Source organism: Terrimicrobium sacchariphilum (assembly GCF_001613545.1).
Lineage (GTDB): Bacteria > Verrucomicrobiota > Verrucomicrobiia > Chthoniobacterales > Terrimicrobiaceae > Terrimicrobium > Terrimicrobium sacchariphilum.
Map to the genome: position 1 here is coordinate 169,962 of NZ_BDCO01000002.1, position 56,362 is coordinate 226,323.

The window sequence follows — 56,362 nt, forward strand, 5'->3', positions numbered from 1 at the left end:
AAGCGTGGACACGATGGTGGCGACGACGAAGCCGTCAGTCTTATGCGCATGCATGAAATGCGCCATCATCAGCAACGCGGTTTGTACGAGTGTCGTTGCCGCGAGAGTCACCTGGAGCGTCATGCTGCCAAAGCGATTGCCGAAATACGGAAAGAAAATCTGTAAGGTCCCGATGAGCAGGAGGTAGGCGGTCAGGCCCGCGCATGCGATCGCCGTCCCCCGGATGAATGATGATCGCCAAAGATGAAACGCGCCGTCGCGATCCCCTTGGGCGACGAGCTGCCCCAGTTTTCCCAGTCGCGTGTAGGTCCAGGAGGTGGAGATGGACGAGGCCGAGCGCACGATATTCCAGCTGATCGCAAACTGGCCCGCAGCGGCGGGGCCGCAGATTTTGAAGACGACCGGGATCGCGTAGCTCCAGTAGAAGAACGCGCAAAACGCGTTGAGCAGCATTTTGGCTTGAAAGGGCCATACCTCTGTACGCCACTTCAATCCTCCGGCAGGTTCCGCCCGGAGAGTGGAGAGGAACACCTTGCGCCACGATCTCCACAGGACAATGGTCGTGACGACAGGCCCGGCTAATGCGCCAAACCCACCTGCAGTCACTCCCGCGCCGGCGATGAGCCCGCCGGAGGTCACGGCAAACATGGTGAGCGAGCCAACCCAGCGGGCACGCATCAGCTCCTTCACGCTTTGCATCCCCTCGATGAGCGACCCAAAGGGCACCAGGAAAAGCGACAACGCCGTGCCGATGATCAGCATGATCCACGCGGGCTGCCAGGTGACGGTCGAGGTCGCGCTGAAAAACCAAAACCCGCCGCCTCCCACCAGGAGGACGAAGAGAAGAGTAACGACCGAATAAAACTTTGCCCCAAATTGCATGACCGCCGACAGCCGTCCCGCCTCCTCGGGAGCGATGACAAAAAGCCCGTTCTCCACCGCCAGCGATCCCCGGTACCGATGGGCCACGAGTTGAAGGATGTTTTGCCCCATCCCGGATTCAAAGATGACCTGAAGAGCCGCCAGCGACCCGATCGTGTAGTAGTAACCCTGCTCCTTGGGCCCAAGGTAAAGGAGTACCAGGTACGCGGAAACGGGGCCGGTAAGGGTGCGAAATGCCACGCCGAATGCCGCCCAAGAGATTGCGGCATCCAACTGGAGCCAGTGGAACAGCCGTTTCAACGTCGGAAAATGCGTTTAATGTAAGCCTTGGCCGTTCGCAACCAGAGCCGGGGGTCTTCTGCGATCTGGTGTTCTCGTTGCAATATCCCTAGTGTTGCGATTGCTTCGCGCATCGATGGAGCGAAAGTCAGCATGTCGATGACTTTGCCGCAGTAGGAATTCCGCATGCGATGTCGCCACTCTTTCAATTCGGCCTCGGAGAAGATTTGCGACGATAATGCTCGGGCATAAGCAATTTCAAAAAAGCGTATGTCCTTAACCCATGCATTAATCTTTGGATTAAAGATCGCATTTGCATCGTGAAGAACGTAGCTGGCAACATTACGTGACAGAAAGCCGACATTTGAAGTCAGGGACATCGTCAACCAAGCGAGCGAGTCTCCATGTGGAATCTCGGACTCGGAGAAAAAACCTGCAGTCTTGGCCTTCTCCGTTCTGGCGACAACAGTCATAAGATAGGCAAAATCAAAGGAACTTTTTCCCAGAGAGAGGAAAAAGTCTTTTCCTTGCATGCGTTCGGGGATATTGCGATCAAGCTCATGGATCGTTCCGGAACGGACATCCTCCATCACGATGTTTGCATGGACGAATCCTATATCCGGGTTTGTTTCTAGAAATGTGCAGGCATCTTCTAGATATGCCGTGTCGGTCAGGTAATCATCATCACTAAGAACGACGAAGTATTTGCCCTTGCAGTGGTTGAATACCGCTGTGTGGAGGTTTCCACATAAGCCAAGGTTTTCCCCATTTCTTACCCAGCGAACTCCACGGGTCTCGTAGGACTCTCGGAGATCATCTGTGTGATCCGTAGATGCGTTGTCGCAGACCAGAACCTCCCGATCTTCAATGCTCTGGGCGAGGGCCGATTCGATGGCCCTGGGAAGCAGATCACACCTGTTATAGGTGGGAATGATGATGGACAATAGAGGAGAACTACGCATTGCAATCCTCGGAGGGCAGGACTCCAGTATCTTGAAGAACGTAACGCATAACTTCATTCTTACGGTACGGTACGGCTCCCACTAAGAGCTTGCCTGAAGCATTCCAGACTTTCCACCAGTGCTCCGCGAACTCCCTCAATGTTTGAGGATTTCCCGAGCCGATATTCAGTAGGCTAGGGGGCATATAACGGATGGGATTATTGGCAATTTGTAGGAAACGTTCAGCAGCAGCTTCAACTGGCACAAAGTCGCGGACTTGTTCTCCTTTAGTCATCGGGAAATCCCTTCCGGACAAAGCGGCTTCTCGCAAAGTGGGCCAAAACTTCCCGGGGCCTTCCCCGAGTCCAAAGACATGTGCTGGTCGCAGAATTGCGACTTCAACCTTGTAATCGTGTCCAAAAGCAATTGCCGCCATGGTCGCGGCTGCTTTTGATGCCGCATACGGGCCAGTCGGTTCCAACGGGGCATCGATGGGTATATATTCGTAACGTTCCCCGCTCTTTCCATACTCGAAACATGATCCACAAATGATAAAGCGAGAGACACCCGCTGCAGCGGCGGATGCCCAGCAAAGCAGGGATTCAGTTACATTAACTCGGAAGCAGTCAACCCAGTTTGCTTGGGCTGCATCGACCCCGTGAGCGGCGAAGTGTACAAGAGTACGGGCCTCCCAGTTGGGTTGAATTTGGGGTTCTTTAAGAGAGGCTTCAAACCACGAAGCCCTTTCGGTGCCTTCTGGAATTTTTGAACAGCTAGAGCGTTTCAGCGCATGGATGACATGCCCTTTCTTAAGGGCATGTCTAATGAAACAAGACCCCAGAAATCCAGTGCCCCCCGTGACGATCAATCGCTGTTGGAAATACTGCATCGGGTTGGCAGCTAAACTCGACTTTTGACGAAATCAGAGATCACCTTGATTTCATAATCGAGTTGAGCGGAGGAAAGGCCGGGGTAGGTGCCGATAAACAGCGTTCGATTCATGATACGGTCTGAGCCAGCGAGGTCGCCGATTACCCGGAATGCCTGGGGGTTTTGCTCGCGGAGACGAACGAAGGCGGGTTGACGAACGAGGTTGCCGCCGAAGAGCATGCGGTTGCCGATTTTTTTCTCGTCGAGATGACGGGCGAGATCGGTACGGGAAAACGGAGCATTCTCACGGACGGTCATCTTGAAGCCGAACCAGGAGCAATCGGTGCGGCTGCCGGATTTGTCCCAGGAGAAATGCGTCGGGGAGCTTCCTGCTGCGTTCCAGGCGGTCGCGTGGGTGGGCAATGCAAACTGGATGTGCTCCTCAAGGTCGGCCAGGCCGGCGCGAAGGTATTGCCAGTTGTTTTTGCGAGCTTCGACAAAGGCCGGGAGCCGCTTGAGCTGCACGCGGCCGATGGCGGCCTGGGGATCGAGCGGTTTGAGATTATAACCGAGATGGGAATAGATGTACTTGTGATCGTAGCCCTCGGGGAGTTCCCCCAATTGCCATGAGAAGCGCTTATTGCAGGTATTGTCCTTCCCGGAGGGACACCAGCAGTCGCGGCCCCAGTCGCGGAAGCTCTCCGCGTAGGTCTTGAGCGCCGGGCGCCGGATGATATTGACCGCTCCGCCCTCGCCCATCGTGAGATGATGGGGCGGATAAAAGGACTGCGTGCTGATATCGCCCCATACGCCGGTAGGTGCGGTCAATACCAGCTCCTCGCTGCCGGGATATTGTTCATAACGGATGAGGGAATGGCTGCCCTCCTCGGCGATCTTGAGGAGATGGTCGAGGCCGAGGCTGCGCGCGCGGGCCACCGGCATGGAGTACAGGCAGCCGAGGGCGTCGCAGTTGTCCTCAACGAGCCAGAGGTCGTGACGGTGGCAAAACTCGAGTACGACGCCGAGATCGAACGGGTTGCCGAGAGCGTGGGCCATCATGACGGCCTTGGTCTTCCCCGGTACAAAGGCTGCCTCGAGCTGGCTGCAGTCGGCATTGCCGGTGACTGGATTGGTGTCGATAAAGACGGGTATCGCGCCATTTTGCACGATGGGTGCGACTGTCGTCGGGAATCCGGCGGCGACGGTGATGACTTCGTCGCCGGGGAGGATGCGCTTGTGGGGAGGGAGTTTGTGCGTGGTCAGCGCCGAGAAGGCGACGAGGTTTGCGGAGGAACCCGAGTTGACCAGGAGAGAGTACTTTGCTCCCAGCGTGCGCGCGAGTTCCTCCTCGAAAGCCGCGCCCTCGGAACCCAGCGTCAACCAGAAGTCGAGGGTGGAACTGACGGCGGCCTCGACTTCATCCTCGGTAAAGACGCGAGCAGCGTACGGGATGCCGCTTTGGCCAGGTACGAACTCCGGGCGCAGAGTGTCCTCCCCGGGGCGGTTGGCTTTGTGAGCGAGGAGGGAATACTCCCGGGTGAGGCGCAATATCGTGGCTTTGAGCTCTTCGGCAGAGGTGGGCATGGCGGGGCTTTAGAAGGAGGCCGTGGCTGTCTCGGCGTAATCCTGGATTTGAGAGATGGTCAGGCGCTGATAGTCCCCGGGTTCGCTTAGCGAGGAGGCATCGCGGTACCATTCAATGGTTTTGCGGACGGTGGTGGGAAAGTCCCACCGGGATTGCCAGTGCAGGATGTGGTGGGCCTTGTCGGTGGCGAGATTCAGGAGAGTGGCTTCGTGAACGGCATGTTGGTCGGATCGGTCCGACCACTCACCGGGCCAATGCCGCAGGATCTCCTGCACGAGGTCTGCCACGGTCTTGTTGGAGCTCAGCGGCGGTCCAAAGTTAAAGGCCGAGGCATATCGGGAAAAGGAGGCGTCATTTTTCGGCGTCTGGTACAGCCGGGCTCCGAGGGTGAGATAGCCGGAGAGAGGCTCCAGCACGTGTTGCCAGGGGCGGGTGGAGATTTTGTTCCGGACGGGAATGATCTCTCCGCGGGCCAGGGCGCGAATGGAATCGGGAACGATGCGGTCATCGGCCCAGTCGCCTCCGCCGATGACATTGCCAGCTCTCGCCGAGGCAAGTTTCACGGGATTCTCCACATGGGAGAAAAAGGAGCGCCGATAGGCGGCTATGACGATCTCGGCGGCTCCTTTGGACGCGCTATAGGGATCGTGGCCGCCGACAGGGTCTTCCTCGCGGTAGCTATGGACCCATTCCTTGTTTTCATAGCACTTGTCTGTGGTGATGGAGACGACTGCGCAGTTCTTTTCCATCTGGCGGGCAGCGTCGAGTACGTGAGCGGTCCCCATGATGTTGGTGCTCAATGTCTCGACCGGCTCGCGATAGGAGAGGCGTACCAGGGGCTGGGCGGCGAGGTGAAAGATAAAATCGGGCTGGGAGGTCGCGACGACCTGCGAGACGAAGTCGCGATCACGGATATCTCCCAGGCGATGCTCGATATCGGCATCGAGACGGAGCTGGTTGAAGAGAGAGGGTGATGTCGGAGGAGGCAGGGCTGCGCCGGTCACCTTCGCGCCGAGAGTCAGCAGCCATTGAGTGAGCCATGCGCCCTTGAACCCCGTATGACCAGTGACGAGGACTCGCTTCCCCTTGTAGATATCGAATGCGGTGTTCACAAAGCGTGACGAGTCACCAGACTTTCCAGGGGGCTTTGGCGGTTTCCCAAAGGTTGTTTAGTAGCGTGAACTCCATAAAGGTGTCCATTGGCTGCCAGAATCCTTCGTGCCGATATGCATGAAGCTGCCCGTCGGTGGTCAATTTTTTCATCGGGGCCTGCTCCAGCATCACGCTGGGGTCGTCGGGCAGGTAATCGAAGAGGCGGCGGCTGCACGCCATGTATCCGCCATTGATATAGCCACCTTCCGCCTGGGGTTTTTCGTTGAAACCGGAGACGGTGGAGTCGCTGGTAATGCCGAGCTCTCCGAATCGTCCCGGCGGATGGACGGCCGTAAGAGTGCAGACCTTCCCGGCCCGGTGATGTGTTTCGATCAATCGCGGGATGTCGACGTTGCCGACGCCATCGCCATACGTCAGAAGGAATGTTTCGTCATTACCCAGATACCTTTCAATGAGACGGATGCGATATGCCGTCATGGAATTTTCGCCCGTGTCGCAGAGGGTGACCTTCCAGTCCTCCTCCTCGTGACGATTGTGGAACTGTATCGAGGACTCTCTGCCCAGGCAGAGCGTGGTATCGCATGTGTGCCAGAGATAGTTGCGGAAGTAGTCCTTGATCATTTCGCCCTTATATCCCAGACAAAGGATGAACTCTTTATACCCGTAATGGGCATAGGTCTTCATGATGTGCCACAGGATCGGGCGATTACCGATGGGAACCATCGGCTTGGGACGGTATTCCGTTTCTTCCCGCAAGCGCGTGCCTTTTCCTCCGCAGAGAATCACTACTTTCATATCGAGTCAGGGGTGCCAGGGTTTATGGGCATCGGCGGAGTAGCTGCCTGATGGCATGCTGCCGCCCTTGGTCGTTTCTCGAGGAAAAAACCAAATGGAAATGCCGAAGATGGGGTGTTTCTCCGCATGGGCGGAGGGGATGCTCTAGGTGCCTTGGAGCAGCCGTTGAACAAAGGGGAGGACGGAAGCGCCGCGTTTGTGCCACTGGGTGATCCTTTGCAGCCGGACCTGGGCCTCGGATTTTCGAGGTTCGGGCAATTGAGCAACCATATCTTCCATCTGAGCAAGGCGTTCATTGCCCGCAGTCAGTCGTGGGATCACCCGGCTTTGGAGGAAGCCCGCTATCAGGGGCTTGAGTTCCATGCGGGCTTGGTAGGTGTGAGTGCGGCTACGCTCCTCTTTGGTGCGCCGAATGGCTCCCAGATGCTCGAGTTGGCGCAAACCCTGGCTGGCTGTTCCTTTACTAACTCCGAGGCGTGCAACGATTTCCTCCATGGAAAGGGGGATCGGCGACCAGAAGAGCAGCCCATAGATGGTTCCCAGGGAGCGAGGATTTCCGAATAGGTCGGCCAGTTCCTCGAACAAAAAGATGAACTCGCGTTCAAGCGCGGCTTCGGACTGAGCTGGGGGAGTCGCAGGCGTGCTCACCAGAGGAAACTTACTCAGGCCCTTTGAAAATTCAATTCAAAATGAACTGTTTTTCTGAATCGGGTCGGAGAGCCAAAATGCGTTGCTCTTGGCTAGGAGATTTCGTCGTTGGGAAAGACTGGTGGTGTCGTGCCCGATCTGGCGGCGAGAAGGAAACGCTCGCTGAAATCCAAGGCTTCACCGATTACGGTCTCCATGTCCATATACCGGTAGGTTGCGAGACGGCCAAGGAAAGAGACATTGGTCAGGGCCTCCGCGAGCGAGCGGTATTTTGCGAGGAGGCGTTTATCGGCCGCCAGCCGTTTAGGATAGTACGGTGTGTCGAGAGGACCGGTTTCCTTGCTGAACTCGCGGAAAACAACAGTTCTCTCGTGACTTTCCCAAGGGGTGAAGTGTTTGTGCTCATGCATCCGGGTCCATGGGATGGCAGGGTCGGGGTAGTTGAGTACAGCTGCGCCCTGGTAGTCGCCCTCGGCATCGATTTTCTCAAACTCGATCGTCCGGTAGCCGAGCCGTCCCTCGCTGTATTGGAAGAATGCATCGATGGGACCCGTGTAGAAATAATGGTCGTACTTTGGCGAGGCCAGTTCGGAGGGATCAAACCTCGTCTGGAGATGCACTTTAATGGCGGGGTGATCGAGGATCCCCTGGACGATGTCGGAGTAGCCATTCTCGGGGATGCCCTGGTACTCTTTATCGTAGTAATTGTCGTCGTAATTGAACCGCACCGGGAGACGTTTGAGGACGGCGGCGGGAAGCTCTCGGGGCTCGCAGCCCCATTGCTTTTTGGTATATCCGTAGAAGAAAGCCTCATACAGCTCCCGCCCAAGCATCTTGAGGGCCTGCTCCTCAAAGTTTGCCGGTTCCGAGATGGATGGATCTCCCAGTTTAGCGACAAACTCCCGAGCCTCGGTCGGGCTGAAGGTTTTCTGGAAGAACAGATTGATGGTAAGGAGGTTAATAGGGAGAGGGAAGACCCCATCCGAGGTAACCGCTTTTACACGGTTGATGAAAGGTCGCATCACGCCGAAGCGGTTGACATAATCCCATACCCGGCGGCTGTTGGTGTTGAAAATATGCGGGCCGTAGTGATGGACCATCACGCCAGAGGTCTCATCGCGCGATGTATGGCAGTTGCCAGCGATGTGATCGCGCGTGTCGATGACGTCGATAGTGCAAGGAAGCTCCTCGGCAAGTTGGCGGGCAGTGACTGCCCCGGAGAAGCCTGCGCCAATCACCAGGAATCTATGTGACCGAGGGGAGTTGTTCGAAAGCTCTTCGATGCGAGGCTGGTTCATAGATGAGAGATGTCCGAAAAGAGGAGCAGCATCCGTCATTGGCGGCTAGGTAAAAATGGGCATGGTCAAAAAGCTGCCATATGCATGCGGCGCCGGTCGGGAGGATCTGGCGACTTGAGAGGCGCAAACGACTTGGGGATTCCAACTGGAGCGATTTCTGCCTAACCGTGATGTTTCCATGCGGGTGTTTGTTGCCATTTTGTGTGCGCTGGCCATTTGTGTCGGTCAGTATTTTACGGGGAGTGGCATGCGTCCCGTGCTGGCATTTCCAAGTTATGCGATCCTCGCGATTGCCGGCTTGCTGAGCCTGCCAAAGATTTGGAATCGATCTTTTGTCCTGCCTCGGTGGGAGTGTTCTCTTTTCGCAGGGGGATTCATTCTTTGGCTGCTTTTGCGTCAGAGCGCTCCGGATGGGACGTGGATGGCTGGGGGATTTTTCCGACTCACATTGGCCTGCGCGGTGATGTATTTGATCGTTGGGGGATCGATGAATACTCCTGGAAGCCGAGTGATCTTCCTTTCGATCCTGATGGTGGATGGCGTCATCCAGGCCGCCATCGGATTTGCCCAGTTCGGAGGGCTGCTGGGAAGATGCCCTCAAGGATGGGTCTCCGAGTTTCATCGGATGTATCTGGATAGTCCTCTCGCTTTGCCCGGACAGATCATGCGGCGGGCGCACGGGCTATATCAGAACCCCAATCATCTCGCATGGTTTCTGAATGCAATCGGCCTGTTTGCGATTTCCCTTGCTTGCCTGGGGCGAGGCAGGGCGTGGCAAAAGGTGATCTTTGCATACGCTGGCATTGTTTGTCTGGTAGGCGGATTGCTTTGCCTAAGCCGCGGCGGGGTTATCGCCTTGATTGCGGGCTCGATATGTTTAGTCGGACTCGCCATCACGGCGCTGGTTGCCAGTGGAAGCGGGCGTCGGTGGGCTGTTTCTTCCCTACTGATAGCTGCCATCGTCATCCCGGCCACAATTGTGATCGTCTTTGCCAGTCAATCCGTAACCTTCCAGGCGAGGGCGACCCAACTGCTGTCCGATGACTACCGGTCGAGACTTTCGCTGACCTCGTTACGCCATTTGCAGGTATCTCCATTGTTCGGGACAGGAGCCGGGACTTACATCGACTACAGTCGGTTATATCGCGATGGCTCCACCGAGCGGGATGATTACCAGGCTCATAACGATTGGTTGCAGATTTCCGGAGAGTACGGGTTTGTGGCGCTGTTTTTATTCCTGTTCGCTGTGGCGCTGCACATGCGCTCCGGTTGGATCGGATATCTCTCCGCTCTCCGGACACGTCTGGCGTTGGGGAGTTTACCACAGAGTAATTCATCTGCGGTTTTGATGGGGGCGCTATCTGGGGCCACGATGTTTGGAGTACACTCCCTGTTTGATTTCAACCTGCAGGTCGCTTCGAATGCACTATTGGCGGCCGCAGTGGCTGGAATGTTGGCTGGGCAGCCTCAGTCTGGCGGGGAGGGGCGGCAGCCCACCTCTTCACGGATTGGCCGGTACCTCTACGGAGGCGCCCTTGGGGCTGTCTCACTCGGGTTGATTTTGTCTCTTTGGAGCTCGCGTAGTGAGGTGTGGACCTTGATCGCGGAAAATGGCGTGATCGATGGCAATTTGGGCAGCGCAAGCTTGAGTGCGGAAAAAGCACTCTCCATCGGACCCAAAAACGCATGGACCCAGTTTGTTGCCGGAGGTGTGGCTTCCGCCAATGCCGAGAGTCTCAAAGGGGCGGGTCGACAAGAGGAGGTGGCGCTGTCTCGGGAGCGGTTTCTCGAGGCTGCACGGCTGGCTGAGACAGAGCGAGTGTTTCATACCTCGCTTGTGTACGTGGCTTTGGGCAGTGGAGATCTGGACTTGGCCGAAAAGGAGGCTGTCGATGTCATTCGCAGAGATCCCTTGCGGCCCGTCGGGTGGGAGCAGTTGGGCGTGATAGCCCAACAAAAAGGCGATATGCCTTCCGCCCTGCGTTATTACGGGATAGCATCGAGCTTGACCGGGACATCCCTCGACAGGGAAAAATTGAAGGAGCTTCAGGACCGGGTGCGGGCTCGGGCGCTGGAGGCGAGGTAAGAAATGTTTGCGTAACTGGAAAGTTGCGCTACAACGCCCGCATGGTTTCAAAAAATGCTGCTCCCCGACTCGCAGCGCTGGCCGTGCTTGGGTATGCGCTCGGCTTTGTTGCGTCTCCTGCGCGTGCTCAGGTGAGTTTTTACAGTGCTCCGCCACCGGCTGATTTTGGCGGTGGGCTGGGCAATCCTACGACTATCCCGACTTCCTTGAGCGAGGCGGAGGCTCCTGCGCCGGATGAGAATGCGACTGGCTCCGCTGCTCCTTCCGGAGGTTCATCGGATGGGAAATCCTCTCTTGGGACCGGGCTTTTCTCCAAACTGCCGATTGATTTCACCTTTGCGGTCCGTGAAGGCTTCGATGACAACTTGTTCACTACGAAGAACAATACGGATAGCAGTTTCTACACAAACTGGGCTGCTGGAGCATATTACACATTTGGTACGCCTCGCTTGCAGCTGCAGACGAGCCTGGGTGGCGGCATCACGTACTACTACACCCGCCCGGGTGACAAGGTCGACTTTAACGGGAACTACAGCCTGAGCGCGGTGTATCTTGCGACTCCTCGCCTCACGCTGTCGATCAACTCGACGACAGCTTATCTCTCCCAGCCCGACACCAATATCGTCGGTGGTACGAACCGTCAGGATGGCGACTACATGTATTCCAATACGGTGCTCACGGGCTCGTATCAGTGGAGCCAGAAATTCTCAACGGTCACCAGCTACAATTTCAATGTTATCTACTACATGGATAGCAACTTGAACCAGAATCAGGGCCGCATTGAGCAGACAATCGGGCAATCGGCTCGCTGGTTGCTCCTGCCCAAGACCACGGTGGTGGCGGAGTATCGAGCCAATCCGGTGACCTACTTTGACGCGGATCTCAATGTTTTTAACAATTTCTTCCTCGTTGGTTTTGATCAGGTCTTCAACCCGCGTTTCACGTGGTCTGCCCGTGGCGGTATGCAGGTTGGCTTTGACCAGAATCCTGATGATGGCGACTCGGTTTACGTTGGGCCTTACGGAGAGAGCACGCTGACTTATCAGTTTGGTCGCTCTTCGTCGATTTCCTGGATGATGCGCTATGGCACGGAGGCCTCGGGCTTGAATAACGTGACTCAGCGCCAGACGTTCCGCACAGGTTTGAGTCTTGCCCATGCTTTCACTCGTCGCATCTCGATGACGTTGGGGGTCAATTATCAGGCGAACTACTACGACCAAAACAACGTGATCTCTTCCTACTACGAAAATGTTTTCGACGTCGCGGTGGGGGCATCCTATCAGATCAATCGGCACTGGTCGCTCTCGACTGGATATCAGTTCACCGCTGACGTCGCGCCGCAGGCCGAGTACCGGGAATATACGCGCAATGTCGTATACATCGGGGCGAATCTGGCATTTTAGTTGCCTCGCCAATTGATTTTCCCCTGTCAGGCTGTAGCATAGCCTTCACCCCTTTCTGCCCAAATGAGTTTAGAGTCACCGGACAGCGGCGAAATCAAGCTGCATTTCCTTGATTATTGGAGAGTTATCCGTGTCCGGTTGCCTCTGATTATCCTCGTGTTGCTGCTGGTGGTTATCACCGCAGGCGTGGTCACCTATTTCATGCCGAAGCAGTATGCTTCGACTGTCACCATGCAGATCCGGCAGAATGACAAGGTTCTGCAGGTGTTTGGCCAGGGCGGGGTGCAAGGGCTTGATCCTCGCTTTTTGGCGACGCAGTTCGAAATCATCCAGCGGAAAGAGATTCTGTATCCTGTGATCGACGCCTTGGGGCTTGATCGGAAGTGGGGCATGCCCAGTCGCGAGCAGGCTTATTTTCGGCTGGTTCGGATGATCAACATCCAGGAAATCCGCAACACCGAGCTGATCCATATCACGGTGTTCAGCACGGATAACAAGGAGGCGATGGAGATCGCCAACCGCATTGCCGAGGAGTACCAGAAGCGGCGTCTTTCCGAGGAGAACGAGTTCCTTGGCAAGTCTCTCGCCCAGTTGCAGCAGGAGGTGGAGAAGCAGCAGGCCATCGTAACAAAGCTTCAGGAAACGATGACCAGGATTCGTCAGGAGACTGGCATTCAGGATTTGAATCCCGACACGGCAGATGGCGGTACCCAGGCGGAAAATTCCATCCTCTTGCAGGTGGAGCAGCAGGTCAGCCAAGAAAGTCTGCGCGTCGCTGCCCTCCGTGCAAAATACGATCAGGTTTCCAAGATGACGGATGAGCAGATCATGCGGTCTCTCACCACCTTGGAGATCGAGGATCCAACGATTACGCAATTGTATCCCCAGTTTCAGGAGGCGGCTTCGGAAGAAGCGCGCATGCTGAATGCGGGGTTGGGGGCTAATCACCCCAACGTGAAGGCGCTTCGAGCGAAGAAGGAGGTCATGCAGCGGCAACTTGCCGAGCAGACCGCTATTTTGCGCAAGACTCTCGAAACAAATCTGGCGATTGCCGAGCAGGGCCTCAAGAGTCTTCAGGACAAGCTCGATAAAGTGCGTTCCGACTGGCAGACCTCCAAAACCAGTTCGATCGGGTACTACGAGGCAAAAAACAACTGGCTCCAAGCCAGAAAGGTGCTCGAGGCAGCCCAGACTCGTCTGGCGACGGAAAAGATGGAGCAAACCATCCCTCAAAGCCCGACAACGATCTGGGAATCTGCGGAGATCTCCCTCGTGCCAGCCAAGCCCAATGTCGTCCTGAACATGGTTCTGGGTGTCATCGTGGGCTTGGTGTTCGGCGTCGGTCTGGCCTTCTTCATCGAGTATCTCGACACCAGCGTGAAGACGATGGAGGACGTGGAGTCCTTCCTGAAGGTACCTGTGCTCGCGGTTATTCCCAAGGGGATCTCCCTGCTGGTCAATGAGGCCAAGGATAACGCAGATGCCGAGGCGTACCGAATCCTGCGCACGAATATCGAGTTTAACCGAAAGAATCCCGACGCAAATACCATCACGATGATCAGCGGTGGGGCGGGAGAGGGCAAGAGCACGACCATGTCGAACCTCGCCAGCATTTTTGCCTCGGGTGGCTACAGTACGCTGATTGTCGACGCGGACTTGCGGCGCCCGTCGCAGCATCGCATTTTTGGCGTCGAGAACGAGGTCGGCCTGACCGACTTTCTCACCACGGATGTGCATCTCGAGGAGGTGGTCAACCAGACCAAGATCGACAATCTCTTCCTCATGACGAGTGGCCGCCTGCCCGCAGACGCGGTAGGTATCTTGAACTCGCAGCGTATGGTGGACCTCATCGAAGAGGTGAAGCATCGCTTTGATATCGTGTTTTTCGATTCGCCGCCCATCCTCGGTGTGAGTGATGCCTCGGTGCTTTCCAGCGCGGTGGATCTCACAATCATCGTCGTGCAGCACCGTCGCTTCCCGCGAGCGATGCTTCAACGTGTCAAACAGGCGGTTCTCAACGTCGGAGGAAATATCCTCGGAGTGGTGCTCAACAACGTCGATGTGCGGCACGACCAGCACTACCAGTACTACACGAGCTACTATAACTACTACTACCAGAAGCCCCAGCAGCAGAAGGCCGACAAGAAACCGGCCAAGAAGGCTCCGGTTTCTGCCGTGCAGCAACTCAATGGAGAGAAGGACCAGGAGGATACGTACTGATGAAGGCTTGGATTCTTTTGGCGATCGCCTTCGTGGCGGTCCAGGTCGGCTTCGCTCAGGATGTGGCTCTCCGCGAAGGTGATCAGGTCGAAATTCGTCTCGGCGGGGTGCCAGCGGATGAGATATCCCAAGTCTCCGGGAGCTATCAGGTCGATGGAAAGGGTTACGTCAACATGCCCCATATCGGCTTGGTAAAGGCGGCAGGGTTGACGCAGAGCCAGTTGCAGGAATCCATCGAGGCGACGTACAAGAGCCAGCAGATTTACACGAATCCGACGATCACGGTGAATGTTCCGACGACGGCGCGCTTCGTGAATGTCGGCGGTGATGTGAAGGCTCCTCGCCGTGTGGAGTATACGCCGGATCTCACCGTGCTCGGTGCGATCAATGCCGCTGGTGGATTCACGGAGTACGCGGACCAGACCAAGGTGCGGCTTCTACGAGGCGGCCAGGTCACAATCATTAACGTGAAGGAAGTGCGGCGCGATCCGACGAAGGATCTGAAGCTCCGCCCGGGCGACACGATCGAGGTTCCTCAGAGCTTCTGGTGATAAAGTATCGGGGGCTGTCCTGATGAGGACTCCTTCCGGGCGAGAATAGCCTGTTTCTTGCTCCTGGAGCGCTATCGGGACAGTGGGAGTCCGTTCATTTCTGGCAGTCCTCGGGGTAAGCGGTGACTTTGCTCGTCATGTGCCAACGCAACCTCCTTGGCTTGTGGGTCCAGGTCGGCTTCTTGAAACCCATGACCTGCTCTGGTCTGATTGGGGCACCATAGAGGTGGCGCTTACATTGGCGGCATGAGTGGCCGAGAGGTGGGCTGGAGCGAGCATTGGCTATTGCCGCTTACTTGTTCCTCTCGGGCTCCATATGGAGCACCTCAAGCCCCACCTGGCCAAGAACGCTCGCAGAGACGTGCGGATGCTGCTCGGTTTGCGATTTTGCACCGTGCATTTTCGCGACCGCGTACTTTTGCAGGTCAGCTTCCCTTTTCCAGGCATGGCTTGTGCCATGACCGGGGAACTTTGGGAGGAAGCGTGACGAGTTTTACTTCAGAGCCTCAAGGATGGCCGGAATCTCGGAGAGAGATTCGATCGTGTAGTCGGGAATGGCGCTATCGGGTTCCTCGCTGCCTTTGACTTTGATCCAGATCGATTTCACGCCGGCGTTGTTTGCTCCGGCGATGTCGCGTTCGAGCGAATTGCCGACCATCACAGCTTCCGAGGCCTGGACGCCAAGCTCCGAGAGCAGGCGGTGGAAGATTTCCGGCTTGGGTTTGCCGATTCCGTGCTCGCCGCTTACGGCGATGGCTTGGAAATGGTTGCCGAGTCCGCTGGCGGCGATTTTTTCGCGCTGCAGATCGGGAGCGCCATTGGTGAGCATGGCGAGTTTGTAGTTTGGAGTCAGGCGGGCGAGTGTTTCCCGGGCCTCCGGCATGAGGCGCTGGAGGAGGCGGCGTTCCTTTGCGAAGGTCTTCGCGAGATCGGCCGCGCCTTCCGGGTCTTCGATCAACTGCTCGCGCAAGGCGGCGTCAAATACCTGCTCCCGGTAGGTGTGTGCCCAATTGCGGAGGGCAGTGAGTTCCTCGCTGTCGCCCTCAAATTTTCCCCAGAGACACTCAAAGGCGCTGATGCCGATCGCCTTGCAATATGACTGGCAAGGGCCGGCAGCCCAGAGAGAACGCGCATGGCGCATGGCATCCCGTTGGAAGCTGGCAGCATCGGCTCCATGCCCGGTGGAGGCGGCGCGAGCAGTGGCGGCGAAGGCTTCAGAGGAGACGGCTTCATCCACTACGAGTGTGTCGTCGAGGTCGAAGAGAAGGGCTTTCATGAGGTGCAGAGAAACGAGTTGAGATGGACGCTGAGGCCATGCATGGCGCTTGGCCGTGCCTTTCGTGGCCGAGAGTGACAAAAAGTGCAAGCCCGACAAGCGGCATTCCGCGCCGGGCTTTTATTGAAGCCGGAAGCGCCGGGCTATTTTTTGTCGAAGCGGAAAAGGAAGATCGCGATTTTGTGTGCCTTGGAAATGAGGGCGGAGGCCAGGATGAGGATGATCGCCGAGGCGAAGGCGCCTTGCACCAGAGTGAGGTTCAGCGGCTGTTTGGGGCTGGAGTAGATCGCAATACCCAGTGTGGCCGTGGAGGTAATGAACGTCGCCAGATAGGTGGCAAGGAAGTAAAGGCCGAGGATGCGGATCAGGAGGACGGTCCAGTCGTGCTTGGTCATGTATATAAACGCAGGGGTGCTAGATGCCTTGATCGTGGACACGGCCGATCCACGACCATGGGATAGCGCCGTGGCTGAGAATCCAGTCGTTGAATTGCTTGAGTGTCCAGCCCTCGCCGCCAACGAAGCGGCGATAGAGTTTCTCAACCTCGATGCGGCCGAGGAGATAGCTCATGGGCACGGTGGGAGAGCTGGTGTACCAGTTCACGTCGCCAGCAGCGCGGGCACGGGTAAAGTGGACGCCGTCCATGAGCATCTTGCAGGCTGCGTCGTAGCTCAGGGAGCCATCGTGGAGGCCACAGTCGATCACGATACGGTGGGCGCGCCAGAGGGCGTCGTGGATCTGGAGTAGTCGCGCGACCGGAGTTTTCACCAGCTTGCGCTCGACGGCCATACTTTCGCACCACATCGTCCATCCTTCATAAAAGATGGAATGCGCCGACTGGCGGCGGATCTTGCTGGCGAGGCGGTTTTGGACGGCGAACTGAAGGTGATGGCCGGGATAGCCTTCATGGACGCTGGTAAGCTCCAGGCCGAAGTGTTGCTTGATCTCCGCTTGTTTGCGGGCGGGACTCTTCTCCAGCAGGCTCAGGTCGTTGACCCAGAAAATGCCCTGCTGCTTTTTGGAAAACGGCGGCGGCGCATTGTAGGCGGCGGTTGGGAAATGGTGACGCAGGAAGGCTGGCGTGGGGAGAACTTTGAGTGTCTCGCCATGTGGGAGGCTGACAATGTCGAGCGAGCGGAGCTGGTCCTTCAGCGAACTGGTGACCTCCTTGTATTCCTCAAGAAGGGGGCGCTCCGGGAGCCAGCCGCGGGCTGCGGCCTCGATGGCTTCCTGGGCGCTGCGGCGTCCGTATTTGGCGGCCTCCTGCTCAAGAAGAAGCTCCATATGAGCGACGAGCCGCTCGCCATTGGCGCGGGCCTCGGGCAGGGACAAATCCATGCCGAGGCGCTCGCGAATAAGGTACTCGAAATTTGCCCGCCCGATGGCGTAGCCCCGGGACTCGCCTTGTTTGCGACGACCGATGGTCGAGGCGTAATCGCCGAAGGCCTTGCATGCCGAAGAGATCAGGCGGCGGGTTCTGGCAGGGTTCTGGGACTGGAGGGCGAGCGTTTCCTCGATCTCGCCGAGGAAGCTCACAGCACCCTCGCAGGCCTTTTGGGCGAGCTGCGTCCAGAGCGGGACTGGTTTGTTGAGGCACCGGGCGCCAGCGTCGAGAAAATCGGGGATGGCGGCGAGGCGGGACTCGATGGCGGGAAGGATCGCGGCCACCTTGTCCGCGTAGCGAACCAGCAGGTCGAAAATGGCGTCCACGGCCGTGTCGCAATGCACCTGTGGGTTATTGCGCCAGCGCTCGAGGTCGCGGGACTCGAGGAGTTCCGTGCGCAGCATGGATACAAACGCCCGTCGATCGAGCCAGTCATCACCATGGAATGCGGCCTCGGGGAGAGCCTCGACAGCGTTGAGAGTTTTCTCCGCCAGCTTGATCTGGGCCTTGTGGGTCGCGACGTCGTTGGCTCCCAGTTGATCATTGAACTTTTCCAGCCCAAGGCGGCTGGCCGCGTGCGGAAACCGCTGATAGGTCTCGGCGAAGTAGGCTTCCGAGATGGCCCGGAAGTTTCGGACGTGCGCGATGTCGACGGCGTGAAGGAACTTCATAGAAAGGATCAGGGCGCGGCTTTTTTCACGATGCGACCTTCGTCATCCACGGGGCCGAGGGCGATGGCTTCCATCTGATCGGCGAGTGTGCGCATCTGTTTGACCTCTGCTTCGGTCGGCGGCTGACCGCCCTTGCTGGCGGCGAGGTCGCGCAGTTCGGTAAGCTTCGCGATGAGGGTGGAGACAAATTCAGTCTTTTTCAGGCGGGGATGGAGCGTATTGAGGCGGTCCAGATAGTAATCCATGACCTCCGAGCGGCCGAGGATACGGGCGCGGTCGGGATTGTAATTTCTGGCGCAGCTGTTCGCGGCGAGTTGGAAGCCCCGGAGCCAGCCGCCGAGACTGATCATGTGGGCCATCTGCTCGTCCCGCAGATCGAGCATCGACTGCTCCACATCGCTCTGGGTGCGGACAAGTTCCTCGCGCATGCCCTGCCAGTCGCCTTTTCTGCTGTACTCGAGGAGGCTCTTGCTGCGCTTGGTCATGCCCTCGCCGATGCCGAGAGCTCGGGCCTGGCGGATGAGGGCGCGACCGATGTCCTGCACATCGTCGGAACGCTCTGCGATGGTGAGCATGAAACCATCGGCCACGAGCGCGCCAAAGTGCAGCGAAGTCTGGAGCCGATTGTCGAAGAGGGCATCGCGGTTGTTTTGAGCGATGATGTCCAGGGGAGGCTGGAAGCTGCCGAGATCCTTGAGGATGCCAGCGATCGACGGCGTGGTGATATCGTTTACGCCGAGTTCATCGCGCATGTACTCGTCGGAGGCAGCCTGCAATTCCTTGTCCGTCGGTTCCTGGGCAAAGAGAAGACCGACGCTGCAGGCAAGGCTAAGAGCGAGAGCGCATTGGCGCGAAACCATACGGTTACCGGGTAATATCTGATTTTGGACCCAAGGCAAAGAACTTGTCGCTTTAGGTTTTCAGGGAGATAATCACTACGTGATTATCGGGGTTCCCAAAGAGATCAAGGAACAGGAATTCCGCGTCGCGCTGGTGCCTTCCGGCGCGTACCAACTGGTGAAACGCGGACATAGGGTCGTGGTGGAAACCAACGCGGGAGCTGGCATCGGCTACCAGGATGCCGATTACCGACAGGCAGGCGCCGAGATCGTGGCGACGCACGAGGAGGTCTTTGCCCGAGCCGACCTGATCGTAAAGGTCAAGGAACCCTTGCCGTCTGAGTACGGACTGTTGCGCAAGGGGCAGACCCTTTTTACCTATCTGCATCTCGCTGCGAGCAAGCCGCTTACGGAAGCGCTTCTGGCCACCGAAGCGACCTGTATCGCCTACGAGACGGTCGAGGTAAACCGTCGCCTGCCGCTGCTCGAACCCATGAGCGAAATCGCCGGGCGCATGTCTGTGCTGGTTGGCGGATATTTTCTCGCCAAGCACAATGACGGCAAGGGAGTGCTTCTCGGCGGTGTCCCCGGTGTACTGCCGGGCAAGGTGGTCGTGATCGGCGGCGGGACGAGTGGCGTAAATGCTGCCCGCATGGCGACCGGCCTCGGCGCCGATGTGACGATCCTCGAGGTCGATCTCGAGCGCATGCGGTTCCTCGACATCACGATGGGGCCGGCGCACACCCTGTTTTCCAGTGAGGCGAGCCTGATCGAGTTGCTGCCTACGGTGGATCTCCTCATTGGCGCGGTCCTCGTGCCGGGGGCGCGGGCTCCCAAGCTGATTACTCGCGAAATGCTCCGCATGATGAAACCCGGCAGCGTGCTCGTGGACATCGCCATAGACCAGGGCGGTTGTGTGGAGACGTCACGCCCGACGACGCACCATGACCCGACCTTCATTGAGGAGGGGGTGGTGCATTATTGCGTGGCCAACATGCCCGGAGCCTATGCCCGCACGGCCACCCAGGCCCTGACGAATGCAACGTACCGGTATATCGAGACACTGGCGGAATTTAGCCTCGCTGAAGCGGTGAACCGCCAGCCGGGCCTGCTGCATGGCATCGAGATCCAGGATGGAAAGCTCACGTGCAAAGCGGTGGCGGAGGCGCACGGGATCGCGTATGATCCCGTCTCTCTTACCCAATGACATTGCAGGATCAGATAACGGAAATCGGGCGCAAGGCTCGCGCAGCCTCCCGTGAACTCGCCAAGCTCTCCGCCGACGCCAAGAACGCCGCGCTGAGAGGAATCGCCGATGCCTTGGTCGAGCGCGCCCCAGCCATTATCGAGGCCAACGCGAGCGATCTGGAGCGAGCCGAGAAGAACGGCCTGAGCAAGGCCATGCTCGACCGCCTGCGCCTCAGCAAGGAACGCATCACCGCGATGGCGGAGGGCATCCGCAGCGTGGCGGAACTGGATGATCCTGTCGGAAAGACGATTGACCGATGGACCCGGCCCAACGGGCTGCAAATCAATAAAGTGCGTACTCCCATCGGAGTGATCGGGATCATTTACGAATCCCGTCCCAACGTGACGAGCGACGCCGCGGTGCTCTGCCTGAAGACGGGCAATGCCGTGATCCTGCGCGGAGGCTCCGAGGCGATCAACTCCAACCTCGCCATTGCCGAGGCCATGCAGGCGGGCGGCAGCGCCCATGGTCTGCCCGCGGATGCCGTGCAACTCATTCCCACCACGGACCGAGATGCGGTGCGCCTCATGGCGGAGATGGATCGCTACATCGATCTCATCGTGCCCCGGGGAGGTCATCAGCTCATTGAGACGGTCGTGAGCCATGCCCGTATGCCGGTGATCAAGCACTACCATGGCGTCTGCCATGTGTATGTCGACCAGGATGCCGACCTCGACATGGCGACCGAGATCACGATCAACGGCAAGGTTCAGCGCCCCGGTGTGTGCAATGCCGTCGAGACGCTGCTGGTTCACCGCGCGGTGGCTCAACTGTTTCTCGAAAAAGCCGGCGCGGAACTCATCGCCAAAGGCGTGGAGATTCGCGGCGACGAGGCGACTCGAGCCATCCTGAACGGCAAATCCCAGCCTGCGACCGAGGAGGACTGGACGGCGGAGTACCTCGATCTGATTATTTCCGTGAAGGTTGTCGACGATCTCGCCGAGGCCATCGAACACATCGAAAAATACGGCTCGCACCACAGCGACGCCATCGTGACGGCTGATACGGCTGCCGCTGAGCAGTTCCTCAACGAGGTGGATTCGGCCACGGTATATTGGAATGCCTCGACGCGATTCACCGATGGCGGGGAGTTCGGTTTTGGAGCCGAGATCGGCATCAGTACCGACAAACTCCATGCTCGCGGTCCGATGGGTCTCGACGAACTGACCACCTACAAATACGTGATCCGCGGCGACGGGCAGATTCGCAAATGAACGCGACGCGAGTTTTTTACGAGGGCCGCGTGCAAGGCGTCGGGTTCCGTTGGACCGCGCGGAAAATCGCGCAAGGCTACGACGTCACCGGCCTCGTGCGGAACCTTCCAGACGGTCGGGTCGAATTGCAGGTGAGCGGAGACGATGAGGAAGTGAATGCCTTTTTGACCGACATCCGCGATAGTGTCCTGTCGGGGCACATCACGACGGAACAACGCGAAAAAATCGCCCTGCCCAACGCATTTAAAGGATTCCAGATCATCTCATGAGCACCCCCGCCGTACGAATCACCGGCCTCACCAAGTTGTATCCCGTCCATCTTCGCCGACAGAAGGTCGTCGCGGTGAAGGACTTGAATCTCGATGTGCCTGAGGGACAGGTATACGGGCTGCTGGGTCCCAATGGTTCCGGCAAAAGTACGACGCTGAAGATCCTGCTCGGCCTCGTCACGGCGACTCACGGCAAGACGGAGATTTTCGGCGAGGATAGCCGCGATTATCACAGCCACCGGGATGTCGGCTTCCTGCCGGAGAACCCATATTTTTACAAATTCCTGACTGCCGAGGAGACGATTCGCTTTTACGGCAAGATCTGCGGGTTGGGAGGCAAGGCGTTGACCAGCAAGATCGGCGAGTTGTTGGAACTCGTCGGTCTCGAGGATGCGCGCCATCGCCGGGTCGGAGGATTTTCGAAGGGCATGCTTCAGCGCATCGGCCTCGCCCAGGCGCTCGTGCAGGACCCGCGGCTCCTCGTCCTCGACGAACCCACCGCGGGTGTCGATCCTCTGGGTTCCCGGCAGATCCGGGACCTCATCCTGGAAATGAAACGGCGAGGCAAGACGGTCCTCCTCACCTCCCATCTCCTGGAGCAGGTGCAGGAAGTTTGCGACCGGGTCGGAATCATGTCGAGAGGAGTGATGCTGCGCGAGGGAAGCCTCACGGACCTCATCACGGTGGGCGGTCAGACCGAGTACCTGGTCGAGAACGCGCCCGATGGTTTGCAGGACAAAATCGCCCGCCTCGTCGCGGAATCCGGTGCAAAGCTGGTGGAAACCCGCAAACCGCAGCGCACTTTGGAAAAAGTTTTCCTCGAGGCCATCGAGAACGCTCAGAAGTGAACTACTTCATCACCGGCACGGATACCGGCGTCGGCAAAACTTATGTTACGGCCCTGCTCACTCGAGCGTTGCGTTCGGCGGGGTTGGATACCGTGGCGCTGAAACCGATCAGCTGCGGTGATCGTGAGGATGCAGAGTCTCTGCGCAATGCGATCGGAGGGGAGTTGCCCCTCGATGCCATCAACCCACTCTGGTTCGATGCTCCCGCTGCGCCCCTGGTGGCGGCTCGCGAGGAAGGGCGAACCATTGAGAGGGCGAATCTCCGAGATTGGTACACCGCTCTCCGACAGAGCCGGAAATCGTTGCTGGTCGAGGGGGTCGGCGGTTGGCTGGTCCCCGTGGCGGAGGGACTCGGAGGTGCGGAGTTTGCGGCGATCTTTGATTTGCCGGTGGTGATTGTGGTGGCCAACCGGTTGGGATGCATCAATCACACGCTTCTCACCATCGAGAGCGTCCGAACCCGTGGGTTCACGTGTGCGGGACTGATCATCAACCACCTGCATCCCCCAGAGACGATTTCCGAACGCACGAACGCCGCTCTCCTGCGGGAACTGACCGATGTGCCGGTGCTTTTCGAGATTCAGCCCGGTCAGCGGACACTGAATCTCGCGGTGGCTTGAGAGGTCAGGGGACCTAATTGTTCTGGCTGTTGATCCACTCGCCGATCTGGCGATCGGTATTCACAGCACCCTGCCAGGGATCGAATTTTCTCCCTTGGGGAGTGGCCACACATCCCGCCAGTACAAAGACAACCATCACAAGCAGGGCAAATCGGAGGAGCATAGACCTCATAGACGATATCCAACCACGGAACCTTGGGCAAGTTTCCGCCAAAGATTGCGCTGTTTCCCGCGAGATACGGGATGGTAAACAGCGAGCGTTCGTCGATGCAGGTCCCATTCGGACGGGGTCATCATTGGATTCACCGATGGCTGTGGTGGGGATTTGGCGGGATCGGGACACCTTCTTCCTTGACGGAGTGGCCCCATTCCGCAAGTGCTAACGGACTTGCCCAAAGTCGATGAGGCCTTGGGCAGGTTGCCTTTGCCCATGAGATTTTTCCGACATATTCACTGTCTGGTGGCGGTTGCCATCCTGTTCGCGCTTGCCCCTGTCTTGAAGGCGCAGGAACAGACCGGTCCCATCATTCGCGAAATCGCCGTTGAATATGTCGGTCCGCCGGCCATCAGCGAACAGCGAGTGCGTGATAACCTGGCGACCAAGGTCGGAGAGCCGTACAGCGAGCGTGCCGTGGAGTCCGACATCCGCGCCCTGTATGCGACGGGCGGCGTGGCCAACGTGCGTATGTTTGCCGAGCCGGCTGCGGACGGCGTGAAGGTGACGGTGCTCCTGCAGGGTCGCCCCGTCATTGAGGAGGTTGTGATCGAGGGTGCCGAGCAGCTTTCCATGAATCGCGTGCGCCGGGAAGTTTCCACCAAGGTGGGCGACGTGCTGAGCGAGGAAAAGCTGGAGTCGGACCGCCAGAAAATCCTCAAGATCTACGAGGACCGTTTTTACTCCGACGTGCAGGTGCAGTTTCGGGTGCAGGAGATCGCGAATTCCAATCGCGTGCGCGTCATTTTCCAGATCACCGAAGGCCCTCGCCTCGTGGTACGCCGCATCAACTTCATCGGCAACGACAGCGTGCTGCCGCGCGACCTGCTCAAGGTGATGAAGACCAAGACCTGGAACATCCTTTCGTTCTTCAACAAGAGCGGTCGCCTCCTTCCGGCGCAGATGGAAGAGGACAAGGTCGCAATCCGCACTCTTTATCAGAACCGCGGTTTTGCGGATGTGCAGGTGCAGGATTTCCAAACGGTTCCGCTGGAAAGCGATGGCGTGGAGCTGAATATCACGATCGTCGAAGGTATCCAGTATCGCGTGAACAACCTCAAGCTCGAGGGCGTAAATATCGTCCCGACGGAGGATCTGAAGGCCCGCCTCTCGATGCAGAATGGCTCGCTCTTCACCCCCAAGGGAATGGGCGATGATCTCAAACTCCTGCGTGATTTCTACGGCGCTCGCGGCTACGTCGACATGGTCGCGATGCCCGAGGTGCTCCCGGCTGGCCCGGGTGCGGTGGACGTGACCTATCGCATCGACGAGCAGTTCCAGAGCTATGTGAACCTCGTCAACATCCAGGGCAACACCCGCACGAAGGATCGTGTGATCCGTCGTGAGATGGCCGTGAAGCCGGGCGATGTCTTTGACACCACGCTGGTGGACGTGAGCCGCAAGCGGTTGGAGAACCTGAACTACTTTGACAAGGTGGAAACGGTGCCCACTGAGACGATCGTTCCGGGACGCAAAGACCTGAATGTGATCGTCAATGAGAAGCGCACGGGTTCGTTCAACTTCGGCGTGGGCTTCAGCACGACGGATAGTCTGGTCGGTTTCGCCGAATTGCAGCAGAGCAACTTCGATCTCTTCAACTGGCCGACCTTCGTGGGCGGAGGTCAGCGATTCCGCATTCGCGCCCAGTACGGTTTGCAGCGTAAAGACTTCGTCGTTTCGCTCACCGAGCCATGGTTCATGGGTTACAAGCTCTCGGTTGGCGGCGAGGCGTACTACCGCGAGGCGAACTTCCTCTCCTCGGTGTACAACCAGTCCAACTACGGCTTCGCCATTCAGGCTCGCAAGCAGCTGTGGCGCGCCCTGGCGGGACGCCTCGAGTACCGTCTCGAAGGCATCGATATCTTCGACGTCGATACGGACAATGTCGGCCAGTTCATTCAGGACTCTGCCGGGCTTTACACCCGCAGCGCCTTCACAGGCGGCCTGACGTGGGACACCCGCGACAGCCTGTTCCTCACCCGACGCGGCGAGTTGGTTGAGTTTACGACCTTCATTGCGGGCGGCGGCCTTGGTGGAGACGTGCAGGACTACGGGGTGTCGATCGAGGCTTCCAAGTACTTCCTGCTGCCGTGGGACATGATCTTCACGGTAAAGGGCGAACTCGCCGTGGTGGATTCCTGGGGCGGGTCCAACGAAGTGCCGATCTTTGACCGACTTTATCTCGGCGGCGCGAACAATCTGCGTGGTTTCAACTACCGCGAGGTGGGTCCGGTCGACCAGTACGACAACCCGATCGGTGGTCAGTCGCTCGGGTACATGACGCTCGAGTTGACATTCCCGATCATGTCGCGAGTGCGCGGTGCGGTCTTTACGGACGCCGGTTTCGTGAATGCTGATGCGTATGATTTCAGCACATCGGACGTGAATGCAGACATCGGTATCGGCCTGCGACTCGACCTGCCGATCGGACCGATCCGCGTCGATTACGGTTATCCGGTCATCCACGACACGTGGAATGGCCCTCCGGGCAAGTTCAACTTCAATATCGGCTACCAGTTTTAATTTTGAACGTAGCCGCGCCCTCGGCGGTCGAATTTAAACTCCAATCAGTTAAAAACACCCTATGCGCAAACTCATCCTCTCCACCGTCCTGGCAACCGCTGCGATGTGCGTGGCCGCAAACTCCGCCAATGCCCAGATCAAGGTCGGCATCGTGGACATGAACACTGTCTTCACGTCCTACTACAAGACGAAGGACGCCGAGACGAAGATCAACAGCCAGCGGGCTGATGCCAAGAAGGAGCTCGATCAGCGCCTCGAGGGCCTGAAGAAGCTCATGGAGGATATCAACAAGCTCAACAAGGACATCGAAAAGCCCGAACTGAGCAAGGATGGCAAGGACAAGGCCACCAAGGATCGTGACGAAAAGATCACCGAGGCTCGTGACCTCGACCGCCAGATCGGTGAGTTCCGCCAGGGCAAGGAGAAGCAGCTGCAGGACCAGTTCCTCCGCATGCGCAAGGACATCATCGACGACATCATGGCTGTGGTGAACGACAAGGTGAAAGCCGGTGGTTATGACATCGTCTTTGACAAGAGCGGTGCCAGCATGGGCCAGATCCCGATCGTGCTCTACTCGCGCGCCGACCTCGACTTCAGCAACGACATCATCACGACGCTGAACAAGAACGCACCGAAACCCGGCTCGGCTGCCAACTAAGGCATGCCCTCGCTCTCGCTCCGCGAAATCGCCGAGCGCCTGGGAGGCTGGGTCGCACCCGAAAATCAGGAGACGCTGATCACAAGCGCAGCGTCCCTGACGGATGCTGATGAGGGGGATCTTTCCTTCTACGCTAATCCCAAGTATCTCAAGGCATTGCGCAAATCCCGCGCCACAGCCGTGCTCGTTCCGCACGGCTTTGGTGAGGAAATTCCTGCCATCCGTATCTGGGTGGACAGCCCGATGGAGGCGTTTACCCGCCTCCTGATGGAGTTTGCCCCGAAGCCGATCACCTTTCCTCCGGGAGTAGATCCCGGGGCTCATGTCGCATCCGATGCGCAGCTGGGTGAAGGAGTCCGGATCGAATCCGGTGTCGTGATCGAACCCGGCGTCCGCATCGGCGCTGGCACGATCATCCAGGCTAATGCCTACATCGGGCATGAGACGACGATCGGCGAGCAGTGCTTCATCCAGGCGAATGTCACGATCCGTGATCGCTGTCAGATCGGCGACCGGGTGATACTCCAGCCCGGAGTCGTGATCGGGTCAGATGGCTTTGGTTATGAATTCCGTGATGGTCGGCAGGTCAAAATCCCGCAGACCGGTATCGTCCAAATCGATAGCGATGTCGAAATCGGTGCCAACAGCACGGTTGACCGGGCGCGGTTTGGGCGTACCTGGATTCAGGAGGGGGTCAAAATCGACAACCTCGTCCAGATCGCGCACAACGTCATCATTGGCAAACACAGCATCATCTGCGCCCATGTCGGCATATCTGGCAGCGTGCGGGTGGGGAGTCACGTCACGCTCGCTGGCAAGGTGGGTGTGAATGGTCATATCGAGATCGGTGACGGAGCGATCGTCACCGCCATGGCCGGCATCACGAAGAGCGTGCCGCCCAAGGAGATTCTCGTCGGCCTGCCTGCCAAGCCCATGCGTGAGTACAAGGAGAACTATGTCCTCCTGCACAACATCCGGAAGCTTTACGACCGGGTGAAGGCTCTCGAGGCCAAGCAGGAATAGACTTTTATCAGGCGGCTCGGAAATCCCGCAGCCGCCTGATGTCTCGTCCTCCCCTCAACGGGAGAAGTGCAAGGCCAGCCAGACCGCGTCGACCGAGACGCTTTCGACTCGATGGCGGCGATGGGCTGGAATCAACACGGCGTCGCCGGGCGACATGGTTTGCCGGGCGCCATCATCAAAGGCGAGAGTTGCCTCGCCCCGTAAAAGGGTCACCCATTCCTCCTGCTCCTGGTCGTACCAGAAACCGGGAGGACTGCATTCGCCATGGGAGATGATATGCTCGAGGCGGAACGAATTGCCGTCCAGAAGCTGGCGAAACTCCTCCGTGGCACCTGGGTGAAGAGGCAGAAGGTTTTCCTTCATGGTACAGGGTGATTCCTGGAAAACCATTCGCCGAGCAGGGAGTGGAGTTCCTCTCCCTCGGTGATCTCATAACGGCAGGCAAAATGCGCGGCCGAGCGGACGTAGAGCTCCTTCGGCCCTGGGATGGCATTGTAGATAGAAAACTGGCCCTGCGGAGGGACAGCGGGATCGAACAGCGCCGGGCTGACAAAAGTGGGGATGCGAATATGGCGCGCGGCAGTGGCCCCGTCGAAATACGAGAGCACTTTCATCACCTCCGGGCGGGCAAGCCAATACTCCCGGACGGCGGCTCCGCTGCCTGCACATGGGACGGCTACGCGGAGGGGGTGATTTCCGAAGCTCGGGATATCAAGGTATGCTTTGTGAAAACGGGAGTCCCACGGGATCGTGAGCGCTCCCATGCCGCCACCGAAGCTGCCGCCCATGTACCGGAGGTCTTCTGCCGTGCCCGGAAACATCTCGATGAGGACTGAGGCCGCCTGCCAGGCGTCGGCAACGCAACCGCGATGGATATAGGTTTCGCGGGATGTGATGCCATGGACGACATGGTTGCCAGCCTCGCCAGGAATGTCGGGATGGGAGGAGCGGTTGAAGCCGCGCGCGCAGGGGAAAATGGCGGGACCGAGCGGTGCGGGCAAATCAAAGTCTGGTTCGCCACGCCCGCCATAGCCGTGATAGATGACCCAGCCGCCGCGGTGGTGATCGGACTTTGGTACAGTGATCCAGGCGCCAATGCGGACTCCGCCGAGAGAGTCGTACTCCACCTCGTAGAGCTCGAACTCCGCGCGGGGGCTGGGTATTTCCCGTGACGTCAACCTCAGCGGGATGGCCCGGGTTTCCGCGTAGGTGGCCTCCCAGAAATGGCGAAAATCGGCAGGTTCCTCAGGGAGGGGAATACGCAGCAGGGAGTCGAGATCGTAACCGTAGGTCGGGTCGAACGGGAACGGATGTTCCAACTTCGGGGCGACTTTTTTCATGGAACCCTCAGTAAACGACCGATGGCAGGCCGGAGGCAATGCCAGGGCACAAAAAAGCGCCGCGGGAGATAAACTCCACGCGACGCTTCTGCATGAGGCTTGAGATATTAAGCGTCGAGCAGGGAGTTTGTCATGCCCAATGGGAACGGGGCTGGCTGAGCGCACTGATTCACAAGATCGACGAAACGTCGTTCCGTGAAGGATGTCTCAAAGGCGCTGATGACCTCGAGCGAGTGTAGGGCGAGGCGCGCGTCGCAGCGATGCGGACGACCGGACTGGATGGCATGAGCCATGTCGGCAACGCCGATGCTGCGCGAGTTTTCCTGATAATCGAAGGTGAGCGGCATCTTTGCCCAGCCGGGGAAGTTCTTACGCAGTAGCTCGACCTCACCGCCGAAGGTATTCGGGTCGGGAGCGATCACGCTGCCTTCCGTGCCGTAAATCTCGATCGGGTTATGCTTGCCGCCTACGACATCGAAGCTCACGACGAGCGAGACGACTGCGCCGCTTTCAAAGAGCAGCGTGCCGGCGTAGTGCGTCGGAACCTCCGCGGGGAGGAACTTGCCGAACTGCTCCTTGCAGGTGGCGAGGCGTTGCTCGCGAGCCTTGCCATTGATGGCGCAGACGGATTTCACCGGGCCGAGCAGGTGGATGAGCGCCGTGACGTAGTACGGACCCATATCCATGAGCGGGCCGGCTCCACGCTGGTAGAGGAAGCCGGGATTGGGATGCCAGCTCTCTGGACCGGACGAGAGCATGAATGCCGTGCCGGCGAGCGGACGGCCGACGAAGCCATCGTCGATGATCTTGCGGACGGTTTGGTAGCCGGCGCCGAGGAAGGTGTCGGGAGCACAACCGACGCGGAGACCGCGCTGGTCGGCCTCCGCAATGATGGAGCGAGCCTCCTCGAGGGTGACGCCGAGCGGTTTCTCGCTGTAGGCGTGTTTTCCAGCGCGCAGGATGTCCAGGGTGACCTGGGCATGGGCCTGAGGAATGGTGAGATTGATCACGATGTCGATCTCAGGATCAGCGAGCAGTTCGGGAATCGTCAGGGCCTTGATTCCGAATTCGTCGGCGCGTGCCTGCGCGGTATCCGGGTTGAGGTCGGCGCAGGCTTTGAGCTCGAGGATACGGAAAAGCTGACATCCCTTGGCGTAGGCGCCAAAGATGTTGCCGCAGCCGATAATGCCGACGCGGACGGGCCGTACGTTGTCGAGAAGAGATTTCATGGGTGAACAAAGGGCTAGCGGTTGCCGGCGGCAAGGCCGTTGCTGATGAGATAACGATAGCTCGACTCGACGCACTCAAACATGTCGGTCTTGCTGTTGTCCTGCTCGACCACGAGCCATTGGGTGACGGCGGGATTCATCGCGGCGATGATACCCTTAATGTCGTTCTTGCCAGATCCTACCGGCAGGAGGGCGGCGTCGTCGGCATTGAGGACTTCCAGTTGGGAAGTCTCCTCGTTGTAGCGGGACTCGGGACGAACGAATGGGCCGTCTTTGATGTGGAGCAGTGGCGAGCGATCACCGAAGCGGCGCACCATCTCGGCGGCGTCGTTTTCTCCGAAATTGGCGGCCCAGTAGGTATCGAGTTCGAAATGAACGTCGGGGCAAAGCTCGGCGAAGATGTCGTACTTGATGCGACCGTCGATTTTTTCAAACTCCCAGGCGTGATTGTGCAGGGTGAGGGTGAGGCCGCCAGCCTTGAGCTTGGCATTGATCTCGGCGACCTCGTCGGCGGTGCGGCGGATATCCTCGAGTGTGGCAAATTCCTTTGTGCCATAGCCGCCCGCGACCATGTCAACGCCGAGGATGCCGCAGATATCGATCACCTCCTGGGTATTGTCAATACGTGCCCACGGGCTGTGCGTGGAGGAGACCACCATGCCGAGATCCTCGACATAGGCGCGGAAATCCTTCGGGGTGAAGTTGAAGAAACCGGCGGGCTCCACGCCCTTGTAGCCGATCTCGGCGAGGCGGCGCAGGACGGCCGGGAAGTCTTTCGCAGCTTCGTCCCGGAGAGTGTAGAGCTGAACGGAAATGGGTTTGAGGGTGTTCGACATAAGGAGGAGGAATTAACGATTTCTATGGAATGGAGTTTGTCCTGATAAGGATTGAAGGAGTATGTCACAGGGATCAGGAGAGTGAAATTGACGATTTCTCTGATTCTTTTACAAAATCCCCATTGATATGAAGATCCCCTCCCAACGGCCGACCGGAATCGAGATGGGGTATTATGAGGCTCCCGCTGTAGACGAAGTGCGTCCTTACCGGATAGAAGCGGGCTTTCATCTTGTGGAATTGGTTGTGGGCGGGGTTGTGCGGTTTGACGTTGGCACCCGGGAGCTGCGGCTTGGAGCCGGTGCGATGTTCTGGCACATTGAGGGAGAGGATACGATTTACCGGACGTCTCCCGAGGCGCCTTACAAGTGCTATGTCTTTGACCTTGCCATTCCCACAGGTACTCCGCGTCCCGTGCCCCGCCTTTCCGTATTGCCTGATATTCAGAAGGCGACGGAAATCGGGAGGGAGTTCCTGGTAGCGTACCACAGTGAGTCTGTCGACCGGAGTATCCTGTGTGAAAGCGCGTGGTCGCGGCTGATCTGGGAGGCGCATCTTGCGGAGGTAGGCAATACCGGTCCGGAAATCCCGCCAAGCATGCGTGCGGCGCTGGCTTTCATCGAGGCGGGATACATGAGGGCCGACCTCTCGGTGCGGACGATCGCGAGGGCGGCGGGATTGAGCGAGGCACATCTGCATGCTCTCTTCCGGGAACATTTCGGACAGACGCCGCATCAATTTGTCCTGGCCCGGCGTATTCAGGAGGCAAGGTATCGGCTGACGGGCACGCGGCAAACGATCAAGGCTATTGCTGCCGAGTGCGGCTTTGCCAATATCGAGACATTCTACCGGGTTTTCCAGCGGCAGCTCGGAACGACGCCGCAGAAGTACCGCATGGCGCACGAGAGATTTTCATTCGGTCGGTGAGGCAGGAATCCATTTCCGTTTGACAAACGGCGTGGTTGCGGGGAATAGGGAGATCACTGATGAGCGTTTGCCGCAAATTCGCCGGAATTTTTTGGGCCATGGCCCTCCTCTTTGTCGTGGTGGGTCAGATGGCTCATGCCACGACGGAGATTTTCTGCGCGGACGATCATGCAGTGGAGGTGCAATGTGCAGACTCCGGAGAAAGTGGAAGCTGCCCGGCGGAACACTCTGGCTGCCATGCCCATGTGCATTTGTCCCTGGCCTTGTCCGATGCGGACTCGGCTCTTTATGTCGCGCTGACGGCTGATCCGTTGCGCATTTCCGACGAGGCTGCTCTCGACGCCCCTGTGCGCGAGATCGATCATCCGCCGCAATTGTCCTGATTCCTCGCGGGCGCAGTGTGCCCGTGAGCAATTGAATCCCCGAGGCGCTGCCTCGCGCCTGCATGTCTTCACGCAGGCCTCATTCAACCCTCCGTGCGCCCGTAGGCGCGCGGCTATCAGGACAATCATGAACACACATTATCGTTTTAAATACCGGGTTCCCGGGGTTGCTGCGCTTGCCGCGATCGCTGGAGCATTTACCTTTTTCATGGACAACGCCTCCGCCGGGACGGTGTTCCCTCATACGAGTTCGGCACTGGTGATCGAGAGTCAGGGGTCCACGGCCAGCGAGTTCAAGAGCTTTCGCGCGGTGGAATCGAAAGACAAACTCTACGTCACAGGCAGCATTCGCAAGCGTCCTGGCAACACGCTCCTCAGCCATGTTGACGTGCAGCTCCTCGATGCCCGCGGACGCTTGATTGCGGAAGCGCGAGAGCCGATCAGTTACCGGCATCCGCGTACTGGCAATGGCAAGATCGGACGCTCTCCCTTTGTTGCGAGCTTCCCACTGGCCGAGGCGCGGCAGGCGGCCCGGATCATCGTGCGGTATCATCCCTCGAGCCACGGTTCCTAAGGAAACCCCATGAGACGAATACGAGGGATGTGGGGGTGCATGGCGATGCTGGCCGCATTTTCGGCGCATGCCGAGGAAGGGACTGTCTATACCATCGACGGGCTGGTGACGCGTGCTCTGGCGAATAATGCGGAACTGAAAGCCTATGAGGCGGAGGTACTGGCTGCGAGGGGACAACGTACCCAGGCGGGGTTTTTCAAGAATCCCGAAGTGACAGTGGAGCTCGGAGGGCGTGAGGTTCGCGACTCGGAGAACATTCTCCAGGGAAGCGGAACGACTTTCAGCCTGACCGTGATGCAGACGCTGGAGTTTCCCGGCAAGGGGACCCTGCGCAAGGCGATCGCCAACAAGAATGTCGAGATCGCCGAGCTGGGACTTGCTCAGTTCCGGCTGTCGCTGGCAGCGCAGGTGCGATTGCTGGGCTACGAGTATCTCGCCGCCGCATCGACGGAGAGGGCGGCGGAGAGCGTGTATAAGCAGTCGCGGGCGGTTGCAGAGCAGCTGGGCGAGAGCGGGGACTTTGGTGCGAGGCTGCAACTCGAGTCCCGGCTGGTCCAGGCGAGTCTCGTGGAGCTGGGAGCAAGGATCAAGGAGGCGTCCCTTCGTTCCGAACGGGCGCGCACGCGGATCAACGCTCTGTTGGGACGCCCGCAAAGCCTGCCGATTCGTATTACCTCGTCTTTTGCCCCGCCGACGGCTGTCTTTGACAGGTCGGCGGTGATTCTGGCCGCACAGAGTGGGAGTCCGCTTTTGCAGATCCGACGCAAGGAGCTGGAGCGCTCCGCACGAGAACTGACGGCCACCCGGCTCGATATCGCGCCGGATTTTGCGATCGGTCCATTCTTCAGTCGCGATGTGGCTGGGGATACGGAGCAGAATCTCGGAGGGGCGATCTCCGCGACGCTGCCGGTATGGGACTGGAACATTGGCAACATCCAGGGTGCGAGGGCTCGTATGGCCGTTGCCGAGGCGCTGCGGGTGAAGGCTGAGCGGGAGGTCGAGGCGGAGCTGCTTGGGCTTATCAAGGCGTATGAGCTCACCCGTCGTCAGATCGCGATGATACCTCTGGGGTTGCTGGGCGGTGTGCAGGAGGCTTCCGCGCTGGCGGAGACGCAGTATCGCAACGGCTCCATCGGGGCGCAGCTCTATCTCGATACGCAGGCGGCCTACCTGAACTCGCTCCAAACATCGCAGGACGCCGTCCTTGATGCGTGGCGCGCGGTGCTCGACATCGGCCTCCTCACCGGCGGTCAGCTGGAAACTCTCAAGGGAGCAAAACGATGAGGAGGACAGTACTTCTTGCACTGGTGGCTGTGAACGCATGGACCCTTGCAGGCTGCGGACCCAAAGTTGTGGGCCATCAGAAGGGAGAAAGCGAGGAGGCGCACGGCGGCCATGATCATGGGGAATCCGGCGCGGAGGGAGCAAAATACTCTGAGGGCAAGGGGATCCAGCTTATGCCGGAAACAGGGAAGGCCATAGGTCTTTCCACCGCCGAGGCGGAGGAGCGGGAACTGACACCGACGGTTGCGGTCGAGGCTCAGGTTTACCGGTCAGCATCGGAGCCGTCGAGGCCGGGACGCGAGCAGGCCGGATCGGCCTACGCGACGGCGTTTCTGCCGCCGCGACTGGCGAGTTCATTGAAAACGGGCGATCCGGCTTCCGTGCGCACGGGTGGCGGAGAGTTCTCCGCTCGAGTATGGAAAGTCGAGTCCATATCGCGGGACGCAGTCAATAACGAGGAGGTGATCCTCGAGATTGCGGATAGCGAGGCGCTGTTGCGCGTCGGGGAGTTCGTCTCCGGGGTGGTGACCCGGCCGGGAGGCGCTGCATCGGTCGTGGCCATCCCGCGTGCTGCCGTATTGGAGACCGCAACGGGGAAGTTTGTCTTTGTCGAGAATGGCAGATTCCTCCTGCGCACTCCCGTGACGACCGGGGCGGAATCCGCGGACTATATCGAGATCGCGGACGGCTTGTATGCCGGTGATGTCGTGGCCACCCAACCAGTTGAAACCCTTTATTTGATCGAGTTGCGCTCCACCAAGGGAGGCGGCCACTCGCACTAACCCAATGATCGAACGAATTATCGAGTTTTCCCTGCGCCAGCGTGTCTTTGTGCTGCTGGGCGCAATCGCCCTGCTGGCAGCGGGGCTGTGGTCTGCCACGAGGCTGCCCATTGATGCCGTGCCGGACATCACAAACATTCAGGTCCAGATCAACAGCGAGGTCAAGGGCCTCGCCCCGGAGGAGATCGAAAAGCTGGTCACCTATCCGCTGGAGATGGAGATGTTTGGCATACCCGGCATGACGGAGATGCGGTCGTTGTCGAAGTTTGGCCTCTCCCAACTGACTCTGGTCTTTGAGGAGGGCACGGATATTTATCGCGCCCGCCAGTTGGTGAGCGAGCGATTGCAAAACGCGGTCGACGAACTGCCTCGCGGTGTGTCGCCGAAGCTTGCTCCCATAACCACGGGCCTGGGCGAGATCTATTATTACGTGGTCGATTTCGCACCGGGCTACGACGGTGTGGACAAGCCCAAGACGCGGTCGGAGCAATTGATGGAGCTGAAACTGATCCATGACTTTGTGGTGAAGCCGCAGCTACGCAGTGTCCCGGGTATCGCGGAGGTCAATGCCTCCGGAGGCTACGAAAAGCAGATCGTCATATTGCCCAAGCCGGAGAAGCTCCTGAGTAGCGGCGTCACGTTCAAGGAACTCTCTGATACCATCGGGGAGAACGTCGAGAATGCTGGCGGAAGCGTGATCCAGCTCGGTGGCGAGCAGATCGCGATCCGGTCCAATGGGCGGGTTCAGTCAGCGGAGGAGATCGGCAACATCCCGGTCAAGTTCCGCGCGGGAGCCGAGCCGCTCCGAGTGAAAGACCTCGCCGATGTGGAAATCGGCAAAAACATCCGCACGGGGTCTGCCACCTACAATGGCCAGGAGGCAGTCTTGGGGGCGGCACTGATGCTTTCGGGAGAGAACAGCCGCATCATTGCGAAGCGGGTCGACGACAAAATCCGGGAGGTCCGGGGCAAGCTCCCGCCGGGAGTGGAGATCAAGACAGTGTACGACCGCACGACGCTCGTGGACCAGACCATCGCGACGGTGGAGCGCAATCTCTTCGAGGGAGCCATCCTGGTGGTCGTCGTGCTGCTGCTCCTGCTGGGCAACTGGCGCGCTGCCTTGATCGTCTCGACGGCGATCCCGCTGTCGTTTCTCTTTGCCATCACCGGCATGGTGGAGACGAGGCTCTCGGGCAACCTCATGAGCCTCGGGGCGGTGGATTTCGGCCTCATCATCGACGGCGCAGTCGTGATGGTGGAAAACATCGTGCGGCGCCTCGGCCTCCGACAGCATGAGCTGGGCAGGCTGCTGAACAAGGAAGAGCGCATACATACCGTGCTCGCGGCGGCGAAGGAGGTCGGTCGACCGACATTTTTTGGCGTTCTGATCATCACGATTGTCTACATCCCGCTCCTGTCGCTGGTGGGTGTGGAGGGCAAGATGTTCAAGCCGATGGCCCTCACGGTCATCTATGCGTTGATCGGGGCGCTGATTCTTTCGCTCACGCTCATGCCGGTGCTTTGTTCGTACTTCCTGCGAGGCAGGATCAGCGAGGAGGACAACTTCGCCATCCGCTTTCTCAAGCGGCTTTACGAGCCGACGCTGCGCTGGGCCTTGCGGATGCGCTGGGTGGTGGTGGGCGGCGCGGTGGCGCTGTTCGTTCTCGCCCTGCTGATCTTTGGCCGGCTCGGGGCGGAGTTCATTCCGCAGCTCGACGAGGGGTCCTTTGCGGCGCACATGATCCGCACGACGAGCATCGGACTCGATGCCTCTGTCGGCATGCAGGAGCGGGCGGAAAGGGTGCTCCTCGAGAAGTTCCCGGGTGTTGCATACACCTTCTCCCGCATTGGCACGGCGGAGGTGGCGACTGATCCGATGGGGGTGAACGTCGCCGATACATACATCTTCTACAAGCCACTGGAGGAGTGGCCGAAGGTCGATGGCAGGACCCCGACCAAGGATGACCTTGCCAATCGCATGAGTGCCGAGCTCAGCGTGCAGGTGCCGGGGCAAGCGTATCTTTTCTCCCAGCCGATCGAGATGCGCTTCAATGAGATCCTCGAGGGAACGCGGGCCGATATCGCGGTGAAGGTCTTTGGCGATGATTACGCAGAGATCGAGAAGATCGCCGGCGAGGTACGCGAGATCCTTGAGAAAGTGCCGGGGGCGGCGGATGTGGAGTTTGACGCGCTAGGCAAGGCGCCGCTCCTCGAGGTGACTCCAAACCGAGCGGCCATGGCGAAATACAATGTGCACGCCAGCGAGATCAACGACGCGGTCGAGCATGCCATGGCGGGCGGCGAGCCTGGCATGGTGATCGATGGCAACCGCCGTTATCCCATCGTCGTGCGGATGCCGGAAAATCTCCGGGCAAAGATCGAGGAGATGAAGAAGCTCCCGCTCCGCACCTCGGAGGGCGGGTTGGTCACGCTCGGGCAGGTGGCGGATTTCTCAGTGGAGGAGAAAGTCAATACAATCGCCCGGGAGATGGGCCAGCGTCGCGCGGCCATCATGGTCAACCTGCGCGGGCGCGACGTGGAGAGCTTTGTGCTGGAGGCGCAGAAGAAAGTGGCGGAGATGGTCCGGCTGCCTGCCGGATACTCGGTCGAGTTTGGCGGACAGTTCAAGAACCTCCAGGAAGCCCGGTCGAGGCTCGGCATCATCGTGCCGGTGGCACTGGTGGTGATTTTTCTGCTGATCTTCATGGCCTTTGGCAGCCTGCGGCAGGCGATGCTTATTTACACAGGCATACCCCTGGCGGTGACGGGCGGCATCTTTGCCCTGTGGGCGCGTGGCATGCCATTCAGCATCAGCGCGGGAGTCGGGTTTATTGCCTTGTCCGGCGTGGCGGTGCTCAATGGCCTGATGATGGTGAGCTATTACAACCAGCTCCGTGAGGCGGGGGAGTCCCTGTTTGACGCGGTGGTGGTGGGTTCGCTCACGCGACTGCGACCTGTGATGATGACTGCGATGGTGGCGAGCCTTGGCTTCCTGCCGATGGCGCTCGGTCATGGCGCAGGTGCGGAGGTGCAGAGGCCGCTGGCCACTGTCGTTATCGGAGGCATCATCAGCTCGACCTTTCTCACGTTGGTCGTGCTGCCGGTGTTGTACCAGTTCTTCGAATCCCGCCTTGGTGGAGGCAATACCAAAGAGTCCTGAACATGAAGCGTTTTTTCATCCTTCTTACCCTGGCGGGCAATGTTTTCGGGGAGGCGCTGACTCCTGACCAGCTGGCGCGACAGGCGTTAAGCGGAAATCCCGAGTTAAGATTCTACGAGGAGCAGGTGGCGGCATTGCCCAAGCCCGCGAAAGTCCCGGTTCCGGAAATTTTGCAACCGCTGGATTTCCCTTCGCAAACGGAGCTGCGCCGGGCGGTACTCAATCTCGACCGGGATATGGCCAGGCTGTATCTCGCTGAGTTTCGTTATGTGCTCGAGAGCGAGGTGCGCCTTGGCGCGGTGGAATATCAGTCTGCAGTGGAAACTGCGGCGACGGCGGCCGACATAGCTCATCGCATCGGGGCGCTGGTCAAGATGCTGGAGGAACGCCCTGCAGCAGGTGTCGAAGCGCTGATCGAACGCCGTATCCTTGAGGGTGCGGCGCTGCCATTCATCCGTGAAGCCGCGGAGGCGAAGGTGCGTGCGGAATATCTGCGCACCCGTCTCAATGGATTGCTCGGGCGAGAGGCGGGCAAATCGCTGGAGATTTCCGGCGGCCTTGGGTTGCCAGCGCAAAAGGAGGTCGATGCGGTCGAGCGCCCCCTTTTGTTGAAGATCCGCGAAGCGGAGATCGCCCGGGGGCTGGCTGGTGGCGGGGCAGCGGCTGAGATCGAGGCATTCGCAGTTGGTGGATGGTTTACACGGGAGGGCCTGGGAGCAAACGATGCGATGACGGGAATGACCCGGCCCGGTGCGACCTACGGGGCGGCTCCAGACAAGACGCGTGAGCGGCTGTCCGATGATGCCCGGCGAAAGTGGACGCGAGAGCAGGCGCAGAGACGCGCGGCCCTGGCTGCGGCCAAGGAAGTGGTGGAGGCCATTCCACCAACGCTGGTGCAAAATCTTCAGGCTGCGGCCGACCTGGCGGAGCGACAGTATCGCGTCGGCGCCCTGGGGGTGAATCTGCTCGTGGAAATCCATCACGAGTACCTCGACGCGCTGCAAAGCCGCAATGCATCGATCCTCCAGGCATGGCGCAATGCGCTCGATCTCGCCTTTCTCGATCTTCCGGCCGACGAGGCTCCTCCTAAAGGGAAGATCACCGTGAAGCCCGTAAATTGACCGAACCAGTAAACCCAAACCCATACCTATGAAAACACTCCTGACATCTGCACTAGCCATCATCGTTCTCGTCTCCACAGTATTTGCCGCTGACGGTCATGATCACGGGAAGACCATTCCTGGACCGAAAGGTGGTCGAGTCGTCGAGGTCGAGGGAGGCCATGCGGAATTCCTCGTCCAGTCCGACCGCAGAGTATCCGTGGTTTTTTACGGAGAAGACATGAAGCCCGTGAACGCTGCGGAGCAGATTGTCACCTTGGTAGCCGAGGCTCCGGCGGGAAAAGAGAAACTCGAGTTTGAGAAGGCGGCGGACCAGTTCGTTTCCAAGACGGCGCTACCCGAGGGCGATGGATACCGCATCGTGTTGCAAATCCGCACGACCGAAGGGGCCAAGCCGCAGAACTTCCGCATCGATTACCACACCGAGACGTGCGGCAAATGCAACCGTGCGGAATATGCCTGCATTTGCACGGAGGAAAGTGGCGGCGGCCATGGCGGCCACAGCCACTAGAAAAGTTTGATAGAGAGACCTCGCTGGTAAGGGCGGAGAGGTTCCGCCCTACCAGCGACGGTAATAACCGGCGTTGACAAACGGCCCGACGCGTACGGCTGCCACGCCAACCGCCGGAGCCACGATGGGCGCGGGTACGACGACCGTGGTGGCAGGTACCGGAGTCGGCGCGACCACGACAGTAGTCGAGGAGACCACAGGCACTGGAGCTACGACCGGAGCGGGAACTACGACGGGCGCCGGGGCGACATACCCAGCGCTGAAGCCGCCTCCATAGCAGCCGCCGTAACTGGCGGTGCCATAGTGGTAAGTCGAATATCCGCCATAGGTCGGAGAGTGGTACCCGGCGCTATTCCAACTTCCGGAGCCCCCTCCAGAGGTTGAGTAGCTGCCCGATCCAGTGTGCCAGCCATTGCCATACTGTCCCGAACTGGAACTGCTTGCGGAATAGGTTTGTCCGTCGCGACTGGTATATGAGGTCGAGCCGGAGCGATTCCAACTGCCGTCGCCGCCGCTGACCGAGGAATCATGACTCCACGAGCCTCCGCCGGAAAAGGAACCTGATCCCGACCGGCAGGCACCCCAGGCGAGAAGCTTGCCGGGGAGCGCTGCGCAGGAAACGGCGATAATGGAGTAGAGGATAATCTGCTTTTTCATGGCGTGTTTACTTTTGAGTGGGGCGGGTAAAAACGAGGTCCTCCGGCGTGCCGGCTTTTTGGTCCCCGGCGGCAAGGTTGGCTGTCGTGACGGTGACAGAACCATTCTTGTTGGGTGTGAGAGTTTGAGAGGAGGAGAGTTTCGTCCCATTGCGGAGCGTATGGACGGAGTCGACCGTCCAGGCGTCGCCCTGCGGCTTCCATTGGCTTTCGCCGAAGCCCCCATCATCCTCAAAGTCCCAAGATCTCACACCACCCGTCGACGCATCCCAGGCGATCCACTGGACGCTGCCTGAGACCGGTGTGTCGTTGCTGAGGATGGTACGACGGATGATGAGAAAGTTGCCATTTGGTCCGGGTTCGACGGAGAGGAGGACTTTTTCGCCCTGCTTGGTTACGGCCTGCCAGTCGCCGATCATCCAGCCGAGAGCGCCGAGTTCCGTCGAACGATCCGAGGTGGCGGCGGGGGTTTCCCGGACGGTAGCGAGGAACCACTTGCCATCCTTGCGGACGAAGAGATTTGAATAGCGAGCTACGCTCGGGGCGCCTCCCTGGGCGTTGGTGACGACGCTCAGGCCATCCTCCACGGCGGTATCGGGAGTGGGGAAGGAAAGCGCCTCGCTATCGATGCGGACCTGCACGCCCTTGTTGGCGGCAAAGAAATCCGCAAAGAGCTTCGTTATCGCCTCGCGTCCCTTGTGATGTACGCCATCGAGGTCGATGTAGTCGGCATTGGGCAGCCAGAAGGCGGAGATGGCCTTGGCATTGCCATCATTGAAGGCCTTGACGTAGGCCTCTCCGATCGCGGCGATCGCGGCGTTGTCGGAGGCATCAGCGGCGGGCAGGCGGAACGGCGTGAGGGAAGCCAGGAGGGCGAGGATGAGCGTGCAGCGTTTCATGAATACGAGGGAAAGGGAAGGCGGTGGAATGCCCCGGGTTGCCCCACGGAGGCCGTAAAACCAGGCTGATGCCCGGCATGGTCCCGAACCTGCCGATGGCAGAGGCCGGAGGAGGCCAAAAAATGACGGTGAAGGGTCGTCATGGATCACTAAAGGGATACCGGTAATGTCAATGTAGCGGATTCTGGATAAATATGCTATCCGATTCGTGCACCCGGTCGCCTGTGGCGGACAGGTCTGCCTTATGGTGATTTCTGAGGAAAATCCGTAGCCGAGAGCGGGGCAGATAAATCGAAGAGGTTAAGTCGATATGAACAAAATTTCTCTCGCGAATATCTTCGTCAGAGCTTTTGAGTGTTGACAGCACTAGGGGAGTCGGCATTCGTGGTAACTAATCACATGGCCGCGCCCGTACTGAGCACCAAGCATTTCAAGGTTTCCAAACTGCTCGGTGAGCAAATCCGATTTTTATCGCCCGGAGAGATGATCCCGACCGTGGCGGAGCTCAAGGAGCAATATGAAGCCTCCCAGGCGACGATCACCCAGGCGCTGGAACGTCTGCGCCAGCAGGGGATCATCGAGCGTCCTGCAGGAAAGAAGCGTCTCGTTGTGGCGAGGATCGGAGCGCGACCTGATTTCCGGGTGACTCTCATCCGGCCGCTGTGGTCCTCACCGGACTATGATTCCATCACGAATCATATCTATGAGCTCGGCCTGAAGGAGAACTTCGGATTCGGGGTGCATATCTACAGCTCGATCAATGATCTGAACCTCGAGCACGCATTGCAGAATTCCGATGCCGGCATTGTCCTCGGCGACCTCCAGATGGGAGCGGATCAGGTGAAGGCATTTAATGGCTCTCGCAAGCCGGTCGTCTTTCTCCGTGACAAACCGGCCAAGGTGCACAGGGACTCTGTATGGGTCGACGATGTGGCGGTAGGTCGTCTTGCTACGCAGCATTTGCAGAAGCTCGGACATTCCCGCATCCTGGTGATGCTGAGCGAACCCTCGAACCCGTCGTCAACTGCGCGCATGCAGGGCTGGAAGCAAGCCATGGAGAAGCGCGGAACAGCGAAATTTGAGCAATTGATCAGTGATTGTTCCGTTCCCTCGGGCACGGATTCATTAACGGGCTCGTACCATAGGTTCGGGGCGTGGCTCGACTCGCGGAAGGGCAGCTTCACGGCCGTGTTTTGTACGGCATGGACGGGTGCCCTGGCGGTGCTGCGAACACTGCGTGAGAGAAACATCCGTGTCCCCGAGGATGTGAGCGTGATCACGTTTGCCAGCGAGTTGCCCCTGTGCGATTTCACCGCTCCCGCCCTCACTGCGATGGAGATGGATGTGGAGCGCTACACGCGCGAGGCGATGCGTCTCGTCACGAAGCATCTCCGCGGAACGGAGTATCCGGTCAAACCCGAGAACATCCGTCTCACTCCCACGCTGGTCCAGCGCGGGAGCACGGGACCTGCCCGGCGCTAAGAGGCGAAGGCTCCGCGCCGGGAGGAAACTCCAGACGGCCTCAGCGCCAGGTAAATCCCAGGGCTTCAAGCCATGCGCGGGCGAGAGCCAGATGACCCACGTGGCCGGGATGTATGCGATCCCAGGCGATGGCCATTGGGTGGGTGTGCTCGCAGAGCCGGTCAAAGGCAGCCTGCATGTCCACCAGGACGGCGTCATACTGGTTTGCCAGTTTGCGAACGATGGCCCCGTACTCGTCCATGCGGATACGCATGGGGTCGGAGTGATTGGGTTCAATGAAAAAGGGCGTGGCGAGTACGAGTCCTTTGACGTGCGGGCGGGTCTTCTCCAGCAAGGAGCGGTAGGTGGATTCGTATTCTTCGGGGAATACGGCGTTCTCCGGTCGGAGAGGGATGTCAAATTGCCTCCAGACATCGTTGACGCCGATGGCAATGGAGAGCCAGTCGGGTTTCAAGTCGAGCACATCGGTCTGCCAGCGAGCGGCGAGGTCGCGTACATTGTGGCCGCTGGTGCCGCGGTTGATCACCCGATAGCGGCGCTCGGGATGCCAGACCTGGAGGCAGGCATTGATGAGGGCGACATATCCGTTGCCAAAGCCGGGAGCACCCCATGGAGTACTCTCCCCGGACGGATCTCGCCCGGCGTCTGTGATGGAATCGCCAATAAGGACGATTTTGGAATTTTCTGGGATTTGCATTTTGAAGAGGTCGAGCCCGCAGGTATTAGGTTCCTGAAGGCCTAGGTTGAACGCTTAGTGTATGCTGCCGAGGGGAGCAATGACTTTTGAGAAAGGAAGGGATCGGCAAAGATGATTCCTTGCAGACTGGCGGTAAGGAGGACTGAAATGAGAAATCCCCCCAAGCGATGAATGGCAATGTTACCCAGCGAGATATAGCGAAAAAGGCGGGAGTTTCCCATGTGACTGTATCGCTGGCGCTGCAGGGACATCCCTGGAGTGTGGACCCCGTCACCACCGTTGTCTCTGATACCGCGGAGTGGAGGGCTGACAGGGAGAGGATATTCTTTGCCTCGGCGGGAGCTCCTTCGATGGCGCCCGGAACCTCTCCGGGTGCCACGAGCGTCCGATAACCTGGCAGTCGGCAGGCGAAGGGAGGCGAGATACTCTTCTATTGCCTTGGCCTTTGTTCCTTCCTAAACATCCTTCTCCGTGGAGGGCGCGGCGCGGAGCAACGAGGGAGGCTATCGGGAGACATATGGTCCCTCGGTCGATCTTGCATGGACACAAGCCGTCCAGAATTCTCAAGGCTCTGATACGCATCGCTGGAGGGGCCTGGAAAAGCTGCCGCTCTTCTGGCGGCTGCAACTTTGCGGCTGGCTGGGGTGGGCGGTGTGTTCGTCTCCGATCAATTTCACGATCTACACCGACATCAGCACGGCCTTTCTCATCACGTGTGTGAGGGAGCTTACAGGTTTTTTTCTCACGCTGGGACTGCGGGAAATCTATCGCCGCACCCCCATTGGAAGGCTCGAGGTCTGGGCTGCGGCTCCGCTCATCGTCCTGATCTGTGTGATGACGGCAGCGCTGGACGTCGCCTCGCTCGCGGTATTGCAGAAGAGCCTGCATCTGTCTGAGGAGGACTTCAGCAATTCCCATATGCTGGGGCTGATCTTTTGCCTTCGCGCGTTGTTGTTTGTTTCCTGGAGCGGTTTGTATCTTTCCTTTCGCGGCCTATTGCAGACACGGGAGCAGTCGGCGCTGCTCTTTCGCGCGGAGAAGCTGCGGCACGAGGCGGAACTACAGATGCTGCGCTCTCAAACGAACCCGCATTTTCTCTTTAATGCCTTCAACACGATCCTGAGCGAGGGGAAGGGAAATCCCCGGGTGATCGAGCTGGTGAAATCTCTTTCGGACTATCTGCGGTATTCTCTCTCCTGTCGTCACGAGGGCTTTGTTTCGCTCGGGGCGGAGATTGATGCCATTGCGAGTTACCTCGAGGTCGAAAAAGCGCGATTCGGCGGCGACCTCATTCTCGAGATGAACGTCACGGAGACGGCGCGATCTGCCGGGGTGCCCGGAGTGATCATCCAGCCGCTCATCGAGAATGCCATCAAGTACGGGCGCGAAACCTGCAATCCCCCGCTCAAGGTGCGCATCGCGGCCGAGACGGGGCCGCATGCACTCCGCATCGAGGTGAGCAACACCGGCCGCTGGCTGCCCCTGCGCAAGCCGCGTAAAAATCAGCCGTCTGGCTCCGGGTTGCAGAACCTCCGTCGCCGCCTTGAGGCAATTTATCCCGGGACGCATCGGTTTGAAATCGGAGAGCGGCATGGCGAGGTGGTTGCCCTGGTCGAGATTCAGATGAATCACGATTACGACAAACGATTGCAGGATTACGAACTGCGCCAGAGGATGGAGCCATGATTTCTTGGCGAGCGCTGATCATTGATGACGAGACGCCGGCGCGGAATCATCTGCGCGAGCTGCTCCAGGCTCACTCGCAGGTGGAGATCCTGGGGGAGGCGAGTTGCGTGAGCGAGGCGGCGAAGCTTTGTGCGGAGCTGAGTCCGTCGCTGCTCTTTCTCGATCTGCAAATGCCGCGGGGACTCGGCTTTGACTTGCTGCCGCTGATCAATCCCGTGCCGGAGATTATCTTTGTGACAGCGTATAACGAGTATGCCGTGCGGGCGTTTGAAGTGGGCGCCGTGGATTACCTCTTGAAGCCGATCTTTGCCGATCGCCTGGAGATCGCGCTGGCTCGTCTCGGGCACCACCTGCCGAAGCCTGCGGAGAAAACCGTATCGGCTCTCGATGAGGATTCGCCGATCTTCCTGCGTACCAGCAGCGGGCTGCGGGCAGTGCTGGTCCATCACGTGACCCATGTGATGGCCGATGGAAACTACACCACGCTCTGGCTGGAAAATGGCACCTCGATTCTCGCCGATCGCACCATGCATGAGTGGGAGAGCATCCTCCCGGCCGCCCGTTTCATCAGGCTCGACAGATCTCTGATGGTCAATACGAGCCATCTGAAGGAATTGACTGTTATCTCGCGCGATCTTGCGCATTTATCGCTCACCGGGTGTGCCGAACCGATCAAAATCGGACGCGCTGCCCGGAGCAGATTGCGACAGTTGCAGCTTTTTCGCTGAGTAGATTTTCACCGCGCAGGCGGCATTTCCCGATTCGCGGACAGCATTGCCCGATTCACGGAAACTTCGCGGAAAACGCGCTTGGGTGGCCCGCCCGCTGCTTTTTGGCATGCCAGCTTCCGAACGAAAGTCCGGTCGCTTCTCAACAACCAAAAAACAAAGGGAAACGAAACAATGCTAAAGATGAAATCATTGCGTGCACTGGCGGCCTTGACCGTCGGCACCATGACTGTCGGCTCTGCCTTCGCCGGAACCACCACGGCGCCGGCGCAGAAGGAAGTGGCGGTGGTTGAAGAAGAAAAGCCTGCTTTCACCGGCTGGCTGTCCTTTGACCTGAACAGCCACTTTATTTCCTACGGATCGGACGTATGGGGCGGCGGCACCAGCTGGGGCCGAGGTGTATTCAACCCATCGGGCGAGATCAGCTGGGCCTCGCCGATCAAGGGCCTGAGTGTCGTAGCCGGTACCTGGTGGGACGTTAACAATAACGCGCCATCCACCATCGGCGGTTACCTTCAGGAGGTCGATGTATGGGCGGGCCTGTCGTATGGGTACAAGGACTTCTCCGTCACCGTGCTCTACCAGGCATGGAATTACGGCGGTGAGACCGAGCAGATCCTCGATGTCGCGTTGAAATACGCCAACAACAACTTCCTCAACCCGTCCATCGTGTTCCACAATCGTGTGGATCCCGGCGCGGCTGAAGGCGGTGGCGGACACAACGGAACATTCTTTGTTCCTAACATTAGCTACAACTTCAAGATCTGGAAGTTCACCATCACGCCTTCCGCGGCCCTCGGCCTTTGTACGGAAGACTACCACGGCGGTGGCGGAGGCTACGCCTACACGGCGCTCGGCCTCAATGGCAGCGTTCCGATTCCTTACCTCCCGGGGGATTGGGAACTCCATGGCGGTATTACCTACTACAACACGAATGATGTTGTGATCCCGAACAACGTTGCGAACAACTTCGTGACCGGCAACATCGGTATCAAGTTGTCCTTCTAGATCCACTTTAGGCAGCAGAACCCGGGCTGGTCGCCAGGGTAGCGAACAAAACGGCATCGTTCGTGCTTCCACGCCCGGGTTCCTGCACTGCCCACGAGAAAATCCACTCACCATCAAAGAAATACTCACTATGAAACTCTCGCAAACACTTCAGGCCATGGCGGTCGGTGCGTCCCTTCTCGTCGGGACAATGGCGCCGGTTCGTGCGGCCGAGGACACGGTCAAAGTCGGCGTCCTGCATTCTCTCAGCGGTACCATGGCGATCAGCGAAACTTCGCTGCGCGACGTACTCCTTTTTGCCTTCGATGAAATCAATGCCAAAGGCGGCGTGCTCGGCAAGAAGATCGAGCCGGTCGTGGTCGATGGCGCCTCGAACTGGCCGCTCTTTGCGGAAAAGGCCAAACAGCTCCTGGAAGTCGACAAGGTCGCGGTGGTCTTCGGCTGCTGGACCTCGGTGAGCCGCAAGTCGGTGCTCCCGGTGTTCGAGAAGAACAACGGCCTGCTGTTCTACCCCGTACAGTACGAGGGTGAGGAACTCTCAAAGAACATCTTCTACACCGCGGAGGCGGTGAACCAGCAGGCGATCCCGGCGGTGGACTATCTCCTCGCTGATGGGCGCAAGAAATTCTACCTCATCGGCACGGACTACGTATATCCGCAGACCACGAATCTCGTGCTGCTGGAGTACCTCCTGTCCAAAGGGGTGCCGATCGAGAACATCGGCGGCGGCCTGCGCAAGGACGAGGCTGGCAAGGTGATCTCCGCGGGCAAGTACACGCCCTTTGGCCACACCGACTACCAGCAGATCGTGGCTGAGATCAAACAGTTCGCTGCCACGGGGGATGCCTGCGTGATCAACACGATCAATGGGGACTCGAATGTGCCGTTCTTCAAGGAATTCGCTGCCTCCGGCCTCACGGCCGCTGACTGCCCGGTCGTTTCCATGAGCCTTTCGGAAGACGAACTTCGCAGCCTGCCCACGAAGGATCTCGTCGGCCATCTTGGCTGCTGGGCGTACTTCATGTCGATTGACTCCAAGGAAAACGCAGCCTTCAAGAAGAACTTTTTTGACTGGCTCAAGACCGCCAAGGTGCAGGGTATCGAGCGCACGAATCGCGTGACCTGCAGCCCGATGGTGCTTTCCTACGACGGCGTCTATCTCTGGAAGGCTGCGGTCGAGAAGGCCGGCTCCTTTGATGTGGACAAGGTCCGCGAGGTTCTCGAGTCAGGCAAGATCACCTTCGACGGTCCGAATGGACTCAACACGGTGGAGAAAAATCACCACACGAAGAAGAATACCTACATCGGTGAAACCAAGGCCGACGGGCAGTTCAAGATCGTGGAGGAATTCAAACAGGTCTACCCCGAGCCGTTCCTCAAGGGAACGTTCGTGAAGGAGTAGTCTCACATATTCGGTAGCTAGAATCGGGGAGGAGTTTGGGAGAGGATACCCGAACTCCTCCCGCTGGCCGAGCACTGATCTTGCTTACAACCAACGAACTTTCATGATGCGACCATACGTCCAGCGTTCACTTTGTCTTGTCGCCGCAATGGCGATGACATTTGCCTCTCTCGTCCAGGCGGACGAGTCGGAGAGCTCGGCCCGCCAGAGCGCCGCCCGCGCCATCCTCGCCTCCGAGAGCGAGCAGGCGATGATCGTACAGGACATGGCTGCAAACCCTTCGCCCATCCTGGGGCCGATTTTCGAGGCCTGGCAGCGCAGTCAGGTCTACATCTACGAGGCTCCGGACGGAGCGCGGATTCCCTTTATGCTTATGCCGGACGGCTCTGGCTCCAAGGCTGTGCGGATCGACAACGGAGAGCCTCTCGTCGGGCCCAATGGAGCGCCCGTCGTGGTGGACGAGGCGACCATGAAGCCGGTGGAGACCTTTGCCAAACTGCGTCGCGCCATGCGTTCCACCATGGATCTCCTGGCATTGGCTGATCCGGCGCCCGCCACCCGCCAGAGCGCCATCCTCAAGCTGGGCATGAAACAGTCGCCCGAGGCGCTTCCCATTCTCAACGCCCGCCTGGCGCGGGAACAGGACAAGGCGGTCAAAAACGGGATCCTCGACGCCATCGCCATCATCAATCTCGCGTCGCCCGATCCGAAAATGCAAATCGACGCCTTGAACCAGTTGAAAAAGTCGAACTCCGTGCCGAGCAGGGAGCTGGTCGCCAAAATGGCTGCGGATGAAAAGCTCTCTCCCAAGGTAAGGGCGGCTGCCGCGTCTACGCTGAAGGCAATCGACAACCATCTCTTCTGGGTCGATTTCTTCGGCACCATGTTTCGCGGAGTGAGTCTCGGATCGGTTCTACTCGTCGTCGCGCTGGGGCTGGCTATTACCTTCGGCCTCATGGGTGTGATCAACATGGCTCATGGCGAGATCATGGTGGTGGGCGGCTATGCGACCTATCTCGTGCAGTGTATCTTCGGAACGGGAGTCGCTCTCGCACCTTTTGGGATTAGCGTGAACATCCCGGGATTCGGCTTCGATTCAAACTCGGGCATCTATCAAAGCTACTTCCTCTTTGCTTTGCCCGTCGCTTTCTTCAGCGCGGCGGCGGTGGGTGTTTTGCTGGAGCGCGGAGTCATTCAGTTTCTCTATCGTCGTCCGCTGGAGTCCCTGCTCGCCACGTGGGGCGTATCGCTGGTCATGCAGCAGCTCTTTCGCCTGATCTTTGGACCAGCCAATGCACCGGTATACTCCCCCGCATGGCTGCTGGGCAGCTTCTCCGTGGGGGATGTGATCATGAACTACAATCGTGTGTTTGTGATCATCTTTGCGGTGGCCATCGTGGTGGGCACCTCGCTCCTCCTGGCCAAGACGCCCGTAGGCCTGCTCATCCGCGCGGTGATGCAGGATCGCACGACGGCGGCTTGCATGGGCGTACGGACCCGCAAGGTCAACACACTCACGTTTGCCTTCGGTTCCGGGCTGGCCGGGCTGGCAGGAGCCTTTCTCTCGCAGATCGGCAACATCGGCCCGAGCACGGGTCAGACGTACATTGTCGATTCCTTCATGGTTGTCGTCGTCGGTGGAGTAGGCAATCTCATCGGCACCGTCATCTCTGCACTCGGCATCGGAACGCTTGACCAGATACTCCAAACCGGCCTGCGAAATCCTGTCATCGGAAAGGTGCTCGTGCTGGTCGGCATCATCCTCTTCCTCCAGTGGAAGCCTTCAGGCCTTTTCGCCACCAAGGGACGCGGGCTGGAAAACTAACGTCATGAAACAGGAAGTTTCCAAAAAAGAGGTTCTCATCGGAGCGATCGTCGCGGTGTTTCTTATCGCGGTCATCCCGGGTCTGAACGCATTCACTCCGGCGGGGAGTTCACTCCATGTGAGCGATTTCAATATCAACCTGTGGGGACAATATCTCTGCCTGGCCATTGTGGCGGTGAGCATCGACCTGCTCTGGGGATACACGGGATTGCTGAGCCTCGGGCAGATGCTCTTCTTTTCGCTTGGCGGCTATGCGCTCGGCATGCACCTCATGCTGATGATCGGCAAGCTCGGTCAATACAAGAGCGACCTGCCGGACTTCATGGTCTTCCTCGGGTATACGAAGCTGCCCGCGCACTGGGAGCCGTTTGCGCATTTTGGATTTGCCGCCTTCGCGGTACTCTGGGTGCCAGGGGTGGTGGCTTTCATCTTTGGGTATCTCGCATTCCGCTCCCGCATCCGGGGTGTTTATTTCTCGATCCTCACACAGGCGCTCACCTATGCAGCGTGTCTCCTCTTCTTCCGCAACGAGCTGACGCTGGGCGGCAACAATGGGTTTACCGATTTCAAAACCCTGCTCGGCTTTGACCTGGGCACTCCTGGCACACAGCGTGGACTCTACATCGCCTCGGCGGTCGCACTGGTGCTGGTGTATGTCCTGTGCCGGTGGTTGACCCTGACGAAGTTTGGCAAGGTCCAGCGGGCGATCCGAGACAGTGAAAATCGGGTGCTTTTCTCCGGCTACGCGGCGGCGAATTTCAAGCTCTTCGTCTTCGTTCTCGCAGGTATGATCGCGGGTCTGGCGGGTGCACTGTACGTGCCTCAGGTCGGCATCATCAATCCCAGCCAGATGGAACCCGCCAAATCGCTGGAGGCCATCGTATGGGTGGCGGTGGGCGGACGGGCTTCCCTTATCGGGCCGATCATTGGAGCCATCGGCGTGAATGGCCTGAAAAGCTGGGCCAGCCAGGCATTCCCTGCGTATTGGCCGATCTTTCTTGGGGCGATGTTTGTGGTGGTCGTGCTCTTCATGCCGCGAGGCGTTGTTGGTTTGCCCGCGCAGATCCAGGAGGCTTGGCGAAGACATAAGCGAGCCAGGGAGGCTGCCGCAGAAGCTGCTGCTGCCGCAACTCAAGTGCCAAAGGATTCCCAGTCATGAGCAAGCAGTTCCTACTCGCCGCGGAAGGCGTCACAAAGAGCTTCGATGGGTTCAAGGCCATCAACGACCTGAACTTCTACCTCGATAAGGGGGAGTTGCGGACGATCATCGGTCCGAACGGTGCGGGCAAAAGCACGTTCCTCGACCTGATCACAGGCCGCACCCGCCCGGATACCGGCACGATCGAGTACAAAGGGACACCGCTGACGAAGCTAAGGGAATACGAAATTTACCGGCTCGGCATCGGACGGAAGTTCCAGACGCCGAGTGTGTATAGCGACCATACGGTATTCGAGAACATCCTCCTCGGTCTCGAGGGAAGCCGAAGCGTGTGGCCATCCATTTTCAGCCGGGTCAAGCCGGAGCAGCGGGAGCGCATTCACGAGGTGCTGAAGACGATCGGCCTTGCCGACAAGGCCGAGCTGAAAGCAGGCACACTGGCGCACGGGCAGAAGCAGTGGCTGGAAATCGGCATGCTGCTCGCGCAAAATGCCGAGCTGCTCCTCGTCGATGAACCCGCGGCGGGCATGACGGACGAGGAGACCGCCAAGACTGGCGAGTTGCTCCTCAGCCTGGCGGGGAAACACACGATCATTGTCATCGAGCACGACATGGTTTTTGTCCGACAGCTCGGCAGCAAGGTTACCGTGCTCCATCAGGGCCACGTCCTTTGCGATGGCTCCCTCGATCAGGTGCAGGCCGACGAGCGCGTCATCGAAGTTTATCTCGGCCGCAAAAAGAAACACTAGGTATGCTCTCGATCAAAAATCTCTGCGTCTCTCTCGACGGGTCCCGCATCCTGCGCGATGTCAGCATCGATGTGCCGGAGAATCAGGTGTTTTGCCTCATGGGGCGCAATGGCGTAGGCAAGACGACCACGCTGAAAAGCATCGTAGGCATTCACCGCCCGACCAGCGGCTGCATCATTTTCAAGGGAAAGGATATTTCCCAGATGCCAGCCGAGGACCGGGCGCGGGCGGGTATTGGCTACGTCCCGCAGGGGCGCGGTATCTTCCCGCACCTCACGGTGGAGGAAAATCTCTTTATCGGCGCGATCGCCCAGGGCAAGAAGCCCGGTCGCTCACTGGAACGCATCTACTCGCTCTTCCCGATCCTGAAGGACTTCCTTTCACGCAAGGGGGGCATGCTCTCGGGAGGCCAGCAGCAGCAACTCTCCATCGCGCGGGCGCTGCTCACAGAACCGGATTTGTTGATCCTCGACGAGCCGACGGAGGGCATTCAGCCCAACATCATCGATCAGATCGGCGACGCCTTGAAGCTCCTGCGCCGTGGCGGCCATCACAATGAGCCCGGCCTTATGGCCGAGGCAGTCCAGCTTCTCAAGAAGTTGCGCGATGAATCCGACTATCCGGAACCGGCGCTGATCGAGAAACTGAGTGACGACATCAATGAAATGCGGCGTGTGGGCGCAGAGCGAAACGCGGCCGCCTTTACCGAGCTCTCCAGGACGTTCGAGGCCATTCGCCAAAAGGGCCCGCACGAGGGCAATCTCTTGGGCGAGGAGATCGCCAATGCCCTCGACCAACTCCACAGTGAGAAGTCGATGACGATCCTGCTCGTGGAGCAATATCTCGATTTTTGTAAAGAACTCGCCGACAACTTCGCCATCCTCGACCGGGGAAGCGTGGTGGCACGCGGGTCGGTGAATGAGCTCACTGATGAAGTTGTCAGGGAGCATCTCACCGTATGATGATGTCGTATGCACCTGAGTCCTCGTGAGACGGAAAAACTCATGATCGTGGTCGCTGCCGATCTGGCCCGTCGGCGGCAAAAGCGTGGGTTGAAGCTGAACTATCCCGAGGCCATCGCCATCCTGACGTACGAGATCCTCGAGGGAGCTCGCGACGGGAGATCGGTGGCCGAGCTGATGAGCTTTGGCACGACCATCCTCAAGCGCGAGGACGTGATGGAGGGCGTGCCGGAGATGATTGCCGAGGTGCAGGCTGAGGCCACGTTCCCGGATGGCACGAAACTTGTTACAGTTCACAATCCCATCCGATGATCCCCGGCGAAATCATTCTTTCTCAAGACGGTCACCATGAGGCCAATCAGGGTCTTGAATGGAAAACGATCGTTGTCACCCACCGGGGCGACCGGCCCGTACAGGTGGGCAGCCATTTTCATTTTTACGAGGTCAACAGCCTGCTCGACTTTGATCGCGAGGCAGCGCGAGGGTTTCGGTTGCGCATTCCCTCCGGCACGGCCGTGCGTTTTGAACCGGGCGACACGCGTGAGGTGGAACTCGTGGCTCTCGCCGGGAAACGTGAAGTTTATGGCCTCAATGGAAAGGTGAATGGACCGCTATGAAACTGACCAGGGAGCTTTACGCAGAAATGTTTGGCCCCACGGTCGGGGATCAGGTGAGGCTGGCGGATACCGAGCTGTTCATCCAGGTCGAGCGCGACCTGATCGCGGAGAATGGAGGCTACGGCGGCGAGGTGAAGTTTGGCGGAGGCAAGGTGATCCGCGACGGCATGGGCCAGTCGCCGCTGGCGCTGGATCATGAGTGTCTCGATCTGGTCATTACGAATGCCCTCATCCTCGATCCGGTGCAGGGCGTGATCAAGGCCGACATCGGCGTGAAGCACGGCCGCATCGTGGGTATCGGGCATGCGGGAAATCCGCTCATCCAGAACGGCATCACGATGGTCATCGGCGCGGCGACGGATGTCATCGCAGGCGAGGGCTGCATCGTCACGGCGGGCGGGATTGATTCGCACATCCACTTTATTTGTCCTCAGCAGATCGAGCATGCCATCGCAGCGGGAACGACCACGCTGCTCGGCGGCGGCACTGGCCCGACGCATGGCACCTACGCGACCACGGTCACGCCCGGGCAATGGAACATCCATCGCATGCTCGAGGCGGCGGACGAGTACCCGGTCAACATCGGGTATCTCGGCAAGGGCAACTGCTCGACCCCCGGTCCGCTCCGTGAGCAGATCCTCGCGGGAGCCATCGGGCTCAAGCTGCATGAGGACTGGGGCACGACCCCGGCGGCTATTGACTGCTGCCTCGGTGTGGCGGACGAACTCGATGTGCAGGTGGCGATCCATACCGATACCTTGAACGAAGCGGGTTTCGTTGAGGATACGCTGCGCGCTTTCAAGGGGCGGGCGATTCACACCTATCACTCCGAGGGCGCAGGAGGAGGGCACGCACCCGATATCATTCGCGTCTGCGGCGAGGCCAACGTCCTGCCCTCGTCCACGAATCCGACGCGCCCTTACACCGTCAATACCATCGACGAGCATCTCGACATGCTCATGGTGTGTCATCACCTCGACTCAAACATTCCGGAGGATGTCGCCTTTGCAGAGTCGCGCATTCGCGGCGAGACCATCGCGGCGGAGGATCTGTTGCACGACCTGGGAGCGTTTTCCATGATGTCCAGCGACAGCCAGGCGATGGGACGTATCGGCGAAACCATCACCCGCACGTGGCAGACCGCACATAAGATGAAGGTGCAGTTTGGAAAACTCGCCGCCAGTGCTGCAGGAATTGCCCACGCGACAGCGGATAATTTCCGCGCTCTGCGCTATATCGCAAAGTACACGATCAACCCCGCCATCACGCACGGCATCGCCCACGAGGTCGGCTCGATCGAGGTGGGCAAACTCGCGGACCTCGTGGTATGGAAGCCCGCCTTCTTCGGCGTGAAGCCCGAGGTCGTGCTCAAGGGCGGCCTCATTGCCTATGCCAACATGGGCGATCCGAACGCGTCGATTCCCACGCCGCAGCCGATGTTTTATCGGCCGCAGTTTGCCGCCCATGGTCGGGCGCGCCTCGGCACGTCGGTGACTTTCGTGAGCCAGGCCTCGCTCGACCAGGGGCTGGCTGGAGCGGTGCGTGTCGGCAAGCGGCTCGTGCCAGTGCGCAATACGCGCAGGATCACCAAACGCGACCTGCTTTGGAACGACGCGATGCCGCGCATCGAGGTCGATCCCGAGACTTACACGGTGAAGGCCGACGGGGTGGAGCTTCGCTGTGCACCCGCGGAGGTCTTGCCGATGGCCCAGAGATACTTTTTGTTCTGAGTATGGAAATTGTCCGTCATCATCTGCATGTCCACCGGTCGGAATCGGATCGCATCATTCCCATCCCGGTGGATCGCGAAGTCCTCGCCAAACGCCGCTGGCGCGCCATCGCGGGCGACGGTCGGGAGTTTGGTTTCGACCTTGATCATTTGCTTTCCCATGGCGATTTCGTGCTGCGAGAGGAGGGCATTCTCTATGCGATTCGCCAGCGGGAGGAGCCCGTTTTCGAAATTCCTCTCGGCTATGTCCCGGCGGACGCGGCGCGTGTGGCGTGGCAACTGGGGAACCTCCATTTTCCGATCCAGATCGTGGACGAGGTGATACGGGTTGCGGCGGATGTCGCCGTAAAACAAATGCTCGATCGCGAACAGATTCCGTACTTTGAGTCGCTGGCCGTCTTCTGTCCGGTGGCCGCCGGGGCGGCGCATCATCACCATCATCATGATTGAACTGGAGCAGGCGGGCCTCGCCTTCCTACTTCAGACTTCGGATGCCACCTTTCCGACGGGCTCGTATGCTCACTCGCTCGGCATGGAGGAGATGGTGCAGCAGGGACGGGTGCATGATGAGGTGACGCTCCGGGGTTTTTTGAGCGACCATGTGATACCCGCAGCCGCGCACATTGACCTGCCGCTTGTGGCGGAAGCCCATCGTGCTGTGGAGCGCGATGACATCGAAGACCTTCTTGCGGTGGATCATCTATCCGGAGCGCTGCGACCCGCCCGGGAGCTGCGTGCGGCGAGTCTTCAGACGGGACGGAGACGCCTGGCGATGCTTGCCGCGGTTTCTTCGGTCCCGATCATCCGAGCTTACCAGGACCGGGCGGCGGGCGATGCGGCGATCGGGCATCATGCATCGGTCTGGGGTGCGGCGTGCAGCGGCCTCCCGGTAAAGGCTGCGCTTACGGCCTATCTTTATCAATCACTCGCGGGCTACTGCGCGGCGGCGCCGAAGCTGATCCGTATCGGCCAGGAGGGAATTCAGCGCGTGCTCACGGCGGCGCTCGGCGGAGCGATGCCTGCCGTGGACCAGGCCCTCTCTGTGGCGCGTGCCGAAATCGGTTGGTTTGACCCGGTGGTCGATATCGCCTCGATGTGGCACGAGATTTCCGACGAACGACTCTTTATCTCATGAAAACCCTGCGTATCGGTATCGGCG

Annotated in this window: 55 protein-coding genes (2 of these 55 only partly in view); 35 read left to right on the plus strand and 20 right to left on the minus strand. The window is 59.0% G+C overall.

Annotated elements, in window-relative coordinates:
* From TSACC_RS01550 to TSACC_RS01585, 8 genes are all read right to left on the minus strand, one after another.
* Positions 1–1,182 carry the 5' portion of an MATE family efflux transporter gene (locus TSACC_RS01550; RefSeq protein ID WP_075077647.1) on the minus strand. The gene continues 165 nt to the left of window position 1, outside the view, so 1,182 of the gene's 1,347 nt are visible here — the first part of the coding sequence; the start codon lies at positions 1,180–1,182; its stop codon lies beyond the left edge, outside the window.
* A complete protein-coding gene (locus TSACC_RS01555; RefSeq protein WP_075077648.1) occupies positions 1,179–2,105 on the minus strand; it encodes a glycosyltransferase family 2 protein in 927 nt (308 codons plus the stop codon). The genes TSACC_RS01550 and TSACC_RS01555 overlap by 4 nt, the downstream gene beginning before the upstream one ends.
* Before the next feature lie 10 nt (positions 2,106–2,115).
* Positions 2,116–2,991 (minus strand): NAD-dependent epimerase/dehydratase family protein, encoded by an 876-nt coding sequence (locus TSACC_RS01560; RefSeq protein ID WP_075077649.1) that lies wholly within the window; start codon positions 2,989–2,991, stop codon positions 2,116–2,118.
* A gap of 11 nt (positions 2,992–3,002) precedes the next feature.
* Positions 3,003–4,556, minus strand: coding sequence for a lipopolysaccharide biosynthesis protein RfbH (gene rfbH / locus TSACC_RS01565; RefSeq protein ID WP_075077650.1), 1,554 nt, complete (start codon positions 4,554–4,556; stop codon positions 3,003–3,005).
* A gap of 9 nt (positions 4,557–4,565) precedes the next feature.
* Positions 4,566–5,669 carry a CDP-glucose 4,6-dehydratase gene (rfbG, locus tag TSACC_RS01570; protein WP_075077651.1) on the minus strand — a complete coding sequence of 368 codons (1,104 nt, stop codon included), beginning with the start codon at positions 5,667–5,669 and terminating at the stop codon, positions 4,566–4,568.
* A 13-nt stretch (positions 5,670–5,682) separates the two neighbouring features.
* Positions 5,683–6,465 (minus strand): glucose-1-phosphate cytidylyltransferase, encoded by a 783-nt coding sequence (rfbF, locus tag TSACC_RS01575; RefSeq protein ID WP_075077652.1) that lies wholly within the window; start codon positions 6,463–6,465, stop codon positions 5,683–5,685.
* Between the two features lie 144 nt (positions 6,466–6,609).
* Positions 6,610–7,113, minus strand: a complete 504-nt coding sequence (locus TSACC_RS21580) for a GbsR/MarR family transcriptional regulator (RefSeq protein WP_153811198.1) — start codon at positions 7,111–7,113, stop codon at positions 6,610–6,612.
* 92 nt (positions 7,114–7,205) lie between these two features.
* Positions 7,206–8,411, minus strand: coding sequence for a UDP-galactopyranose/dTDP-fucopyranose mutase family protein (locus tag TSACC_RS01585; RefSeq protein ID WP_075077654.1), 1,206 nt, complete (start codon positions 8,409–8,411; stop codon positions 7,206–7,208).
* 625 nt (positions 8,412–9,036) lie between these two features.
* On the opposite strand from TSACC_RS01585, the gene TSACC_RS01590 reads away from it, so the two are divergent.
* The 4 genes from TSACC_RS01590 to TSACC_RS01605 all read left to right on the plus strand — a co-directional run bounded on the left by TSACC_RS01590 (position 9,037) and on the right by TSACC_RS01605 (position 14,671).
* Positions 9,037–10,497, plus strand: coding sequence for an O-antigen ligase family protein (locus TSACC_RS01590; protein WP_169809501.1), 1,461 nt, complete (start codon positions 9,037–9,039; stop codon positions 10,495–10,497).
* A gap of 41 nt (positions 10,498–10,538) precedes the next feature.
* Positions 10,539–11,900 (plus strand): DUF5777 family beta-barrel protein, encoded by a 1,362-nt coding sequence (locus TSACC_RS01595; protein ID WP_075077656.1) that lies wholly within the window; start codon positions 10,539–10,541, stop codon positions 11,898–11,900.
* Positions 11,901–11,963: 63 nt separating this feature from the next.
* Entirely contained in the window at positions 11,964–14,120 is a 2,157-nt protein-coding gene (locus tag TSACC_RS01600) for a GumC family protein (protein WP_075077657.1), read from the plus strand.
* Positions 14,120–14,671, plus strand: coding sequence for a polysaccharide biosynthesis/export family protein (locus tag TSACC_RS01605; RefSeq protein WP_075077658.1), 552 nt, complete (start codon positions 14,120–14,122; stop codon positions 14,669–14,671). Before TSACC_RS01600 ends, TSACC_RS01605 begins: the two co-directional genes overlap by 1 nt.
* A 493-nt stretch (positions 14,672–15,164) precedes the next feature.
* Here TSACC_RS01605 and TSACC_RS01610 read toward each other — a convergent pair whose 3' ends face one another.
* The 4 genes from TSACC_RS01610 to TSACC_RS01625 all read right to left on the minus strand — a co-directional run bounded on the left by TSACC_RS01610 (position 15,165) and on the right by TSACC_RS01625 (position 18,862).
* Positions 15,165–15,947 (minus strand): HAD family hydrolase, encoded by a 783-nt coding sequence (locus TSACC_RS01610; protein WP_075080540.1) that lies wholly within the window; start codon positions 15,945–15,947, stop codon positions 15,165–15,167.
* A 143-nt stretch (positions 15,948–16,090) separates the two neighbouring features.
* A complete protein-coding gene (locus TSACC_RS01615; protein ID WP_075077659.1) occupies positions 16,091–16,342 on the minus strand; it encodes a hypothetical protein in 252 nt (83 codons plus the stop codon).
* Between the two features lie 19 nt (positions 16,343–16,361).
* Entirely contained in the window at positions 16,362–18,002 is a 1,641-nt protein-coding gene (locus TSACC_RS01620; RefSeq protein ID WP_075077660.1) for a DUF885 domain-containing protein, read from the minus strand.
* A gap of 8 nt (positions 18,003–18,010) precedes the next feature.
* Positions 18,011–18,862: a hypothetical protein gene (locus TSACC_RS01625; protein ID WP_075077661.1), complete on the minus strand. Its 852-nt coding sequence runs from the start codon at positions 18,860–18,862 to the stop codon at positions 18,011–18,013.
* Between the two features lie 79 nt (positions 18,863–18,941).
* Here TSACC_RS01625 and ald point away from each other — a divergent pair, with 79 nt between their 5' ends.
* The 5 genes from ald to bioD are packed head-to-tail and all read left to right on the plus strand — an operon-like array spanning position 18,942 to position 23,041.
* On the plus strand, positions 18,942–20,048 hold the full coding sequence (gene ald / locus TSACC_RS01630; RefSeq protein WP_075077662.1) for an alanine dehydrogenase: 1,107 nt from the start codon (positions 18,942–18,944) through the stop codon (positions 20,046–20,048).
* On the plus strand, positions 20,045–21,304 hold the full coding sequence (locus TSACC_RS01635) for a glutamate-5-semialdehyde dehydrogenase (protein WP_075077663.1): 1,260 nt from the start codon (positions 20,045–20,047) through the stop codon (positions 21,302–21,304). Before ald ends, TSACC_RS01635 begins: the two co-directional genes overlap by 4 nt.
* Positions 21,301–21,573: an acylphosphatase gene (locus TSACC_RS01640; RefSeq protein ID WP_075077664.1), complete on the plus strand. Its 273-nt coding sequence runs from the start codon at positions 21,301–21,303 to the stop codon at positions 21,571–21,573. Before TSACC_RS01635 ends, TSACC_RS01640 begins: the two co-directional genes overlap by 4 nt.
* A complete protein-coding gene (locus TSACC_RS01645; protein ID WP_075077665.1) occupies positions 21,570–22,421 on the plus strand; it encodes an ABC transporter ATP-binding protein in 852 nt (283 codons plus the stop codon). Before TSACC_RS01640 ends, TSACC_RS01645 begins: the two co-directional genes overlap by 4 nt.
* Positions 22,418–23,041 (plus strand): dethiobiotin synthase, encoded by a 624-nt coding sequence (gene bioD, locus TSACC_RS01650; protein ID WP_075077666.1) that lies wholly within the window; start codon positions 22,418–22,420, stop codon positions 23,039–23,041. The genes TSACC_RS01645 and bioD overlap by 4 nt, the downstream gene beginning before the upstream one ends.
* 13 nt (positions 23,042–23,054) lie before the next feature.
* On the opposite strand, the gene TSACC_RS21585 is transcribed toward bioD, so the two are convergent.
* A complete protein-coding gene (locus tag TSACC_RS21585) occupies positions 23,055–23,204 on the minus strand; it encodes a hypothetical protein (RefSeq protein WP_153811199.1) in 150 nt (49 codons plus the stop codon).
* A gap of 267 nt (positions 23,205–23,471) precedes the next feature.
* Here TSACC_RS21585 and bamA point away from each other — a divergent pair, with 267 nt between their 5' ends.
* The 3 genes from bamA (at position 23,472) to lpxD (ending at position 27,459) form a co-directional block, all read left to right on the plus strand.
* A complete protein-coding gene (bamA, locus tag TSACC_RS01655) occupies positions 23,472–25,778 on the plus strand; it encodes an outer membrane protein assembly factor BamA (RefSeq protein ID WP_084400114.1) in 2,307 nt (768 codons plus the stop codon).
* A gap of 61 nt (positions 25,779–25,839) precedes the next feature.
* Complete coding sequence (locus TSACC_RS01660) at positions 25,840–26,436, plus strand: OmpH/Skp family outer membrane protein (RefSeq protein WP_075077667.1); 597 nt, start codon at positions 25,840–25,842, stop codon at positions 26,434–26,436.
* Positions 26,437–26,439: 3 nt separating this feature from the next.
* Complete coding sequence (gene lpxD / locus TSACC_RS01665) at positions 26,440–27,459, plus strand: UDP-3-O-(3-hydroxymyristoyl)glucosamine N-acyltransferase (protein WP_075077668.1); 1,020 nt, start codon at positions 26,440–26,442, stop codon at positions 27,457–27,459.
* 54 nt (positions 27,460–27,513) lie between these two features.
* Here the strand turns inward: lpxD and TSACC_RS01670 are convergent, their stop codons facing one another.
* The 4 genes from TSACC_RS01670 to TSACC_RS01685 all read right to left on the minus strand — a co-directional run bounded on the left by TSACC_RS01670 (position 27,514) and on the right by TSACC_RS01685 (position 30,864).
* Positions 27,514–27,822 (minus strand): cupin domain-containing protein, encoded by a 309-nt coding sequence (locus tag TSACC_RS01670; protein ID WP_075077669.1) that lies wholly within the window; start codon positions 27,820–27,822, stop codon positions 27,514–27,516.
* Positions 27,819–28,799 (minus strand): acetylxylan esterase, encoded by a 981-nt coding sequence (locus TSACC_RS01675; protein ID WP_075077670.1) that lies wholly within the window; start codon positions 28,797–28,799, stop codon positions 27,819–27,821. The genes TSACC_RS01670 and TSACC_RS01675 overlap by 4 nt, the downstream gene beginning before the upstream one ends.
* A gap of 107 nt (positions 28,800–28,906) precedes the next feature.
* The gene (locus TSACC_RS01680) at positions 28,907–30,028 is read right to left on the minus strand and encodes a Gfo/Idh/MocA family protein (RefSeq protein WP_075077671.1); all 1,122 of its coding nucleotides are present in this window, start codon (positions 30,026–30,028) and stop codon (positions 28,907–28,909) included.
* Between the two features lie 14 nt (positions 30,029–30,042).
* A complete protein-coding gene (locus tag TSACC_RS01685) occupies positions 30,043–30,864 on the minus strand; it encodes a sugar phosphate isomerase/epimerase family protein (protein WP_075077672.1) in 822 nt (273 codons plus the stop codon).
* A 127-nt stretch (positions 30,865–30,991) separates the two neighbouring features.
* On the opposite strand from TSACC_RS01685, the gene TSACC_RS01690 reads away from it, so the two are divergent.
* The 8 genes from TSACC_RS01690 (at position 30,992) to TSACC_RS01725 (ending at position 39,604) form a co-directional block, all read left to right on the plus strand.
* Positions 30,992–31,789: an AraC family transcriptional regulator gene (locus TSACC_RS01690; RefSeq protein ID WP_075077673.1), complete on the plus strand. Its 798-nt coding sequence runs from the start codon at positions 30,992–30,994 to the stop codon at positions 31,787–31,789.
* A 98-nt stretch (positions 31,790–31,887) separates the two neighbouring features.
* Positions 31,888–32,172 (plus strand): hypothetical protein, encoded by a 285-nt coding sequence (locus TSACC_RS01695; protein ID WP_153811200.1) that lies wholly within the window; start codon positions 31,888–31,890, stop codon positions 32,170–32,172.
* Between the two features lie 127 nt (positions 32,173–32,299).
* Positions 32,300–32,746 carry a hypothetical protein gene (locus tag TSACC_RS01700; protein WP_075077675.1) on the plus strand — a complete coding sequence of 149 codons (447 nt, stop codon included), beginning with the start codon at positions 32,300–32,302 and terminating at the stop codon, positions 32,744–32,746.
* Positions 32,747–32,755: 9 nt separating this feature from the next.
* Entirely contained in the window at positions 32,756–34,030 is a 1,275-nt protein-coding gene (locus TSACC_RS01705) for a TolC family protein (RefSeq protein WP_084400115.1), read from the plus strand.
* The gene (locus TSACC_RS01710) at positions 34,027–34,812 is read left to right on the plus strand and encodes an efflux RND transporter periplasmic adaptor subunit (protein WP_153811201.1); all 786 of its coding nucleotides are present in this window, start codon (positions 34,027–34,029) and stop codon (positions 34,810–34,812) included. The genes TSACC_RS01705 and TSACC_RS01710 overlap by 4 nt, the downstream gene beginning before the upstream one ends.
* Positions 34,813–34,816: 4 nt before the next feature.
* Positions 34,817–37,972 (plus strand): efflux RND transporter permease subunit, encoded by a 3,156-nt coding sequence (locus TSACC_RS01715; protein ID WP_075077678.1) that lies wholly within the window; start codon positions 34,817–34,819, stop codon positions 37,970–37,972.
* Positions 37,973–37,974: 2 nt separating this feature from the next.
* Positions 37,975–39,093, plus strand: a complete 1,119-nt coding sequence (locus tag TSACC_RS01720; protein ID WP_075077679.1) for a hypothetical protein — start codon at positions 37,975–37,977, stop codon at positions 39,091–39,093.
* Between the two features lie 28 nt (positions 39,094–39,121).
* Positions 39,122–39,604 (plus strand): hypothetical protein, encoded by a 483-nt coding sequence (locus TSACC_RS01725; RefSeq protein ID WP_075077680.1) that lies wholly within the window; start codon positions 39,122–39,124, stop codon positions 39,602–39,604.
* A gap of 48 nt (positions 39,605–39,652) precedes the next feature.
* Here the strand turns inward: TSACC_RS01725 and TSACC_RS01730 are convergent, their stop codons facing one another.
* Positions 39,653–40,261, minus strand: coding sequence for a hypothetical protein (locus tag TSACC_RS01730; RefSeq protein ID WP_075077681.1), 609 nt, complete (start codon positions 40,259–40,261; stop codon positions 39,653–39,655).
* Between the two features lie 7 nt (positions 40,262–40,268).
* Positions 40,269–41,159, minus strand: a complete 891-nt coding sequence (locus TSACC_RS01735; RefSeq protein WP_075077682.1) for a YybH family protein — start codon at positions 41,157–41,159, stop codon at positions 40,269–40,271.
* Between the two features lie 399 nt (positions 41,160–41,558).
* Here TSACC_RS01735 and TSACC_RS01740 point away from each other — a divergent pair, with 399 nt between their 5' ends.
* Positions 41,559–42,641, plus strand: a complete 1,083-nt coding sequence (locus TSACC_RS01740) for a substrate-binding domain-containing protein (RefSeq protein WP_075077683.1) — start codon at positions 41,559–41,561, stop codon at positions 42,639–42,641.
* Positions 42,642–42,681: 40 nt separating this feature from the next.
* Here the strand turns inward: TSACC_RS01740 and TSACC_RS01745 are convergent, their stop codons facing one another.
* Positions 42,682–43,338 carry an SGNH/GDSL hydrolase family protein gene (locus TSACC_RS01745; RefSeq protein ID WP_075077684.1) on the minus strand — a complete coding sequence of 219 codons (657 nt, stop codon included), beginning with the start codon at positions 43,336–43,338 and terminating at the stop codon, positions 42,682–42,684.
* Positions 43,339–43,809: 471 nt separating this feature from the next.
* Here TSACC_RS01745 and TSACC_RS01755 point away from each other — a divergent pair, with 471 nt between their 5' ends.
* The 14 genes from TSACC_RS01755 to ureG form a co-directional block, all read left to right on the plus strand.
* Complete coding sequence (locus TSACC_RS01755; protein ID WP_075077686.1) at positions 43,810–45,024, plus strand: sensor histidine kinase; 1,215 nt, start codon at positions 43,810–43,812, stop codon at positions 45,022–45,024.
* Positions 45,021–45,752: a LytR/AlgR family response regulator transcription factor gene (locus tag TSACC_RS01760; protein ID WP_075077687.1), complete on the plus strand. Its 732-nt coding sequence runs from the start codon at positions 45,021–45,023 to the stop codon at positions 45,750–45,752. Before TSACC_RS01755 ends, TSACC_RS01760 begins: the two co-directional genes overlap by 4 nt.
* Positions 45,753–45,935: 183 nt before the next feature.
* Positions 45,936–46,760: a hypothetical protein gene (locus tag TSACC_RS01765; protein WP_153811202.1), complete on the plus strand. Its 825-nt coding sequence runs from the start codon at positions 45,936–45,938 to the stop codon at positions 46,758–46,760.
* 130 nt (positions 46,761–46,890) lie between these two features.
* Positions 46,891–48,162, plus strand: a complete 1,272-nt coding sequence (urtA, locus tag TSACC_RS01770; RefSeq protein WP_075077689.1) for an urea ABC transporter substrate-binding protein — start codon at positions 46,891–46,893, stop codon at positions 48,160–48,162.
* A 103-nt stretch (positions 48,163–48,265) separates the two neighbouring features.
* Positions 48,266–49,987, plus strand: a complete 1,722-nt coding sequence (gene urtB, locus TSACC_RS01775) for an urea ABC transporter permease subunit UrtB (protein WP_075077690.1) — start codon at positions 48,266–48,268, stop codon at positions 49,985–49,987.
* 4 nt (positions 49,988–49,991) lie between these two features.
* Complete coding sequence (urtC, locus tag TSACC_RS01780) at positions 49,992–51,146, plus strand: urea ABC transporter permease subunit UrtC (protein ID WP_075077691.1); 1,155 nt, start codon at positions 49,992–49,994, stop codon at positions 51,144–51,146.
* Positions 51,143–51,895, plus strand: a complete 753-nt coding sequence (gene urtD, locus TSACC_RS01785) for an urea ABC transporter ATP-binding protein UrtD (protein WP_075077692.1) — start codon at positions 51,143–51,145, stop codon at positions 51,893–51,895. The genes urtC and urtD overlap by 4 nt, the downstream gene beginning before the upstream one ends.
* Positions 51,896–51,897: 2 nt before the next feature.
* Positions 51,898–52,857, plus strand: a complete 960-nt coding sequence (locus tag TSACC_RS01790) for an ATP-binding cassette domain-containing protein (protein WP_075077693.1) — start codon at positions 51,898–51,900, stop codon at positions 52,855–52,857.
* A 9-nt stretch (positions 52,858–52,866) separates the two neighbouring features.
* On the plus strand, positions 52,867–53,169 hold the full coding sequence (locus tag TSACC_RS01795; RefSeq protein ID WP_075077694.1) for an urease subunit gamma: 303 nt from the start codon (positions 52,867–52,869) through the stop codon (positions 53,167–53,169).
* Positions 53,166–53,474 carry an urease subunit beta gene (locus TSACC_RS01800; RefSeq protein WP_075077695.1) on the plus strand — a complete coding sequence of 103 codons (309 nt, stop codon included), beginning with the start codon at positions 53,166–53,168 and terminating at the stop codon, positions 53,472–53,474. Before TSACC_RS01795 ends, TSACC_RS01800 begins: the two co-directional genes overlap by 4 nt.
* A complete protein-coding gene (gene ureC / locus TSACC_RS01805) occupies positions 53,471–55,204 on the plus strand; it encodes an urease subunit alpha (protein ID WP_075077696.1) in 1,734 nt (577 codons plus the stop codon). Before TSACC_RS01800 ends, ureC begins: the two co-directional genes overlap by 4 nt.
* A gap of 2 nt (positions 55,205–55,206) precedes the next feature.
* Positions 55,207–55,653: an urease accessory protein UreE gene (locus TSACC_RS01810; RefSeq protein ID WP_075077697.1), complete on the plus strand. Its 447-nt coding sequence runs from the start codon at positions 55,207–55,209 to the stop codon at positions 55,651–55,653.
* Positions 55,646–56,338, plus strand: a complete 693-nt coding sequence (locus tag TSACC_RS01815) for an urease accessory protein UreF (RefSeq protein ID WP_075077698.1) — start codon at positions 55,646–55,648, stop codon at positions 56,336–56,338. The genes TSACC_RS01810 and TSACC_RS01815 overlap by 8 nt, the downstream gene beginning before the upstream one ends.
* Positions 56,335–56,362: the 5' end (the start) of an urease accessory protein UreG gene (gene ureG / locus TSACC_RS01820; protein WP_075077699.1), read on the plus strand. Its footprint extends 575 nt past the window's final position; only the first 28 of its 603 coding nucleotides appear in the window; it begins with the start codon at positions 56,335–56,337; the stop codon falls past the right edge of the window. The genes TSACC_RS01815 and ureG overlap by 4 nt, the downstream gene beginning before the upstream one ends.

What these genes read in the sequence shown, in the direction of transcription:
- TSACC_RS01560 (WP_075077649.1), bottom strand. Translation starts at nt 2,991, where the DNA reads ATGCAGTATTTCCAACAGCGATTGATCGTCACGGGGGGCACTGGATTT.
- rfbH (WP_075077650.1), bottom strand. Translation starts at nt 4,556, where the DNA reads ATGCCCACCTCTGCCGAAGAGCTCAAAGCCACGATATTGCGCCTCACC.
- rfbF (WP_075077652.1), bottom strand. Translation starts at nt 6,465, where the DNA reads ATGAAAGTAGTGATTCTCTGCGGAGGAAAAGGCACGCGCTTGCGGGAA.
- TSACC_RS01585 (WP_075077654.1), bottom strand. Translation starts at nt 8,411, where the DNA reads ATGAACCAGCCTCGCATCGAAGAGCTTTCGAACAACTCCCCTCGGTCA.
- TSACC_RS01590 (WP_169809501.1), top strand. Translation starts at nt 9,037, where the DNA reads ATGTATCTGGATAGTCCTCTCGCTTTGCCCGGACAGATCATGCGGCGG.
- TSACC_RS01595 (WP_075077656.1), top strand. Translation starts at nt 10,539, where the DNA reads ATGGTTTCAAAAAATGCTGCTCCCCGACTCGCAGCGCTGGCCGTGCTT.
- TSACC_RS01600 (WP_075077657.1), top strand. Translation starts at nt 11,964, where the DNA reads ATGAGTTTAGAGTCACCGGACAGCGGCGAAATCAAGCTGCATTTCCTT.
- TSACC_RS01605 (WP_075077658.1), top strand. Translation starts at nt 14,120, where the DNA reads ATGAAGGCTTGGATTCTTTTGGCGATCGCCTTCGTGGCGGTCCAGGTC.
- TSACC_RS01610 (WP_075080540.1), bottom strand. Translation starts at nt 15,947, where the DNA reads ATGAAAGCCCTTCTCTTCGACCTCGACGACACACTCGTAGTGGATGAA.
- TSACC_RS01615 (WP_075077659.1), bottom strand. Translation starts at nt 16,342, where the DNA reads ATGACCAAGCACGACTGGACCGTCCTCCTGATCCGCATCCTCGGCCTT.
- TSACC_RS01620 (WP_075077660.1), bottom strand. Translation starts at nt 18,002, where the DNA reads ATGAAGTTCCTTCACGCCGTCGACATCGCGCACGTCCGAAACTTCCGG.
- TSACC_RS01625 (WP_075077661.1), bottom strand. Translation starts at nt 18,862, where the DNA reads ATGGTTTCGCGCCAATGCGCTCTCGCTCTTAGCCTTGCCTGCAGCGTC.
- TSACC_RS01635 (WP_075077663.1), top strand. Translation starts at nt 20,045, where the DNA reads ATGACATTGCAGGATCAGATAACGGAAATCGGGCGCAAGGCTCGCGCA.
- TSACC_RS01640 (WP_075077664.1), top strand. Translation starts at nt 21,301, where the DNA reads ATGAACGCGACGCGAGTTTTTTACGAGGGCCGCGTGCAAGGCGTCGGG.
- TSACC_RS01645 (WP_075077665.1), top strand. Translation starts at nt 21,570, where the DNA reads ATGAGCACCCCCGCCGTACGAATCACCGGCCTCACCAAGTTGTATCCC.
- TSACC_RS21585 (WP_153811199.1), bottom strand. Translation starts at nt 23,204, where the DNA reads ATGCTCCTCCGATTTGCCCTGCTTGTGATGGTTGTCTTTGTACTGGCG.
- bamA (WP_084400114.1), top strand. Translation starts at nt 23,472, where the DNA reads ATGAGATTTTTCCGACATATTCACTGTCTGGTGGCGGTTGCCATCCTG.
- TSACC_RS01660 (WP_075077667.1), top strand. Translation starts at nt 25,840, where the DNA reads ATGCGCAAACTCATCCTCTCCACCGTCCTGGCAACCGCTGCGATGTGC.
- lpxD (WP_075077668.1), top strand. Translation starts at nt 26,440, where the DNA reads ATGCCCTCGCTCTCGCTCCGCGAAATCGCCGAGCGCCTGGGAGGCTGG.
- TSACC_RS01670 (WP_075077669.1), bottom strand. Translation starts at nt 27,822, where the DNA reads ATGAAGGAAAACCTTCTGCCTCTTCACCCAGGTGCCACGGAGGAGTTT.
- TSACC_RS01675 (WP_075077670.1), bottom strand. Translation starts at nt 28,799, where the DNA reads ATGAAAAAAGTCGCCCCGAAGTTGGAACATCCGTTCCCGTTCGACCCG.
- TSACC_RS01680 (WP_075077671.1), bottom strand. Translation starts at nt 30,028, where the DNA reads ATGAAATCTCTTCTCGACAACGTACGGCCCGTCCGCGTCGGCATTATC.
- TSACC_RS01685 (WP_075077672.1), bottom strand. Translation starts at nt 30,864, where the DNA reads ATGTCGAACACCCTCAAACCCATTTCCGTTCAGCTCTACACTCTCCGG.
- TSACC_RS01690 (WP_075077673.1), top strand. Translation starts at nt 30,992, where the DNA reads ATGAAGATCCCCTCCCAACGGCCGACCGGAATCGAGATGGGGTATTAT.
- TSACC_RS01695 (WP_153811200.1), top strand. Translation starts at nt 31,888, where the DNA reads ATGGCCCTCCTCTTTGTCGTGGTGGGTCAGATGGCTCATGCCACGACG.
- TSACC_RS01700 (WP_075077675.1), top strand. Translation starts at nt 32,300, where the DNA reads ATGAACACACATTATCGTTTTAAATACCGGGTTCCCGGGGTTGCTGCG.
- TSACC_RS01705 (WP_084400115.1), top strand. Translation starts at nt 32,756, where the DNA reads ATGAGACGAATACGAGGGATGTGGGGGTGCATGGCGATGCTGGCCGCA.
- TSACC_RS01710 (WP_153811201.1), top strand. Translation starts at nt 34,027, where the DNA reads ATGAGGAGGACAGTACTTCTTGCACTGGTGGCTGTGAACGCATGGACC.
- TSACC_RS01715 (WP_075077678.1), top strand. Translation starts at nt 34,817, where the DNA reads ATGATCGAACGAATTATCGAGTTTTCCCTGCGCCAGCGTGTCTTTGTG.
- TSACC_RS01720 (WP_075077679.1), top strand. Translation starts at nt 37,975, where the DNA reads ATGAAGCGTTTTTTCATCCTTCTTACCCTGGCGGGCAATGTTTTCGGG.
- TSACC_RS01725 (WP_075077680.1), top strand. Translation starts at nt 39,122, where the DNA reads ATGAAAACACTCCTGACATCTGCACTAGCCATCATCGTTCTCGTCTCC.
- TSACC_RS01730 (WP_075077681.1), bottom strand. Translation starts at nt 40,261, where the DNA reads ATGAAAAAGCAGATTATCCTCTACTCCATTATCGCCGTTTCCTGCGCA.
- TSACC_RS01735 (WP_075077682.1), bottom strand. Translation starts at nt 41,159, where the DNA reads ATGAAACGCTGCACGCTCATCCTCGCCCTCCTGGCTTCCCTCACGCCG.
- TSACC_RS01740 (WP_075077683.1), top strand. Translation starts at nt 41,559, where the DNA reads ATGGCCGCGCCCGTACTGAGCACCAAGCATTTCAAGGTTTCCAAACTG.
- TSACC_RS01745 (WP_075077684.1), bottom strand. Translation starts at nt 43,338, where the DNA reads ATGCAAATCCCAGAAAATTCCAAAATCGTCCTTATTGGCGATTCCATC.
- TSACC_RS01760 (WP_075077687.1), top strand. Translation starts at nt 45,021, where the DNA reads ATGATTTCTTGGCGAGCGCTGATCATTGATGACGAGACGCCGGCGCGG.
- TSACC_RS01765 (WP_153811202.1), top strand. Translation starts at nt 45,936, where the DNA reads ATGAAATCATTGCGTGCACTGGCGGCCTTGACCGTCGGCACCATGACT.
- urtA (WP_075077689.1), top strand. Translation starts at nt 46,891, where the DNA reads ATGAAACTCTCGCAAACACTTCAGGCCATGGCGGTCGGTGCGTCCCTT.
- urtB (WP_075077690.1), top strand. Translation starts at nt 48,266, where the DNA reads ATGATGCGACCATACGTCCAGCGTTCACTTTGTCTTGTCGCCGCAATG.
- urtC (WP_075077691.1), top strand. Translation starts at nt 49,992, where the DNA reads ATGAAACAGGAAGTTTCCAAAAAAGAGGTTCTCATCGGAGCGATCGTC.
- urtD (WP_075077692.1), top strand. Translation starts at nt 51,143, where the DNA reads ATGAGCAAGCAGTTCCTACTCGCCGCGGAAGGCGTCACAAAGAGCTTC.
- TSACC_RS01790 (WP_075077693.1), top strand. Translation starts at nt 51,898, where the DNA reads ATGCTCTCGATCAAAAATCTCTGCGTCTCTCTCGACGGGTCCCGCATC.
- TSACC_RS01795 (WP_075077694.1), top strand. Translation starts at nt 52,867, where the DNA reads ATGCACCTGAGTCCTCGTGAGACGGAAAAACTCATGATCGTGGTCGCT.
- TSACC_RS01800 (WP_075077695.1), top strand. Translation starts at nt 53,166, where the DNA reads ATGATCCCCGGCGAAATCATTCTTTCTCAAGACGGTCACCATGAGGCC.
- ureC (WP_075077696.1), top strand. Translation starts at nt 53,471, where the DNA reads ATGAAACTGACCAGGGAGCTTTACGCAGAAATGTTTGGCCCCACGGTC.
- TSACC_RS01810 (WP_075077697.1), top strand. Translation starts at nt 55,207, where the DNA reads ATGGAAATTGTCCGTCATCATCTGCATGTCCACCGGTCGGAATCGGAT.
- TSACC_RS01815 (WP_075077698.1), top strand. Translation starts at nt 55,646, where the DNA reads ATGATTGAACTGGAGCAGGCGGGCCTCGCCTTCCTACTTCAGACTTCG.